At 58.7% G+C, this 57671-nt stretch carries 38 protein-coding genes and 1 other RNA gene (1 of these 39 running past the window's edge); 19 read left to right on the forward strand and 20 right to left on the reverse strand.

All coding sequences use genetic code 11. From position 1 onward, the window contains the following. Positions 1-103 precede the first annotated feature (103 nt). Positions 104-200, reverse strand: an RNA gene (gene ffs / locus HMPREF2749_RS04625) — signal recognition particle sRNA small type. A gap of 227 nt (positions 201-427) precedes the next feature. Between ffs and HMPREF2749_RS04630 the strand changes: the two genes are divergently transcribed. The 8 genes from HMPREF2749_RS04630 (at position 428) to purL (ending at position 11385) form a co-directional block, all read left to right on the forward strand. Further along, on the forward strand, positions 428-3265 hold the full coding sequence (locus tag HMPREF2749_RS04630; protein WP_070593551.1) for a DNA polymerase III subunit gamma and tau: 2838 nt from the start codon (positions 428-430) through the stop codon (positions 3263-3265). Between the two features lie 184 nt (positions 3266-3449). Continuing rightward, entirely contained in the window at positions 3450-4595 is a 1146-nt protein-coding gene (gene recR, locus HMPREF2749_RS04635) for a recombination mediator RecR (RefSeq protein WP_070593552.1), read from the forward strand. 187 nt (positions 4596-4782) lie between these two features. Then, positions 4783-6078: an aspartate kinase gene (locus HMPREF2749_RS04640; protein ID WP_070593553.1), complete on the forward strand. Its 1296-nt coding sequence runs from the start codon at positions 4783-4785 to the stop codon at positions 6076-6078. Positions 6079-6312: 234 nt separating this feature from the next. Then, on the forward strand, positions 6313-6774 hold the full coding sequence (locus tag HMPREF2749_RS04645) for an excisionase family DNA-binding protein (protein ID WP_070593554.1): 462 nt from the start codon (positions 6313-6315) through the stop codon (positions 6772-6774). A gap of 52 nt (positions 6775-6826) precedes the next feature. Further along, positions 6827-7780, forward strand: coding sequence for a 3-methyladenine DNA glycosylase (locus HMPREF2749_RS04650; RefSeq protein WP_070593555.1), 954 nt, complete (start codon positions 6827-6829; stop codon positions 7778-7780). A gap of 191 nt (positions 7781-7971) precedes the next feature. After that, positions 7972-8223: a phosphoribosylformylglycinamidine synthase subunit PurS gene (gene purS, locus HMPREF2749_RS04655; RefSeq protein ID WP_005507194.1), complete on the forward strand. Its 252-nt coding sequence runs from the start codon at positions 7972-7974 to the stop codon at positions 8221-8223. Between the two features lie 5 nt (positions 8224-8228). Then, complete coding sequence (gene purQ, locus HMPREF2749_RS04660) at positions 8229-9041, forward strand: phosphoribosylformylglycinamidine synthase subunit PurQ (RefSeq protein ID WP_049340283.1); 813 nt, start codon at positions 8229-8231, stop codon at positions 9039-9041. Positions 9042-9066: 25 nt separating this feature from the next. Continuing rightward, positions 9067-11385 carry a phosphoribosylformylglycinamidine synthase subunit PurL gene (gene purL / locus HMPREF2749_RS04665; protein WP_070593556.1) on the forward strand — a complete coding sequence of 773 codons (2319 nt, stop codon included), beginning with the start codon at positions 9067-9069 and terminating at the stop codon, positions 11383-11385. Between the two features lie 102 nt (positions 11386-11487). On the opposite strand, the gene HMPREF2749_RS04670 is transcribed toward purL, so the two are convergent. Beyond that, a complete protein-coding gene (locus HMPREF2749_RS04670; RefSeq protein ID WP_049360377.1) occupies positions 11488-12150 on the reverse strand; it encodes a biliverdin-producing heme oxygenase in 663 nt (220 codons plus the stop codon). 237 nt (positions 12151-12387) lie between these two features. On the opposite strand from HMPREF2749_RS04670, the gene HMPREF2749_RS04675 reads away from it, so the two are divergent. The 7 genes from HMPREF2749_RS04675 (at position 12388) to HMPREF2749_RS04705 (ending at position 24726) form a co-directional block, all read left to right on the forward strand. Then, entirely contained in the window at positions 12388-14781 is a 2394-nt protein-coding gene (locus HMPREF2749_RS04675) for an HtaA domain-containing protein (protein WP_070593557.1), read from the forward strand. A 184-nt stretch (positions 14782-14965) separates the two neighbouring features. Continuing rightward, the gene (locus tag HMPREF2749_RS04680; protein WP_070541838.1) at positions 14966-16129 is read left to right on the forward strand and encodes a heme/hemin ABC transporter substrate-binding protein; all 1164 of its coding nucleotides are present in this window, start codon (positions 14966-14968) and stop codon (positions 16127-16129) included. Next, the gene (locus HMPREF2749_RS04685; RefSeq protein ID WP_049340275.1) at positions 16129-17208 is read left to right on the forward strand and encodes a FecCD family ABC transporter permease; all 1080 of its coding nucleotides are present in this window, start codon (positions 16129-16131) and stop codon (positions 17206-17208) included. The genes HMPREF2749_RS04680 and HMPREF2749_RS04685 overlap by 1 nt, the downstream gene beginning before the upstream one ends. Next, positions 17205-17975, forward strand: a complete 771-nt coding sequence (locus tag HMPREF2749_RS04690; RefSeq protein ID WP_070593558.1) for a heme ABC transporter ATP-binding protein — start codon at positions 17205-17207, stop codon at positions 17973-17975. The genes HMPREF2749_RS04685 and HMPREF2749_RS04690 overlap by 4 nt, the downstream gene beginning before the upstream one ends. A gap of 258 nt (positions 17976-18233) precedes the next feature. Next, on the forward strand, positions 18234-20792 hold the full coding sequence (locus HMPREF2749_RS04695; protein WP_070593559.1) for an HAD-IC family P-type ATPase: 2559 nt from the start codon (positions 18234-18236) through the stop codon (positions 20790-20792). 607 nt (positions 20793-21399) lie between these two features. Further along, positions 21400-23472, forward strand: coding sequence for a glucose PTS transporter subunit IIA (locus HMPREF2749_RS04700; RefSeq protein ID WP_070593560.1), 2073 nt, complete (start codon positions 21400-21402; stop codon positions 23470-23472). A 315-nt stretch (positions 23473-23787) separates the two neighbouring features. Further along, a complete protein-coding gene (locus tag HMPREF2749_RS04705; protein WP_246823502.1) occupies positions 23788-24726 on the forward strand; it encodes a dihydrodipicolinate synthase in 939 nt (312 codons plus the stop codon). A 141-nt stretch (positions 24727-24867) separates the two neighbouring features. Here the strand turns inward: HMPREF2749_RS04705 and HMPREF2749_RS04710 are convergent, their stop codons facing one another. The 11 genes from HMPREF2749_RS04710 to HMPREF2749_RS04760 all read right to left on the reverse strand — a co-directional run bounded on the left by HMPREF2749_RS04710 (position 24868) and on the right by HMPREF2749_RS04760 (position 44483). Then, positions 24868-26571: an ABC transporter family substrate-binding protein gene (locus tag HMPREF2749_RS04710; protein ID WP_049354464.1), complete on the reverse strand. Its 1704-nt coding sequence runs from the start codon at positions 26569-26571 to the stop codon at positions 24868-24870. Positions 26572-26820: 249 nt separating this feature from the next. Next, a complete protein-coding gene (locus tag HMPREF2749_RS04715) occupies positions 26821-28527 on the reverse strand; it encodes an ABC transporter family substrate-binding protein (RefSeq protein ID WP_070593561.1) in 1707 nt (568 codons plus the stop codon). Between the two features lie 330 nt (positions 28528-28857). Further along, a complete protein-coding gene (locus tag HMPREF2749_RS04720; RefSeq protein WP_049357817.1) occupies positions 28858-30567 on the reverse strand; it encodes an ABC transporter family substrate-binding protein in 1710 nt (569 codons plus the stop codon). A gap of 441 nt (positions 30568-31008) precedes the next feature. Beyond that, entirely contained in the window at positions 31009-32709 is a 1701-nt protein-coding gene (locus HMPREF2749_RS04725; RefSeq protein ID WP_070593562.1) for an ABC transporter family substrate-binding protein, read from the reverse strand. 409 nt (positions 32710-33118) lie between these two features. Further along, positions 33119-34849 carry an ABC transporter family substrate-binding protein gene (locus HMPREF2749_RS04730; RefSeq protein ID WP_070593563.1) on the reverse strand — a complete coding sequence of 577 codons (1731 nt, stop codon included), beginning with the start codon at positions 34847-34849 and terminating at the stop codon, positions 33119-33121. Positions 34850-35216: 367 nt separating this feature from the next. After that, positions 35217-36917, reverse strand: coding sequence for an ABC transporter family substrate-binding protein (locus HMPREF2749_RS04735; RefSeq protein ID WP_070593564.1), 1701 nt, complete (start codon positions 36915-36917; stop codon positions 35217-35219). 431 nt (positions 36918-37348) lie between these two features. After that, on the reverse strand, positions 37349-39442 hold the full coding sequence (locus HMPREF2749_RS04740; protein ID WP_070593565.1) for an ABC transporter ATP-binding protein: 2094 nt from the start codon (positions 39440-39442) through the stop codon (positions 37349-37351). After that, positions 39442-40443 carry an ABC transporter permease gene (locus HMPREF2749_RS04745; protein ID WP_005507216.1) on the reverse strand — a complete coding sequence of 334 codons (1002 nt, stop codon included), beginning with the start codon at positions 40441-40443 and terminating at the stop codon, positions 39442-39444. The genes HMPREF2749_RS04740 and HMPREF2749_RS04745 overlap by 1 nt, the downstream gene beginning before the upstream one ends. After that, positions 40440-41435, reverse strand: a complete 996-nt coding sequence (locus HMPREF2749_RS04750; RefSeq protein ID WP_005507218.1) for an ABC transporter permease — start codon at positions 41433-41435, stop codon at positions 40440-40442. Before HMPREF2749_RS04750 ends, HMPREF2749_RS04745 begins: the two co-directional genes overlap by 4 nt. A 516-nt stretch (positions 41436-41951) precedes the next feature. Then, positions 41952-43679, reverse strand: a complete 1728-nt coding sequence (locus HMPREF2749_RS04755; protein ID WP_070593566.1) for an MDR family MFS transporter — start codon at positions 43677-43679, stop codon at positions 41952-41954. Between the two features lie 132 nt (positions 43680-43811). Beyond that, on the reverse strand, positions 43812-44483 hold the full coding sequence (locus HMPREF2749_RS04760) for a TetR/AcrR family transcriptional regulator (RefSeq protein ID WP_246823503.1): 672 nt from the start codon (positions 44481-44483) through the stop codon (positions 43812-43814). A 171-nt stretch (positions 44484-44654) separates the two neighbouring features. On the opposite strand from HMPREF2749_RS04760, the gene cls reads away from it, so the two are divergent. Both cls and HMPREF2749_RS04770 read left to right on the forward strand, forming a co-directional pair. Then, a complete protein-coding gene (gene cls, locus HMPREF2749_RS04765) occupies positions 44655-46133 on the forward strand; it encodes a cardiolipin synthase (protein ID WP_049338249.1) in 1479 nt (492 codons plus the stop codon). A 63-nt stretch (positions 46134-46196) separates the two neighbouring features. Then, positions 46197-46754: a hypothetical protein gene (locus tag HMPREF2749_RS04770; RefSeq protein ID WP_049340248.1), complete on the forward strand. Its 558-nt coding sequence runs from the start codon at positions 46197-46199 to the stop codon at positions 46752-46754. 139 nt (positions 46755-46893) lie between these two features. Here HMPREF2749_RS04770 and HMPREF2749_RS04775 read toward each other — a convergent pair whose 3' ends face one another. Together HMPREF2749_RS04775 and HMPREF2749_RS04780 are read right to left on the reverse strand one after the other, a co-directional pair. Next, the gene (locus tag HMPREF2749_RS04775) at positions 46894-47994 is read right to left on the reverse strand and encodes a YdcF family protein (protein ID WP_239661596.1); all 1101 of its coding nucleotides are present in this window, start codon (positions 47992-47994) and stop codon (positions 46894-46896) included. Between the two features lie 232 nt (positions 47995-48226). After that, the gene (locus HMPREF2749_RS04780) at positions 48227-49423 is read right to left on the reverse strand and encodes an RNase H family protein (protein ID WP_049338251.1); all 1197 of its coding nucleotides are present in this window, start codon (positions 49421-49423) and stop codon (positions 48227-48229) included. A 270-nt stretch (positions 49424-49693) separates the two neighbouring features. Here HMPREF2749_RS04780 and HMPREF2749_RS04785 point away from each other — a divergent pair, with 270 nt between their 5' ends. Next, positions 49694-49972, forward strand: a complete 279-nt coding sequence (locus tag HMPREF2749_RS04785; RefSeq protein ID WP_049338252.1) for a putative quinol monooxygenase — start codon at positions 49694-49696, stop codon at positions 49970-49972. Between the two features lie 114 nt (positions 49973-50086). Here the strand turns inward: HMPREF2749_RS04785 and HMPREF2749_RS04790 are convergent, their stop codons facing one another. Then, positions 50087-51121 (reverse strand): hypothetical protein, encoded by a 1035-nt coding sequence (locus tag HMPREF2749_RS04790; protein ID WP_049338253.1) that lies wholly within the window; start codon positions 51119-51121, stop codon positions 50087-50089. A 252-nt stretch (positions 51122-51373) separates the two neighbouring features. Next, entirely contained in the window at positions 51374-53218 is a 1845-nt protein-coding gene (gene ilvD / locus HMPREF2749_RS04795; protein ID WP_070593568.1) for a dihydroxy-acid dehydratase, read from the reverse strand. Positions 53219-53621: 403 nt separating this feature from the next. Between ilvD and HMPREF2749_RS04800 the strand changes: the two genes are divergently transcribed. Continuing rightward, positions 53622-55466, forward strand: coding sequence for an alpha,alpha-phosphotrehalase (locus HMPREF2749_RS04800; protein WP_070593569.1), 1845 nt, complete (start codon positions 53622-53624; stop codon positions 55464-55466). Positions 55467-55610: 144 nt separating this feature from the next. On the opposite strand, the gene HMPREF2749_RS04805 is transcribed toward HMPREF2749_RS04800, so the two are convergent. The 3 genes in view from HMPREF2749_RS04805 to HMPREF2749_RS04815 are tightly spaced (at most 5 nt apart) and all read right to left on the reverse strand, a layout consistent with a single transcriptional unit that may run on beyond the window. Further along, complete coding sequence (locus HMPREF2749_RS04805; protein WP_070593580.1) at positions 55611-56561, reverse strand: ABC transporter substrate-binding protein; 951 nt, start codon at positions 56559-56561, stop codon at positions 55611-55613. A gap of 5 nt (positions 56562-56566) precedes the next feature. After that, a complete protein-coding gene (locus tag HMPREF2749_RS04810; RefSeq protein ID WP_044150830.1) occupies positions 56567-57265 on the reverse strand; it encodes an ABC transporter permease in 699 nt (232 codons plus the stop codon). A gap of 3 nt (positions 57266-57268) precedes the next feature. Next, positions 57269-57671 carry the 3' portion of an ABC transporter permease gene (locus HMPREF2749_RS04815; protein WP_070593570.1) on the reverse strand. It continues 377 nt past the right edge of the window, so the window shows 403 of its 780 coding nt (coding positions 378-780); the start codon falls outside the window, past its right edge; it ends in the stop codon at positions 57269-57271.

Raw genomic sequence — 57671 nt, forward strand, 5'->3', positions numbered from 1 at the left:
CATTTATGGATGCTTGTGCCCCTGTTTTTGGGCGGAGCGCCAGCGGAGCGGGCACGCAGTGCATATGACGGGTGTGAACTATCCAGGTACCCGTTTTTGGGCATGAAAAAACCTCCTACGCACCCGCCATAGCTCGAATACCCTTGCTACCTTCCGGTCCTGGGGGAGTTTTCCAAGATAACGCCACGTAAGAGGCAAGAACCAGTGTACCGGATTTTTGGGTTCTTGGGAATTCGGTGTGTTCGCGGTATTTCTGTGGGCGTACATGCCGCCCGGGTGAGCGCCCGGGTGAGTGTCCATAGTAGGTGTCGCGGTGGCGGTGGTGCGGTGGCGTGTTCACCGGTGACTGTCGGCCACTCGGGCCGAGAGTAAAGCGTCTAAAATGGTAGGGATTGTCCTATCCGCACCCCGAGTTGAAGAGGTTGCCGTGAGCACTGCCCTTTATCGTCGTTATCGCCCCGAAACCTTTGCTGAGGTTATCGGGCAGGAGCACGTGACCGAACCTCTTATGGTCGCCTTGGAGAAGAACCGTGTGAATCACGCGTACCTGTTTTCGGGTCCGCGTGGTTGCGGTAAGACCACGTCGGCGCGTATTTTGGCGCGTTGTTTGAACTGTGCGCAGGGTCCGACTCCTACTCCGTGTGGTGTATGCGATTCGTGCCGTGAGCTCTCGCGTGATGGTGGCGGTTCTCTTGACGTGATTGAGATGGATGCGGCGAGCCACGGCGGCGTGGATCATGCCCGTGACCTGCGTGAGCGCGCTACTTTGGCGCCGGTGCGTGACCGTTACAAAATCTTCATTATTGATGAGGCGCATATGGTGACCCGTGAGGGTTTCAATGCGCTGCTGAAGATTGTGGAGGAGCCGCCGGAGCATGTGAAGTTTATCTTCGCGACGACTGAGCCGAATAAGGTGTTGGGTACGATTCGTTCGCGTACTCACCATTATCCGTTCCGTCTGGTTCCGCCGGAGGTTCTTCTGCCATTCCTGCAGGGCCTGTGCGATCAGGAGCAGGTGCCGGTTGAGCCGGGTGTATTGCAGCTGGTGATTCGTGCTGGCGGCGGTTCGGTGCGTGATTCGCTGTCGATTCTTGATCAGCTGATGGCTGGTGCGTCGTCGCAGAACGGTATTGAGTATGACCGTGCGGTGGCGCTGCTGGGTTATACCCACGCGCAGCTTCTGGATGAGGTTATTGAGGCGTTGGGCGCGAAGGATGCGCCGACTCTCTTTGGTGCGGTGTCACGTGTGGTGGCGACCGGTCAGGATCCTCGCCGTTTTGTGGAGGATCTGCTGGAGCGCCTGCGTGATTTGATTGTGGTGAAGGCTGTTCCGCAGGCTGCCGGCCAGATTTTGCAGGGTGTTCCGCAGGATCAGTTGGAGCGTCTGGCTCAGCAGGCTCAGGTTTTGGGTGAGCGTGAGCTGACGGTTGCTGCGGGTACGGCGAATGAGACTCTGAATGGTATGACGGGTGCGGCGAATCCGCAGCTTCAGCTGGAGTTGCTGTGTGCTCGTCTGCTTCTGCCTGCGGTGGAGGGTTCTGCCGGTGGCGCTGAGGTTGCGGCGTTGGCTTCTCGCTTGCAGGTTTTGGAGCGTCGCGTGGCTTCTGGTGCTACTGGTTCGGTTCCTGCTGGTTCTGGTCCGGCGCAGGGTGGCATGTCTGCTGCTCGTGCGGCGGGTATGGCGGCGGCTGGTCTAATGCCTAAGACCCAGGCACCTAAGACTCCGGTTACTGAAGCTCAGGTACCTAGTGCACAGGCTCCTAGCGCCCCGGTTCAGGAGGCAGCTCAGCCCGCGCAGCAGGTAGCCCCTCAGCGGGGCGGCTCTCAGCAGGCTAGCGCGGGTGCTCCCCCGCTGGCAGGTGCGCCCCTTAGTGCTGCACCTCTGGCACCGACCGCGCAGGAGTCCGCACCTGCGGCTGGTGCTCCCCTAGCGGGTAACGCCCCGGCGACACCGGATACCCCCGCTTCTTCTGTAGCTGATGCCGCTGCGGCGGGTGCCCCCTCCGCGCCTCTGAAGCTTGACCCGAACGATCCCCTGGCGGCGGTTCAGGGTAATTGGCGCGCCATTCTTAACCGAATGAGCGTTCCCGGTGCGGCGGAGCAGCTGATGAAGGTTCGCCCCGCCCGCATGGACGGCGCAACCCTGTACGTGAGCGCCGACATTGCGACTTTGCGCGCGGTCAAGGGCTTTGTGCCCGAGCTGACCGCCCGCGTGAGTGAGTTCCTGCGCCGTCAGGTGACCATTCACGCTCAGGTGGCGAAGCCCGGTGAGCAGGTCAAGCCCGCAGCTCAGCCTGCTGCTCAGCCCGCAGCGCCCAGTGCGCCCACAGCGCAGCCTGCAGTTCCTGCGACTGTTGCCCCGCAGGTGCCTCAGCAACCCGTTCAGCAGACTCCCCCGCAGCCCGCTCAGCCGGCGCCTCTGGCTGATGGTCCGCGCGGCGGTGAGGATGCGTGGCGTCGCCACGGTCAGCCGCTGACCGGCGCAAACACCCCCGAGTCTACGAGCGTGGATGCGCCCCTGGGTGCGTGGGAGGTTGCCCCGATTCCGCAGAGCGCCCCTGAGGAGGCACCCCAGCAGGCTACACCGGCTGTCTCAGCTGTACCGCAGGCGCAGAATCAGGAAGCGCCGGTTCAGGAAGCCCCGGCTGGCCCGCTTGCGCCTGAGCCCCCGGTTGCTCCGCAGGTTCCGGCAGGTCAGCAGGTTCCGGTTGCTCCGGCGGGCGGTTTTGGTGAGCGTGATTCCTTTGCTGCCTCCGGTAGTGGAGTTCCGCAGCAGGAGAGCGCTGCTGAACCCCAGCGTGCACAGGAGCCCCCGTTCTCGCAGGAGCCCCCTCACGCGGAGGAACCTCCGTATGAGGAGGAGCCCCCTTTTGAGGATGAGCCCGCCTACGCTGAACCGGTTGAGGCACCCGCTGCGCCCGCAATGCCGACTGCGCCTGTAGCACCGGCTGGTCCGCTTGCTAATCCGGTTGAGCCTGCTGGTCCGTTGGCAGAGACACCGCAGGCAGCACCGGCTGATACTGCTCCGGCAAGCGATGAGAAGCCCGCAGCGCAGGCTTCTAACGCAACCCCAGCACCGACTCCTAGCACACCGACTCCGAGCACGTCGGCGGCACCGGCTCGCCAGGCACGCACCGCATCCGATGAAGACTACGTCTCTGAGGATGATGAGAAGGTCGAAAACAGCACCTTCATCGGTCTGCGCGCTATCGAAAAAATTATTGGTGGCACCGTCATTGACGAACGTCCCCTGCACCAGCCCTAACCCGGGGTCGTAGGTGCCGCGCCCGCCATCGCACCGATGGCGGGCGCACTCATTCCAGCCGCATACTCGCTACGCGAAACGCCCCTAAACTGTCAGGGGTTGGGTGCATACTCATAACGTCGCCCAAGAACGACGCACCAGCACAACACACCAGCGCAACACACCGCATTTGTAAGGAGAAGCCATGTACGAGGGAGCAGTTCAAAACCTCATTGACGAGCTCGGCCGCCTGCCGGGTGTGGGCCCCAAGTCGGCTCAGCGCATCGCTTTTCACATTCTGAATGCGGATGCTGCCGATATGGCGCGCCTAGCCAACGCCATTTCCACGGTGAAGACCAGCGTCAGTTTCTGCGAGGAGTGCGGTAACGTCTCCGAGACAAAGCTGTGCACCATCTGTCGTGATGAGCGCCGCGACCCGTCCGTGCTGTGTGTGGTCGAAGAATCGAAGGACGTGGTGGCGATTGAACGCACCCGTTCCTTTACCGGTCGCTACCATGTGCTCGGTGGCGCCATTAACCCGCTGGCGGGTGTGGGCCCGGAGCAGCTGCGTATTCGTGAGTTGGTGTCCCGCCTGGCGGATGAGCGTATCCAAGAGATTATTCTGGCGATGGACCCGAACCTTGAGGGTGAGGCGACCGCAACCTACCTCTCGCGCATGCTCGTGCCGCTGGGTGTGCGTCTGTCGCGTCTGGCGTCGGGTCTTCCGGTCGGTGGCGATCTGGAGTACGCGGACGAGATTACCCTGGGCCGCGCGTTGGAGGGTCGCCGCGTCATTAGCGAGGGCACCGCGGCGGCGCATACTGCCGCCGAGGATTTTGAGCGCGTGAACCGTGAGGAGGAGCAGGAGCGTGAGCAGGCGGCTCAGGTTCAAGCTCAGGAGGCGAAGCAGAGTCGTCGCCGCTGGAATTCGAGCATGTTTGATGACCTGGATTCTGAGGATTCTGCCGTTTCCGCCCCGGCGACGCCCGCCACTGAGGGTGTGCAGGGCACGGTAGATGAGCAACTGATTGAGCAGGTCCTCCAGGAGGCTGAGGAATCAGGCGACAAGGAATCCGGCGCTGAGGGCTCACCCGCCGATTCTGCCGATGCTGAAACCGTCGCAGAATCCGCCCCTGACCTGGGCGAAGACTCCGGCGAGGAGGCTCCTGCGAGCGCCACCTCCGAACCGGCTGAAGCACCCGTAGCCGAGCAGGCGGAAGATGCGCCGGAGGTGTTCCGCACCCCCGATTATGAGGAGAAGATCCGCACTATTCAGAACGCCCCGTTGCGCACCCCGAAGCCGGATGTTCCGCCGCTACCGGGTGTCACGTATGTGAACCCGTGGACCTAAAAACTAGCCTCCGCGGGCGTGCTGTACCCGCTTCCGCGCCCCGCGTCACCACCGCGTAATACTACGTAATATTTCACGGGGCAATACATACGGGTGCACAGTTCGCCGCTTGCACTGAACGCCGTCTACTATAAATGAGGAGCCGGCCTCTGCCGGTGGCACACAAGTAACTGACCTGGAGAATTCTATGAGCCTGATCGTCCAAAAGTTCGGCGGTTCCTCCGTAGCTGATGCGGAGGGTGTAAAGCGCGTTGCCCGCCGCGTCGTGGACACTCAGAAGGCAGGTAACGATGTGGTCGTCGTGGTGTCCGCTATGGGTGACACCACCGATGAGCTGCTCGACCTTGCCGCAGAGGTCACCAGCAATGTCACTCCTTCCCGTGAGCTGGACATGCTGCTGACCGCCGGTGAACGCATTTCGACTGCCGTCCTGTCGATGGCTGTTAACGACCTGGGTGCTAAGGCCCAGTCTTTCACTGGTTCGCAGGCTGGCATGATTACCGACGGCGTGCACGGTTCGGCGCGCCTCGTGGAGGTTCGCCCCGATCGCATCCGTGAGTCCGTCGAGGCCGGAAATATCGCGATTGTGGCCGGTTTCCAGGGCATGAACCGTCAGAGTGGCGACATTACGACCCTGGGCCGCGGCGGTTCCGATACAACCGCCGTTGCGCTGGCCGCCGCGCTGAACGCCGATGTGTGCGAGATTTACTCGGACGTGGACGGCGTGTTCACCGCCGACCCGCGCATCGTGCCGACCGCGCACAAGCTGGATACCATCACCAGCGAGGAAATGCTGGAGATGGCGGCGAACGGTGCAAAGATTCTGCACCTGCGTAGCGTCGAGTATGCTCGTCGTTTTAACTTGAAGCTTCACGTGCGTTCTTCGTTCTCTAACCTTGAAGGCACTATCGTGGTTCCGGAGGAGTCCGCGGAACTGACCCCCACCCATCTGAAGGAGATTCCCTTGGAGCAGCCCCTGATTTCTGGTGTCGCGCACGATCGCACCCGCGCAAAGATTACTGTTGTTGGTGTTCCGGATGTTCCCGGTTCGGCAGCTAAGGTGTTCGGTCTGATTAACGAGGCGAAGGTGAACCTGGACATGATCGTTCAGAACGTTCCCACCGACCGCCCCGGCGTGACCGATATTTCCTTCACCCTGGATCAGGAGCAGGGCCCCACCGCGCTGAAGGCGCTGGAGGCTGCGCAGGCTGAGTTGGGTTTCCAGGAGGTTATTTACAACGAGTCGGTTGGTAAGCTGTCGCTGGTTGGCGCGGGCATGAAGACTAACACGGGTGTTTCGTTCACTTTCTTTGAGGCTCTGTCTGCTGCTGGCGTGAACATTGACATGATTTCAACGTCTGAGATCCGTATTTCGGTGATTACTGAGCTGAGCAAGCTGGATGAGGCTGTTCGCGCGGTGCACACTGCGTTCGGTCTGGACGCTGAGGGTGAGGCTACTGTTTACGGTGGTACTGGCCGCTAGGGTTTAGCTCGTTTGTGGGCTGTACGCTTCGGGAGGGGCGGTGCTGGTTTGATCCGGCACCGCCCCTCCCTTTTGTCTGTGTATAGGTGAAATAACTGAAACGCTTTACAGTTATTTCAGATAGGGGTAGGGTTGTATCAACCGTGAATGAGCCTCCAACCGAATGATATGCACCCCACCGACGTGGCATCTTCGGACGTTGACTCTGCCGGCAACAGCACCAAGGAGAAGATAATGACCACCACCCTAACCAACCCCCTGGAGGAAGATACCCTCAATCAGGCTCGCGCAGAGGCGCGGGAGATTCTCAAGAATTCTGAAGAAACCACCATTGAGCTGACCGTTTCGGGTCGAGAAAGCCAGCAGCTTGGCGACGCCCTTAACCAGGTCATTCAGCACGTCTTCCATGCCTTGGCTAACGGGCAGAGTATTGATGTTCAGCCTGTCCCCCAAGATTTGACGACGACCGTTGCGGCGCAGCGTATCGGTATTTCCCGCCCCACGCTCATGAAGGCTATTCGCTCTGGTGACCTCCCGGCGCATAAGGTGGGTAGCCACTTCCGTATCCGCACCGAGGATGCCGATGCTTTCCGTAAGGGACTTCTCAAGAAGACCGTTGCTCAGAAGGAGCAAGCTCTCAAAGAGCTCTGGGAACTCGAGGATGAACACGGTCTTGTTGACACCTTCACTGAATAAAGTAGTTTTACTTTCTGCCCTACCTTGTCGCGGCATCGTTTAGGCTAGAAGCATGAGTAGTGTTGTTTTTTCCCAGGTGATGGATGCCCGTCAATGGCGTGCCGCAGAGGCGGCGCATGAGGCGCGTGCCGGCCGCTACGCCGACCCGTTTGCGCAGCGTCGTGCCCGCCACGAAGTGCACCCCGTGGAGGACTTCCTCTTCACCTACTACACTCTCAAGCCCGGCCAGTTCAAGCGCTGGCACCCCGGCGCCGGCATCATTCTGCTGGATGCACCCGAGCGCGCCTCCTGGCGTTTCTACCGGTCCGCAACCGAGCAGGAGCTCCTCGAAGCGGGTTGTACCCCCGAGGTGACGCGTGCCCAGGCCGATGCCGCCTCCGCCGTCACGGTGGACGTCACCGACTTCGTGGAGCGCCGCGCTACCGCCCTCGCCTTCACCCACGAGATTCTGCGTAATACCGCCGCGAAGAAGGGCCAGTTCGGCTGCTTCGGCATGCACGAGTGGGCGATGGCGTACAAGTCGGTGGAGAACAATATCCGCCACGACTACCTGGAGCTGCGCCTGGGTGCGGAGGGTACGGACCGCGTGGTGGAGGAGCACCGCATCCGCTGCTCGCACTTTGATGCGTTCCGTTTCTTCATGCCGCAGGCAGCACCGTTGAACGAGCTGCAGCCGACCCGTGAGACGCAGCGCGTCCTGGAACAGCCGGCGTGCCTGCACGCGAATATGGACGTGTACAAGTGGGCGTATAAGCTGCTGCCGCTGGTTGATTCGACCCTGGTCATGGATTGTTTCGACCTGGCGTGGGATGCACGCGAACTGGATATGCGCGCAGCCCCCTACGATATTCGTAGCTGGGGGTACGAGCCGATTCCGGTGGAGACGACCGAGGGTAAGGCTGAGTACGTGCGGATTCAGCGTGAGCTATCGGAGCGTTCGATTGAGCTGCGTGAGCGCCTGCTGCAGGTGTGCGAGCGTTACCTGCCGCCGCTGAGTAGTGAGTAGCTGGTTGGTGGCGGGGGCCAGTTACGTTTTTGGCGCTGTGGCCTGTGGATTTGGTACCCAGTGCGTGAGAAAAGGGTGACTTGGGGCTCTCTATTTGGTAATTGGTGGTCTCGTCATCTCACTTTCCGCTGTACTGGGGTAGAATGAGATACGGCTCATACAGAACCCACGCACCCAAGGAGTGCCCACACATGGCCCGTATTGTTGTTGATGTTATGCTCAAGCCCGAAATTCTTGACCCGCAGGGTAAGGCTATTTCTCACGAGCTGCCCCGTATCGGCGTTGATTCCTTCGTTGATGTTCGCCAGGGTAAGCGCTTCGAGCTAACCGTCGAGGGTGAGGCAACCGAGGAGCACCTCGCGGCTGCCCGCAAGGCTGCTGAAGAGTTGCTCTCGAACCCCGTCATCGAAGACGTTGTGAACGTTTCGGTTCTGGAGGACTAATACCTATGGCAGAGTCCCTCGCACCTACTGAAGTCCCCCTGGTTGGCGACTTTTCTACTTACTCCCCGAACCCCGCCTTCGCTGATGCACGCGTTGGTGTGGTGACTTTCCCCGGCACCCTGGATGACCGTGACGCTGCGCGTGCTGTCCGTCTGGCTGGCGGTACCGTCGTTGAGCTGTGGCACGACGACGCTGACCTGAAGAACGTTGATGCCGTCATCATTCCCGGCGGTTTCTCCTACGGTGACTACCTGCGTGCCGGCGCTATTGCTGCGAAGGCTCCCGTGATGCGTTCGGTGATTGATGCCGCTAACGCTGCCGGCACCTCCGGTTCTTCGCCCCTGCCTGTTCTGGGTATTTGCAATGGTTTCCAGATTCTGACTGAGTCTCACCTGCTGCCCGGTTCGATGATTAAGAACGATCACCGCAAGTTCATTTGCCGTGACCAGACTCTGCGCATTGAGAATAACTCCACCTCCTGGACGAGCGACTACGCTGCGGGCCAGGAGATTGTTGTTCCTCTGAAGAACCAGGACGGTCAGTATGTTGCTGACGCGAAGACCCTGGAGGCGCTGGAGGCTGAGGGCCGCGTGGTGTTCCGCTACGTTGGTTTCAACCCGAACGGTTCCCGTAATGACATTGCTGGTATCAGCAATGAGCGCGGTAACGTGGTCGGTCTGATGCCGCACCCGGAGCACGCTGTGGAGCCGGGCTTCGGTCCTTCCTCTTCCGGTTTTGGTGAGGTTTCTCTGCGCGGTGGCGCCGATGGTCTCGGCGTGTTCACCTCGGTTCTTGCCAACCTGATTAACGCCCGCTAACGCACGACAAGGATTCTAAGAAGTTATGAGCGAAAAGCAGTTTAACCTCGACACCGTCGAGCACGCGGCGGCAACCCCGGACACCGAACTCCCCTGGGCTGAGCTGGGCCTGAAGGAGAACGAGTTCGAGGATATTAAGGAGATTCTTGGTCGCCGTCCTACCGCGGCTGAGCTGGCAATGTACTCGGTCATGTGGTCCGAGCACTGCTCCTACAAGTCTTCTAAGGTTCATCTGAAGCAGTTCGGTGCGAAGGTCACCGATGAGATGAAGAAGGACCTGATGGTCGGTATCGGTGAGAACGCCGGTGTGACCGATATTGGTGACGGCTGGGCTGTTACCTTCAAGATTGAGTCCCACAACCACCCCTCGTACGTGGAGCCCTACCAGGGTGCTGCGACCGGTGTGGGCGGTATTGTGCGTGACATTATTTCCATGGGTGCACGCCCGATTGCTGTGATGGATCCGCTGCGTTTCGGCGCGATTGATCACCCGGACACCGCCCGCGTTATTGGCGGCGTGGTTGCCGGTATTGGTGGTTACGGTAACTCCCTGGGCCTGCCGAACATCGGCGGCGAGGTTGAGTTCGATTCCTGCTACCAGGCAAACCCGCTGGTCAACGCACTGGCTGTGGGTATTATGCGTCACGAGGACATCCGCCTGGCGAACGCATCGGGCGTGGGCAACAAGGTTGTTCTGTTCGGTGCACGCACCGGTGGCGACGGTATCGGCGGTGCGTCGGTGCTGGCGTCCGAGTCTTTCGATGACACCAAGCCCTCGAAGCGTCCTGCCGTTCAGGTGGGCGACCCCTTCGCTGAGAAGGTTCTGATTGAGTGCTGCCTGGAGCTGTTCAAGGGCTCCGTGGTTGAGGGTATTCAGGACCTGGGTGCTGCGGGTATTTCCTGCGCAACCAGCGAGCTGGCTTCTAACGGTGAGGGCGGCATGCACGTCGACCTGACCAAGGTTCTGCTGCGTGACCCCACCCTGACCCCGGGCGAGATTCTGATGTCTGAGTCTCAGGAACGCATGATGGCTGTTGTCTCCCCCGAGAACGTAGAGCGCTTCGAAGCAATCATGAACAAGTGGGGCGTGGAGTACTCCTTCCTCGGTGAGGTCACCAACTCTGGCCGCCTGGTCATCGAGTGGGACGGCGAGGTCATCGTGGATGTTGACCCCCGCACCGTTGCGCACGACGGCCCGACCTACGAGCGTCCTTACGCACGCCCCGAGTGGCAGGATGACGTTCAGGCTAACCACTTCACCGGTTCGGCTGCCGACGATTCCCGCCCGCGCGGTAAGGAGCTGGGCGAGGCAATCAAGGCGTTCATGGCGTCCCCGAACATGTGCTCCAAGTCCTGGATCACCAACCAGTACGACCGCTACGTTCAGGGCAACACCGCCCTGTCCATGCCGGACGACGGCGGCGTGGTGCGCGTGGACGAGAACACCAACCTCGGTGTTGCTCTGGCGACCGATGCCTCCCCGCGTTTCACCTACCTGGATCCGTACGAGGGTGCTCGCGCGTCCTTGGCTGAGGCGTACCGTAACGTTGCGACCGTTGGTGCACGCCCCGTGGCTGTGTCTGACTGCCTGAACTTCGGTTCTCCTGAGGATCCGGACGTCATGTGGCAGTTCGCTGAGGCTGTTCGTGGCCTGGCTGATGGCTGCATGGAGCTGGGTGTTCCGGTGACCGGCGGTAACGTGTCTCTGTACAACCAGACCGGTGGTAAGGCTATTAACCCGACCCCCGTGGTGGCAATGATGGGCGTGATGGATGACGTCACCCGCCGCACCCCGTCGGGTTGGGCTCCTGAGCATGACGGTCAGGCTATCTACCTGCTGGGTACCACCCGCGATGAGCTGGACGGCTCCGAGTGGGCTCGTTTCAAGGGCCACCTGGGCGGTCAGCCGCCGAAGGTTGATCTGGCTCTGGAGCGTCAGCTGGGTGACATGCTGGTGAACATGTCTCGTGACGGCATGATTGATGCCGCGCACGACGTGTCTGCTGGTGGTCTGGCTGCGGCTCTGTCGGAGGCTTGCCTGCGTTTCAACACCGGTGCCCGCATTGGTCTGGGCGAGGTTGCTGAGCGTGACGGTCTGGACCTGTTCACCCTGCTGTTCTCGGAGTCCCTGGGCCGCGTTGTGGTTTCGGTTCCGCGTTCTGAGGAGGTGCGCTTCAAGGATATGTGCACCGCTCGCCAGTTCCCCTTCGCACGTATTGGTGTGGTGGATGCTGCGTCGAACGCTCTGGACTTCCAGGATGAGGTTTCCATTGACCTGGATGAGCTGCGTGCAGCTCACGAGGGTACTCTCGCTTCTTACTTCGGTGAGGTTGCGAAGGGCTAGTCTTCGACTAGTTTGAGACTAACGCCGAAAGGGGCGGATGCTTGTGAAAGCATCCGCCCCTTTTGTTATGCCCGCAGGCTTGTGCGTTGAGGTGTTCGGTGTTTATGCCTCGGCGACCTTGCGGCCCAGCTGCGCGAACAGGGAGGCGTTGATGCGGAAGCCTTCGATGCATTCTTCGATGAGGGCTTCGCGCTGTTCGTCGGTCAGGGGTGCGTTGTCGAGCAGTTCGCGGTAGCCGTCCTTGAAGACCTTGGGCTTGGGCAGTTCGGTGAAGCGGTACATGCTCAGTGCTTCGGCGGGGATGCCGTAGTGGCGGTTAACGAGTGCTGCGACTGCCTGGCCGCCGGAGAGGTCGCCGAGGTAGCGCAGGTAGTGGTGTGCGAGGTAGCGTTCGGGGGAGTTGACGGTGGCGCGGATGCGCTCTACATACTCTGCGGTTGCGGGCAGGGGCGCGTCGATGTCGCCGTCCTGGCCGAGTGCGCGGATGTCTGCACGGATGTATTCTGCGCGGTCGAGGCCGGGGTGGGTGAAGGGGTCGGTGATGGGGTTGGGTTCTGCGCGGTAGTGTTCGGAGACCGCTTCGAGTGCTTCGTAGATGTGCACGTACTGGTTGATGAGGCGCAGGTATGCCTCGGTGTTGAGGGAGCCGCCCATGAGGTCTTCCATGAAGGTGGAGTGTTCGGCGTTGTCGTGGACGTGCTTGGTGCTTTCCTTCAGGCGTGCGGAGAAGCGTTCCTGGGTGGTTTCGGGGGCGGTAATAGTCATGGTGAGTTCCTAAAGTGGCTTGTGGGTGAACAATAAATGTTTTAGTGACACCATGTCACCAAAACCTGTTAATGACATATTGTCACCAAAAACCGGCTTTGGCAATAGCCCCCACAAAAAATTTGCTAAGGTAAACCTTATGCACAAGTCACCCTAGGCATTAAGTTACACAAACATAGGCTAATAGGTCTAGACTTGATACGAACACCACAATCACAAAATTCAAGGAGACACCGAATGTCTACCCCCTCTCTCACCAAGCGCACTTGGGCGTTCTTGGCTTCAGCAACCATCGGCCTCAGCGGCGTCGCCGGCGTACCCGCAGCCTTCGCGGCTGAAACCAACTCCCACATCAGCGCCGGTGAGGTAGCCGCAGCCTCAGAGCAGAGCCTGCAGGACGTCACCGTCAACTGGGGCCTGAAGAAGTCCTTCCGCTCCTACATCAACGGCGCCTTCTCCCAGGGCTCCCAGGAACTGACCGGCGTCACCACCAACGAAGACGGCTCCTACCACTTCACCTCCGCCGAAGGCACCGTAGCCAACGGCGAATACTCGGTCACCTTCACCGGCTCCTCGATCCACTACACCGCTCACCACGGTCTGCTGGAAGTCATCATCTCCGACCTCTCCGTCACCATTAAGGACGGCGTGGGCACCGTGCGCGCCAACGTTCAGTCGCGCCCCTACAACGGCAACACCACCCCGAACGACCTGGTCGAAACCAAGAACATGACCATCGGTACCTTCAACGCCTCCGGTCTGAAGGTTGAGGGTAACACCATCACCCTGCCCAGCGTTGACGAAGAAAACGGCACCCGCGTCAAGCTCTCCGAAGAGGCAACCGGCGCCTTCGCCGGCTTCTACAAGGCAGGTCAGGAGCTGGATGCGCTCGGCTTCTCCGCAACCATCGTGACCAAGGAAGCACCCGCGCCGAGCCCTGAGCCCAGCACTGAGCCCAGCGCCAAGCCGACTGCAGCGCCGACCGCAGAGCCTTCCTCCGCACCGACCACTGAGGCACCCAAGCCCGCCGACCCCAAGCCCGCAGAGCCCACTTCTGCAGCACCGAGCGCAGCCCCCACGTCTGAGGCTCCCAAGCCTGCTGAGTCTTCCTCCGCGGCACCCTCCTCCCCCGCCGCAACCACCGAACCCAAGCGTGAAGAGAAGGTCACCGGCAACGTCGTCGAGTCCGGCACCCTCAGCTGGGATATTCGTGAGTCGTTCCTGAAGTACCTGACCAGCTTCGCCCACGGCTCCGTGAACGTTGACGGTCTGGAGAAGACCGCGGCAGGCGGCCTGAAGTACACTCAGGCATCCGGCGTGTACAACCCCGAGACCAAGACCGGTCAGATTAACTTTGCGGGCACCGCAGAGTTCACCGGCCACAACGGTCAGCTCAAGAGCACCATCAAGAACATGCGCCTGGTCGTCGTCAACGGTAAGGGCACCCTGGTCGCTGACGTTGACGCACTGACCCGCGACGGTAAGTCCGTTTCTAAGACCGGCCTGGCTATCGCCGAGGTGGACCTCTCCGGCGCGAGCGTAAAGGACGGCGTCTTCTCCGCACAGAACGCGGCAGTCGCACTCACCGGTGAAGGCTCCGAGGTGCTCTTCGCGGGCCAGTACCGCGGTGCCGACAACGCCATGGCACCGCTGAGCTTCTCCGTAAAGCTCAGCGAGCAGACCGCGGAGAACACCGTTGAGGTTCCCCGCGTCTCTGAGAACAAGTCCTCCGATAACAAGGGTTCTGAGAACGGCTCCTCCGATAACAGCTCCTCGAACACCTCCGGTAACTCCGGCACTAACGGCTCCGGTTCTGGCGGTTCGGCAGGCACCTCCGGCAGCGTTTCTAACGGCGGTTCCTCCTCGAACGGTTCTGTCAGCAACAACCCGGCACAGCCGGTCTGCGTACCCGTCACCCGCACCCGCGAGGTGCAGGAGCAGGGCGCATCCGACGGCACCATTAAGAGCGCAAACCTTGGCTGGGGCGTGCGTGATTCCTTCCGCAACTACGTGCGCGGCGGCATCGCGAACGGTAGCTGGGAGCTGAACGGCACCTCCTACTCTTCGGATGCGTTCAACTGGTCTAACGGCACCGGCACCTTCAAGAACGGTAAGGGTTCCATCTCCTTCAGCGGTTCGGTTCGTTTCACCGGTCACCACGGCATTCTGGACACCACCATTGCGAACCCGCGCCTTGAGATTAACGGCAATTCCGGCACTCTCTACGCGACCATGAACAGCAATGATCCCTCCGGCAAGGCAACTAACTACGGTGAGGTGGCACTGCTGAAGGTGGATCTTTCGGGTCTGCAGAGCTCCGCTGACGCTGTGAGCGTCAACGGTGCGGCAACCACCCTGACCGCTGAGGGCGCGAAGGCGTTCGCTGGCTTCTACGACGCCGGTAAGGACATGGCTCCGCTGAGCTTCTCCGCGGCGATTAACGGCGCGAAGACCACCACCAAGACCGTGTCCGAGACCGTCTACGAGGGTGAGGGTTGCGACCCGGTCACCGGCAAGCCTCTGGCTTCCACCGGTGCCTCCGGTGTTGAGGGCACCCTGGTTGCAGGCTTCATCGCTGTTGCAGCCGGTGCGGGTACCGTCGTGTACACTCGCCGCCGCAAGAAGGCATAACGGCACCTCACGAGGATGCCCACACTGTCGGCTCGCCCGTGAAACTCAACCATGAGGTTCACCGGTGAGCCGACACGGCCCGTGCGGGGGTGCAGATTTTCACTGCACCCCCGCTTCAGGTGCCAGGTTTTACCCCGACGCCTACCCCAGTTTTTCTTAACTCCCTTTTTTCTGTGAGACGACGATGTTTTCTTCCCTTTCTTCTTCTGCCCTGAACCGCCGCGATGCAGTGAAGTATGCGGCGTTCTCCATCACTTCCGCTTTTCTGCTGAGCTCTTGCGGTGTGGGTACTCAGAACCCGGCCGCTTCTTCAAGCACTTCGCAGGCTGTGGTGGATGAGCAGAGCACCCGCACCGTTTTGGAGAACCTTGCCGATCAGTTGCGTTCTTCTATTGCCCCTGATCAGAAGGCTCTGCGCGGCCCCAATAGCGCCGCAGATACCCCCGAAATTCAGCCGATGGTCGATACCCCCACTCCGGCTTTCCCGGTGACGTTCAAGGATTTCAACGGCACCGAGGTGACCGTTAAATCCGCTGACCGTGTGCTGGCGCTGGACCTGTACGGCACTCTGGCTCAGCAGATGATTGCGCTGGGCCTGGGCGGTCGCCTGGTCGGTCGTGTCACCTCCTCGACTGAGCAGTCGCTGGCTCACCTGCCGCTGGTGACCCAGAACGGTCACGACCTGAACGCTGAGGCGATTCTGGCGACCTCCCCGGACCTGGTGCTGTGGGATAAGAGCAACGGCCCGATTGAGATTGTGGATCAGCTACGCGCAGCGGGCGTGACCGTGGTGGTCTTCGATCATGAGCGTCGTATGGATAAGATCATTCCGCAGCTCAAGGCTGTTGCGCAGGCGCTGGGTGTTCCGGAGGCGGGCGAGCAGGTTGCTGCCCGCGTGCAGAAGGACCTGGATTACGCTCTGCAGGTGCTCAAGGACGTCGCCCCGAAGGGTGCACAGCAGGTGTCGTTCGCATTCTTGTACGTGCGCGGTACCGCTGGCGTGTTCTTCGTGCTCGGTAAGGGTTCGGGCGCTGACGATTTGATTCAGGCTATTGGCGGCAAGGATGTGGCGTCTGAGCAGAACGCGACGAATATTATTCCGGCGACCAGTGAGGCGCTGGTGAAGCTGAACCCGGACGTCATTCTGACCATGAGCGGCGGCATTAAGTCCACCGGCGGTTTGGATGGTTTCTTGGCTCGCCCGGGTGTGGGTGAGACAAACGCCGGTAAGAATAAGCGCATTATCGATATGGGTGACGGCCAGATTCTGTCCTATGGCCCGAATACTCCGGCAGTGTTGCTCTCGCTCGCTAAGGCTGCGTACTCCACTCCTGCGGGGGGCCAGTAGTGGCTGCCGTGAAGAGTGCGGCGGGTGCGCGGGATTATCGTGCTTCGCGTCGGCGTCGTGCCGGTCTGACGTTTACGTTTTTGGCGGTGGCACTGTGCGTTGTGATGGTGCTGTCTGCGGGTTTGGGTCAGTACAATATCCCGACTGATCAGGTGGTTGCTTCTGTGGGCCGCCGCCTGGGTCTTGCGCCGGAGAACCCGGCGATGCAGCTGGCGGATAGCACTCTGTGGAATATCCGTTTCCCGCGTGTGCTGTTGGGCGTGCTGGTGGGTGCCGCTTTGGGTACTTCCGGTGCGGTGATGCAGTCGGTGTTTGGTAACCCGTTGGCTGAGCCGGGCGTGATTGGTGTTTCCTCGGGTGCGGCGGTTGGCGCGTGTTTGTCGATTGTGTTGAACCTGCAGTTCTTCGGTATTTTCACGACTCCTGCATTCGCGTTTGTGGGTGCGTTGGCGGCTACTGCGCTGGTGTATTTCCTGTCGCGTTCTTCGGGTCGTGCGAAGGTCCTGTCGATGATTTTGACGGGTATTGCGGTGACCGCGGTGGCGAATGCGATTATTGCGTTCCTCATGTTCATTGCTGATACGACGAGCCGCGATCAGATTGTGTTCTGGCAGATGGGTTCGCTGAACGGCGCCACGTGGAAGGCTGTTGCGAGCGTGTGGCCGGTTATTCTCATCGGTTTGGTGGCGTGTTTCGTGATGGCTTCTTCGCTGGATGTTCTGGCGTTGGGTGAGCGTGCGGCGCAGCATTCGGGTGTGAACGTGGAGCGCCTACGCGCGGTGTCTATTGCGGCGACGGCTTTGTTGACGGGTGCTGCGGTGGCGTATGCGGGCATTATTGCGTTTATTGGTCTGATTATTCCTCACCTGTTGCGCATGATTTTGGGTCCGTCGAATCGTGTGTTGTTGCCGGCTTCGGCATTGGGTGGCGCGCTGTTGATTGCGCTATCTGATTTGGGTGCGCGTACGCTGGTGCCTTTTGCTGATTTGCCGATTGGTATTTTTACGGCTTTGGTGGGCGGCCCGACGTTCTTCGTGTTGTTGCGTCGTTCCCTGGGTCAGGGCGGAGGTGCTTCGTGAGTGAGTTGTTGAGCCTGTCCGGTGTGTGTTTTAACGCTGGTGGGCGTCAGATTTTGAATGATGTGTCTCTGTCGGTTGCTGCGGGCGAGGTTGTGTCGCTGATTGGCCCCAATGGTGCCGGTAAGTCGACTCTGTTGGGTGTGATTGCGGGTGATATTGCGCCCAGTGGCGGTGAGATTCTGCTGGATGGCACCCCTCTGGGTTCGATTCCTGCCCGTCAGATGGCGCGTCAGCGTGCGATGCTGTTGCAGAAGTTGAACGTGGCGTTTTCGTACACGGTGCATGAGGTGGTTCAGATGGGCCGCACCCCGTGGAAGGGCACGGAGCGCGCTGAAGAGGATGACGCCGTGGTTGCTTCGATGATGGAGCGTACGTCGGTGACTCACTTGTCGGCTCGCGATATTACGACCCTGTCCGGTGGTGAGAGTGGCCGTGCGCATTTGGCGCGTGTGTTCGCTCAGCAGACCCCGCTGATTCTTTTGGATGAGCCGACTGCGGCGTTGGATATTACGCATCAGGAGCAGACGTTGCGGGTGAGCCGTGAGTTGGCTGCTGAGGGTGCTGCGGTGTTGACGGTGCTTCATGACTTGGATGTTGCGGCTGCGTATTCTGACCGTATGGTGTTGTTGCGTGGTGGCGAGGTGGTTGCTTCGGGCGCCCCTGAGCAGGTGTGTTCGGCGGAGTTGTTGTCTGAGGTGTATCAGCATCCGATTGAGGTGTTGAGGCATCCGGTGACGAATCGTTTGTTGATTCTGCCGGAGCGCTGAGTCTGCTAGCGCACTGAGTCTGCTAGCGCGCTGATTTTACGGGGCGTTAGCGAACCATCCGGCAAACACTTTCCACCTCAAAATATGCCAGTATTCGCATATATTAAATCTCCGTTCTGGAATGACTGTAAATATCAGTTCATTACAGGGCGGAGATTATCTTTATCCCCTCCTGCACGGATACACTGAAAGGTAGTGTCCGCAATACTGAACTCTATTCAGTTCAGCATTCCATCCATTCGAGAAAGAGACCCCCGCATGGATCCTCAGCAGAAAACGGCAGCGCCTGCCGTTGCCGGCTACATTCCCGAATATTCTGAAACACCGCATAGCGGATCTTTCGATATTGCCCAGCACGGTTTGAGCAGCGATGATGTTGCCCGCCTGACTGCTGAAGGTAGGGTCAATACCCAGAACAATAAGTCTTCTCGCACGCTGTGGAGCATTATGCGTGCGCACCTGTTCACGGTCTTCAACTTTGTGTTGGGTGCCTGTGGTGCCGTGGTGATCATGTACCAGCGTTGGGCTGATCTGCTCTTCCTGGGGGCTGTTATCGCTAACGTGGTGATTGGTTTTGTGCAGGAGTACAAGGCGAAGCTTGAGCTGGACCGCATCTCCCTGCTGGACCGCTCCCCCGCTACTGCCGTGCGTGACGGTAAGAGCGTTGAGGTTCCGATGGAGCAGCTGGTTGAGGGTGACGTTGTCATCCTCAAGCGCGGCGATCAGGTTCCGGCGGATGCTGTTGTGCTCACCTCCGATTCTTTGGAGCTGGACGAGTCCCTGCTGACCGGTGAGAACGACCCGATTGCTAAGCGCCCCGGCGATATGGTGCTGTCGGCGTCGAGTGTGCTGGGTGGTACCGGCCGCGTCCTGCTCTCTCACGTGGGTGCGAATTCTCGTGCAAGCAAGATTTCTGATGAGGCGCGTCAGTTCTCGCGTATTCAGTCTGAGCTGCGTGATGCGTTGAACCGTGTGGTCCGCTGGATTACGGTGGGTCTTGCGGTCATTATTCCTGTGGTGTCATGGGGGCAGATTCAGGCGGCTGGTGGCCTGGAGACCGTGCAGCAGAACCACCTGTGGGAGCAGGTTTCTATTGCTGTGGTGTCCTCGGTTGCTTCGATGATTCCGCAGGGTCTGGCGCTGATGACTACTCTGGCGTTTGCGGCGGCGGCTGTGGCGCTGGGTCGTAAGCACAACATCCTGGTGCAGGAGCAGCCTGCGGTTGAGGTTCTGGCTCGTGTGGATGTGGTCTGCTTCGATAAGACCGGCACCCTGACTGAGGGTGGCGTGATTTTTGATTCGGTGCGCCCGCTGGACACCGTTGCTGAGGCTGAGGGCCCGGATGCTGACTCGGCGGAGCACACTTCCTGGCGTGCTTCTCTGCCTGCCGGTTGGAATGAGGCGCTGGCGTGGTTTGGTCACGATGAGAACGCGAACCCGACCGCTGCGGCTCTGACCGGTGGTTTCCCGGATGCTTCTTCGGCGTCGGTGAGCGGTATTGTGCCGTTCTCGTCGGCTCTGCGTTTTAGCGCGATTGAGTTTAAGGATTCGGGTGCGTGGCTTCTGGGCGCTCCGGAGGCGCTTCTCGCCAAGGGCACCGCTGAGCGTGAGCGTGCCGCCGAACTGGCGGCGCTGGGTCTGCGCACGATGGTTTTGGCGCATGCTTCTGCGGTGGTTCGCAACGAGAAGGATGAGCCGATCCAGAAGATCCCGTCGGATGCTGCCCCGGTTCTGTTCGTGATTTTCCGTGAGAATGTGCGAGCGGATGCGCCTGAAATTGTGGAGTATTTCCACCGTCAGGGTGTGACTCTGAAGGTCTTCTCGGGTGATAACCCGTTCACTGTGGCTGCGGCTGCGAAGACTGCGGGCATGGATACGTCTGCGGGCGCGGTTGATGCTTCGACTCTGCCTGAGGACGGTCCGGAGCTCGCTGAGGCTGCGGCTACTCACAATATTTTCGGTCGTGTGTCGCCCGAGCAGAAGAAGAACATGGTGATTGCCCTGAAGGAGCGCGGCCATGTGGTGGCGATGACCGGTGACGGCATTAATGACGCTCTGGCGCTTAAGCATGCAAGCTTGGGTATTGCGATGGGTAACGCTGCTCCGGCAACGAAGGCTGTTTCTCGCCTGGTTCTTCTGGACGGTAAGTTCTCGTCCCTGCCGGCTGCGTTGGAGCAGGGCCGTCAGGTCATTACGAACATTGAGATGGTGGCAAACCTGTTCTTGACGAAGACTGGTTTCGCGATTCTTCTGGGTGTTCTGTTCAGTATTTTCGGTTTGACCTTCCCGTTCTTGCCGCGTCAGTACTCGACTGCTGACTTCTTGATTGTGGGTGCGTCGTCCTTCGCGTTGACTCTGTTGCCGAATTCGCGCCGTTACGTGCCGGGCTTCTTGCGTCGCGTGCTGAATTACACGGTTCCGAACTCAATTATTGTGGTTGCGATGCTGTTGGCGGTGACGTTCACGGCTCGCGGCATGGGTGTTGAGGATATCCGTCAGGTTCAGACGGCTTCGTTCATCACCCTGGTGATGATGGGTCTGTGGAACTTGGCTGCGGTGGCTCGCCCGTTCAACCGTGCTCGTGTTCTGCTGTTTGGTGCGTTGCTTGCGGTGTTCTTCGCGGCGTTGTTCGTGCCGATTCTGGTGGAGTACCACCAGTTCGTTACTGTGCTTCCGCACCTGCTGTGGACGGCTCTGGGTGCCGGTGCTCTGGGTGCCGCGCTGATTGAGGTGAATGCGCATCGTAACCGCCGTTGGCAGAAGCGTAATTACCCTGAGCTGGAGGTTGCTCCGCTGAATTTCTTCCCGGCTAAGTAGTTAGTCGGAAGGTAGCTACTTCGGTAGCGTGTGGGCCCCGTATCCTGTGGATGCGGGGCCCTTCCACGTCTTCATGAGCGCCGTCTTCGAAAGCACCCGGTCCGGGGCGTATCTGGGCGTACCGGAGGGCTCTGGAACCCTGCCCGAGCCCTACCCGAACTCTGCTGGAGTCCAGCCGGGAGGCGCCCCGCAATCAGTGTCGAGAGCGTGTCTCAGCTATTCTCAGCTATCACTTGGGTGAAACATTTAACAGCTTCTGATAGCTTTTGCCTCTCACCTTGCTCTTAACCTGGGAAAACCCTTAGAGTTACAGGGAACTATTTGAGAAGGGAAACCTTCTTCAGGGTTGTTACTGGTTTGGCAGGCAAGACCTGAGTTACTCAACACCGTATGGGACGGCAGCATATATCTGCCGAGAATCCCCTCTATTTGCTGTACCGAAGCTCCATAGTGGGCACGAGTGTAGTGCTTCCGGTGGTCGAGAGACTCGGGTCTTTTGTGTTTTCTGGCCGTGTTTTCCGGGGCTTTTTCGGCCACCGCAACGTCAGGTAGGCACAGCCTCCGGCAACAACCGTATAGACATTGACCGCATATCTAAGGAAGTATCGTGAATAACCGCGAACTTGGCGAGAAGATTCTTGACGGCCTGGGTGGCCCCGAGAACATCGCGCACATTACTCACTGTGCAACCCGCCTTCGTGTCACTCCTGTGTCTAACGATGCAGTGCAGAACAAGAAGATTGAGAGCCTGCCCGGCGTTCTCTCTGTGATTGAGCAGTCCGGCCAGACTCAGGTTGTTCTGGGCGAGCGCGTTGAGGCTGTGTACAACGAGATCAACGCTCTGCCTTCTATGTCCGGCCACGCTGAGGGTGACACCAAGGTTGAGGCTGAGGGCAAGAAGTCCGGCTGGCTTACCAACGTCTTCGACGTCCTGTCTGACTCCTTCCGTCCTCTGCTGTGGGCACTGCTGGGTACCTCGATGATTCTGACCCTGATCGTGTTCCTGCAGCAGCTGGGCTTCTTCGGCCAGTACACTGACTTGACCGGTCAGAGCGTGAACATTGACATCATTAACGGTGCTCGTGTGGCTGACCCCGAGGCTGCTAAGGCGCTGAACACCCAGTGGATGCAGCAGTTTGCTTTCTGGTACATCCTGAAGGCTGCTTCGCTGTCGGTTCTGAACTTCATGCCCATCATGCTGGGTGCTACCGCTGCTAAGCGTCTGGGCGCGAACATGTGGGTTGGTGCGGCTATCCCCGCTGCACTGATGACCGGCACCTTCACCGATTTGACTGCTCTTGCTGACCCCGCCACTAAGATTCTGAACGTTCCGTTCTTCGGTATGGATCTGCCGCTGTACGCATTCAGCTACACCGGTCAGGTCTTCCCCCCGCTGCTGGCTGTTGCTCTGCTGGCTCCGTTTGAGCGCTTCCTGAAGAAGGTTATTCCTTCGATGCTGCAGATGGTGTTCGTGCCGATGATTTCGGTCATCGTTCTGGTTCCGGTGACCGCGTTCCTGGTTGGCCCCATCGGTATCGGTGTTGCTATGGGCATCTCTGACTTCCTGAAGATGGTTAACGACCAGGCTCCGGCTCTGGTTGGTGCTCTGATTGCTGGTCTGTACCTGTTCATGGTTCCGCTGGGTCTGCACTGGCCGCTGAACGCTGTCATGATTAACAACCTGCAGACCATGGGTACTGACTTCATTCAGTCCCCGATGGGTGCTTACAACTTCGCTGTGTTCGGTGTTGTGACCGGTGTGGCTATTAAGGCTAAGCACGACCGCGAGCTGCGCCAGACCGCTGTTGGTGCGTCGATGTCCGGTCTGCTCGGTGGTATTTCTGAGCCGTCCCTGTACGGTGTTGTGCTCCGCTACAAGCGCGTGATCCCGATTATTCTGGTTCCCGCTGTTATTGGTGGCGCTACCATTTCCTTCCTGGGCGTTAAGTCCTACGCGTTCGCGTTCACTTCGCTGCTGTCGATTCCGGCTATGCAGCCCTCGTACCTGTACGTGATTGGTCTGGCTATTGCGTTCTTCGGCGCTATGACCGGTGTTCTGCTGTTCGGTTACGAGTCGAAGGCTGACGCTGTAAGGCACGCTGCGGAGCGTAAGGCTGAAGATGCTGAGGACGCTCCCAAGGCTGAAGCTGTTGCCGCTAAGGCTGCTCCGGCTGCTGCCGCTACTGCGACCGCCGCTGCTGCACCCGCTGCTTCCGCTGGTGAGGTCATTGAGCTGCACGCTCCGATTGAGGGTACTGCTGTTGCTCTGTCTGATGTTCCGGACCCGATTTTCGCTGCAGGCAAGCTGGGCGAGGGTGTGGCGATTGAGCCGACCGGTACCACTGTTGTTGCTCCCGCAGCCGGTAAGGTTGCTGCAACCTACCCCTCGGGCCACGCTGTGGGTCTGAAGCTGGAGAACGGCATTGAGCTGCTGATTCACGTTGGTCTGGATACCGTGAACCTGGACGGTAAGGGCTTCAGCGTGAAGGTTGCTAAGGGCGATGTTGTTGCTGCTGGCGACGCTCTGATTGAGTTCGATCCTGAGGTTATCAAGGAGGCGGGTTACCCGCTGATTACCCCGGTTATCGTGACCAACACCCGCAAGTTCGCTGAGGTTAAGGGTCTGCCGGGCGTTGCTCACCAGAACCTGAGCACTGTCCTGAAGGTGACCACTAAGTAGTTCCCTTTATAGGCTCTAAGGGGCCCCACCATTACGGTGGGGCCCCTTTCCTTATGCCTCCCTTTCCTGATGCCCTGCTTCCTGATGTGCTGATTCTTTGGGCAGGTTTGCCGGGCAGAGTTTGTTGGGCAGGGTTTGCTGGGGTTTAGGCACTAGCCGGGGGGGGTATTTCTGCTAGTGTAAGAATACGCTCAACAAGGAAGTTCTCAGGTGATATGGAGTACGATGATGTCTTCTGATACTAGGACATGGGATACCGGAGTGTGGGAAGAGCAGCAAAAAGAGCTGCGCGCTCTATCTCCTGCTCGGCGGCTGATGCGCCGGCTCAATCTTGAGGCGCTCGTCTACGAGTCCGCGCCGTTTCCGGTTCTGTTGCGTAAGCTCTCCGCGCTGATTCCAGCGTGCCTTCTGTGGTGGGTTATCTACGAGCCGCACCGGCTTGCTTCCTCCACCAGCCTCCCCGAGGGTACTCACGCTATTACGCTGCTCCCCGGAGCCTGGGGTGACCCCGCTACGGGGGCTTATGGAGGTCTTCCTGAGCTGCCGGGGGTCCTCGTGCGTTGGATGCTGTGCATCGCGGCAATGGTGGCTGTCGTTCATGTCTGTGGCGTCAAGGCGAAGGGGCAGAGCTTCACCATTCCTCACGATGCGCGTTCACGGTTGATTGCTCTGATGCAGGCTCTGGGCATTTTCGGTGCTTTTGCGCTGGTCGTCTGGATCGAGTACATGATGACTCCGCTGACCCTCATGTTTGAAACCGTGTACGCGGGCCCGACCGCCGTCTATAGCGGCGATGGCATGATTCCCCTGCACCTGTTCCTGTCCTCGTCGTTGAGCGCTATTTTCTTGGGCTATTTTTGTGTGAACATTCTTGCCTCGCTGAATATCCCCGGGTACCTGGGCATCCCCGCAATTATTTACGTGGGGGCGCTCCCTTGGGCTCAGGCGGAGCGGCACCAGTTCACGTTGGCGCTGGCGTGGGTCATTGCGGTGGCACTGGTGAGTTGGCTCGTGCGCGGCATGTGGGGCACTCTGCTCGCCTGCGTTGGCTATTCTCTCTGGATTGTGCTGGTGGCAACCAGCGGTGATCCGTTTGATCTGTCCGCCAATATGAGCCGTGTACTCGTGATTTTGGGTTTCCCGCTGGCTTTCATCGTTGCTGGAGGCGGCATTTACCGCATCTTCTATCTGCGGCAGAACCCGAAGATGTTGAGGTACCTGCAGGAGCGTGCCCTGTACCTGGGCGAGTGGTAGCAACCGGTTAGGGCGGTGTTCCCCTAGTTTTTGTAATTACATATCCCGCTAAAGGGCACAAAAAATCCCGGGCACTCTCTCGTGAGAGTACCCGGGATTTTATTGTCCTATAGGACGGCTAGAGCGTTACCGTAAGCGGTACTACTCCTGCCAGCCAACGTTGACCCAGTAGTCAGCGCTGGTGTAGCTCTGCTTGAACAGGGACGGACCGTAGTTCGCAACCTTAGCCTTGACAGCGGCGTACATCGGGCCGTTTGCGTAGGGCAGGTACACTGCGACCTTCTCGTAGTAGAGCTTCTCCGCCTCGTTAGCGATCTTGATACGCTCGTCTTCCTTCTCGGTGTTCTGCAGCTTCTCGATGAGCTTATCAACTTCGGGGTCACCGACTCCGAACACCTCGGTGGTGAAGAAGTAGGGTGCCGAGGAAGCCAGGTCGGGCAGAACGCCCCAACCGGTGAAGATTGCTTCGTAGCTCTTCTGGCCGAGCACGGAGTTGGAGTTCGACTGCGGCTGGTTGTCAGCGCTCAGGCGGATACCTGCGGACTTCAGCTGCTGCTCCAGAATCTGGTAGACCGCCTGGTAGACAGCCTCGGAACCGAAGGAGGTCAGGGCGAAGCCAGCAACCTTGCCGTTCTTAGCGTAGTAGTCGCCGGACTTGGAGTAGCCTGCGGCCTCCAGAATCTTGCCAGCTGCCTGTGCACCGGTGTCACCAGCGTAGTTGTTCTGGTAGCCCTTCTGGAACGGCATCGCAATGATGGAGCCGGGCAGCGGCTCGGTCCAGCCGAGCTGCGAGAAGTATGCCTTAGCGATCTGCTCGCGGTCCACAGAAGCGAGGATTGCGCGGCGCAGTGCCAGGTCCTCGATGCGCTTGGGGTTCAGCTGAATGATGTTGACGTTGGTGTTCTGGCTCTGGCGAATCTCGGTGCCTGCCTGGCCCTTCACAGCGTTGTAGCTGGTTGCGCCAACGAAGGTGAAGGCGTCCAGTTCGCCGTTCTTGAAGCTTGCACGGATTGCTTCGGAGTCCATCTGACGCCAGATGATGCGGTCCAGCACCGGCTTCTCGCCCCACCACTTGTCGTTCTTGACCAGGGTGAGCACCTTCTGGGAGGAGTTCCACTCGCCAATCTTGAAGGGACCTGCCCAGTACTGATCGAGGGGCTTGTCAACGAAGCCTTCGTTGAAGAGGTTGACGTCTTCCAGTGCGGGGTGGATTGCGAAGGCGCACAGACCCTCGGAGGGGTAGTACGGAGCCTTCATGGTGACCTTGACGTGGAAGTTGTCGCCGTCCACAGCCTCGATGCTTTCAACCTGCTGCCACATGGTGTTATCGGTGATGTGGTAGGGGTTGTCGGTGACTGCGCTGTAGACCTTCCACATGGCGCGAACAGCGTTCACGTCCATGGGAGTGCCGTCGTTGAAGGCAGCCTTGGGGTTGATCTTGAAGGTCGCGGTCTGCACGCCATTGACGGTCTCGGTCTTGTGTTCGGTGCAGAACTCGGGGTTGAGGGTGCCTTCGCCTTCGGGGCTCATGGTGTAGAAGCCCATCACGGCGGGAATGTTGCAGGGTGCCAGAGCGTCCAGGTTGCTGGAGGTGTAGCCGCTCTGGGTCTGCAGGTTGAAGTTGGGGCCCAGGGCGGTAGCCGCGAGGGTCAGGGTGCCACCCTGCTTGAGGGAGGAACGGTCCTGCTTGTTGACCTGAAGGTTCTTCAGAATATCTTCAGCGTTGTTAGCGGCGCTACCGCCAACCTTTTCCTTCGAGCTGCCGCAGGCAGCCAGTAGACCAACGGTGCCGAGGGCAACGGTGCCGGTCAGGAGGGTACGGCGAGAGACAGACATGCTCTTCATGGAATTTCTCCTAGAGTATTCGCAGTGTTGTGGAGGCGGTACGCGAACGGTGCGTAACCCACACTCCAACCCGGCGGGAGGACAGTCTCTGCCGGGGTTGCGGGCAGAATGCCCACATTTGTTTTAAGTATATCCGTGCGACTCTCTTAGGAACGGGAAAGCGGCGTGCTACAGAAGGTTTTAATCCTTTTGTAACACGCCGCTGTAGCGCTTTTACCCCTTATGGAGTGTGTGAGCGGTGCTCAACGCTTAGTTTTGCTTCTCCCAACCGACGTTGATCCATACGTTCGGGTTGTAGTAGGGCAGGCCGAAGAGCATGGGGCCGTAGTTCGCCAGGCCCTTACGGCACGCCTTGAAGTTCGGGCCGTTGTGGGTGGGCACGTAGATGGCGACCTCGTCCAGGTGGCGCTTCTCCAGCTCGTTCATGATCTTGAGCTGTTCCTTCGGGTCCTCGGTGGACATCATGGTTGCTGCCAGCGAGTCCAGATCCTTACCGTGACCGTTGTTGGTCTCGGAGATGTAGAAGTAGTTCGCCGCATCCACCGGGGAGGTGGTGATGCCGTAGCCACCGGTCTTAATCGCGAAGTTCTTCGAGGAGATGATGCTCGACATTTCAGAGGCACCGTGGTTCTCGATGGTCAGTTCAACGCCGATTTCCTTCATCTGCTGGACGAGGAACTGCGCGGTGGAGCTGACAACCGGGTCGCTACCGAAGGTGATGACCGGGTAGGAGACCTTAGCGCCGTCCTTGGCGTAGTAGTCGCCGTTCTTGGTGTAGCCTGCGTCCTCAAGGATCTTGGTAGCGACGTCCTTGCCGAGCTTGGTCGGGTAGTTGTCCTGGTAGCCTTCCTGCATGGGCAGCATGCACATGGAGCCGGGCAGGGTTTCCTTCCAGCCGAGCTTCTCGTAGCGCAGCTTCTGCAGCTGCTCACGGTTGAGGGCTGCAACGAATGCGCGGCGGACGGGCAGGGGCACCTTTTCCGGGTTGATTTCGTAGTTGCCCACACTGAGAGCGCTACCCTTGCGGATGTCGGTGTTTGCCACGCCGGAGAGCTCGTTATAGGAGCTGAGGGTGCTGGCGTCCACGTAGTCGATTTCGCCATTCTTGTAAGCTGCCTGCTCTGCCTGGGAGCTCATTTCACGCCAGGTGATGCGCTCAAGAGCGGGCTTGGTGCCCCACCACTTCTCGTTGCGGACGACGGTGAGCACCTTGGAGGAGGAGTTCCACTCGCCGACCTTGAAGGGGCCTGCCCAGTACTGGTCGAGGGGCTTGTCGTTCAGACCGTCGTTGAAGAATTTGGGATCGGCGAATGCCGGGTGCAGGAACGAGGTGAAGCTGCCTTCGATGGGGTACCAGGGCTTGGACATGGTGACCTTCACGTGGCGGGTATCGCCGTCCACAGCCTCGACGCTTGCGACCTGTTCCCAGATGGGCGAGGGGGTAATCTGGTAGTCCGAACCGGATGCCGCGGCGGTGTAGATGGTCTGGTAGCTCTTGACGGCGTTCACGTCGATGGGGGTACCGTCGTTGAAGGCTGCCTTCGGGTTGATCTTGAAGGTCACGGTCTGCACGCCGTCAACGGTCTGCGCCTTGTATTCGGTGACGTAGTCCTCGTTCATGTGCGACTCGCCGCGGAAGTCGGCGTAGAAGCCGCCGGTGAAGGCGGAGTTGATGGCTGCCTGAATGTTCAGGTTGCCGGCGGTGTAGCCGTTGGTGTTGAGGATGTTGAAGTTCGGGCCAATGCCGTCTGCGCTCAGTCGCAGCTCGCCGCCGTCCTTGAGGGCGGAGCGGTCCTTCTCGTTGTAGGAGACTGCCTTGGAGAGGTCGTCGCCGGCGGAGAGAGCGCTGGTTTCGTTCTTGGAGGAGTTGCCGCCGCAGGCTGCGAGCAGGCCGACGGTACCCAGGGCAACGGTGCCGGTGAGCAGGGTACGACGGTTGAGGGTGAAAGTGGTCATTAGTTTTCCTCAGTTAGGTGGGATGCTGCTTTGCTGTACGCGGGGGAACACAACCCGCACACCTTTGTGACAGCACGCACATTTTGCATTGAGATTAGTATACACACATTTCCCACGCACTATGACCTAGTTCACCGTTTTAGGGAAAATATTTCAGCCAATCCCCGAAACCACCCCACCACAAACCCCCCATCAAAAACACAGAAAAGCCCCGCAGTACCCCGCCACTGAGGCGGAATACCGCGGGACTTTACCCTCCAGAGCCTTATACCGGCGCCTCCGAAAATTCAGCAACTACCGAATAGGAATCCAGAAAATTAACATGTGGCTTTAGTTCTGCCAACCCACATTGACCCAGCGCTTGGGGTCGGTGTAGCTGGTTGCGAAGAGGGAAGGACCGTAGTTAGCCAGCTTCTCCTTCACAGCTACGTAGCTGGGGCCGTTAGCGTAGGGGAAGTAAATAGCGACCTTCTCCATGTGCTGCTTCTCAGCCTCAGCAGCCATCTTCAACTGCTCCTCGTGGGATTCCTTCTCGTAAATGGAGGCAATGTACTTATCCAGCTCAGGATCGCCCACACCCTCGTTAATTTCGCTGGTGTAGAAATACTGAACGCTGTCGGCGGGGTCAGCACCAATGCCCCAACCGGAGAAGGCACAGTCGTACTGCTTAGCGCCCATCACGGAGTTGAACTGGGACTGCGGCTGGTTGTCCTGCTCGAGCTTAATACCTGCCGCCTTGAGCTGCTGCTCGAGGTTCTGGAACTGAGCCAGAGAGGTTGCATCCGAACCGAAGTAGGTGATGGAGAAGCCTGCAGTCTTGCCGTCCTTGGCGTAGTAGTCGCCGGACTTGGAGTAGCCTGCTGCTTCCAGGATCTTTGCCGCAGCCTCGGCGCCGGGGTTGGACGGCATGTTGTTCTGGTAGCCCTTCTGGAAGGGCATAGCAATCATGGAGCCGGTCAGGGGCTCTTCCCAGTTGATCTGGCCGAACTTGACCTTAGCCAGCTGGGAGCGGTCAACCGCGGCGAAGACTGCACGGCGCAGGGCGGTGTCGGTCACGCGGGTCGGGTTGAACTGCAGGTTAATCACGCCGAGGCTCTGGCCGGTACGAATCTGGACACCGGGCTGACCCTTGACAGCGTTGTAGGTTGCCAGGCCAGCAAAGCCAATGCTGTCCAGCTCGCCATTCTTGAACGCTGCGCGCTCTGCCTCGTCGCCCATTTCACGCCAGATAATGCGGTCCAGCAGCGGCTTCTCACCCCACCACTTGTCGTTGGGCACAAGGGTGAGAGTCTTAGCCGAAGAGTTCCACTCGCCAATCTTGAAGGGGCCGGACCAGTACTGATCCATGGGCTTGTTCACGAAGCCGTTGTTGAAGAGCTCCTTGTCGGTCAGTGCGGGGTGCAGACCGAGCAGGCCGAGGGTCTCAGCGGGGTACAGGGGCTTGGACATGACGATCTTGACGCGGGTCTTGTCGCCATCCACGGGGTCGATGGACGCCACCTGCTGCCAGAAGGGAGTTGCGATGACGTTGTAGCCGTCATCGGGGTTGCGGTAGACGGTCCACGCGGCGCGGATTGCCTCAACGTCAACGGGGGTGCCGTCGTTGAAGACGGCCTTAGAGTTGAGCTTGAAGGTGATGGTCTGCACGCCGCCAACGGTCTCTGCCTTGTAGTCGCTGACATAGTCGTCGTTGAGGCTGTATTCGCCAGCAGGGCTCAGGGAGGTGAAGCCGATAGCGGAGGGGATGTTGCAGGGGCCACCGAATGCGGTGAGGTTCGCGGTGGTGTAGCCACTCTGGGTCAGAATGTTGAAGTTCGGGCCGACTGCAGAGACGCTACCGCGGAACTCGCCACCCTGCTTGAGGGAGGAGCGGTCCTGCTTGTTGATTTCGAGGTTCTTGACGATTTCCTCGGTGCTCGAAGCAGCCTTACCGCTGATCTTCTTGTCAGAGCCGCCGCCGCATGCAGCGAGCAGGCCGACGGTACCCAGGGCAACGGTGCCGGTCAGCAGGGTACGGCGATTAATACGTAGATGAGTCATGTATTCTCCTCATGCCGGAGGGCTCAGGTGCTATTTGATAAGCGCACCGTGTTGTGCGCCGATTTTTCGGGAGCGCCGAAGCTCCCGCCCATCACCTTTGTGAGAGCCCCCACATTGTTTGTGGTTGAAACACAGTATACCCCCAAAAGAAGCGACGCAGACCACAGTCCAATCCGTGGAAGAACTATACACTGTCTAAAAATCACGGGTTCGGCATCTAAACCCGCATCATTGCGCGGAAGCCGCGTGTGAAAACTAAAAAATGAAATATTATGTCGCATTGGCGCGCGAGCGCGTCACATCCGATGCTTTGAGAATCATTACACGTTAAAAGCACATCGATGGGCAGCTAAAGCGCCTTGAACCCTCCAAAAGAAAAAGCCCCCCACCCCTATACGACACTGCGAAAACGTATAGGGGCGGGGAGCTTAAAACTGCGGCTTACGCCATCCAGCCGACCGTAGACCAGTCGAGGCTCCTAAAGAGGAACGCACCGTAGTTAGCGAGCTTCGGGCGGCATGCCTTGAAGTCCGGACCATTGAGGAACGGGATGAAGAGGCAAACCTCGCTCATGTGCTTCTTCTCAATTTCGTTGCACTTCTCGGCGCGCTTAGCGTCATCGAGGATGGTGACCATCTCGTCGACCATAGCGTCAATTTCGGGGGTGCCGACGCCGTTCCAGTTCTTGGAGTGGTAGAAGTACTCGGCAGCACTGGTCGGCTCGGAGCCTACGCCAAAGCCCGAAATGCTTACGTCGTACTCACGGTTACCAACAACCTTCGAGAATTCAGACTGTGCACGCGAATCGAGCTCGAAGTTAATGCCGATTTCCTTCATGCTCTGGATGAAGGTCTGTGCCTGACCCTTGGTGGTGGCGTCATCACCGAAGGTGGTCAGCTTCAGGGTGATGGTCTTGCCGTCCTTCGCGTAGAAGTCGCCAGACTTGGTGTAGCCTGCCTTCTCCAGGACCTTGCGTGCTTCCTCCGGGTTACGTGCCGGGTAGTTGTCGCGGTAGTACTGGGAGGAACCCAACAGAAGCATCGAGCCGGGAACTTCTTCTTCATAGGGCAGACCCTGGAAGCGAATCTTTGCCAGAGCACCACGGTCGATACCCAGGAAGATTGCCTTACGCACAGCAACATCGGTGATGTGCTCTGCGTTCAGGTTCATGCCGCCGGCGAAGAGGCGGCGACCGCGGCGAATTTCAGAGTTCGCAACGTCCTTCATCTCGTTGTAGGCGCTGAGGGTACGTGACTCGACGACGTCCAGTTCGCCGTTCTTGTAGGCGGCGCGAGCTGCAGCGTCTGCCATTTCACGCACGACGATGCGGTCCAGCTTGGGCTTCTCACCCCACCACTTGTCGTTGGGGACTGCGGTGAAGGTCTTCTCGGAAGAGTTCCAGCCGTTGGGTGCCAGAGTGAAGGGGCCGCAACCGAGCTCGGGGTGGGGGTTGTCGACGAAGCCTTCGTTGAAGAGGTTTACGTCGAGCATCGCCGGGTGCAGGATTCCACCAAAGAGCAGACCCTTGACGGGGTTGTGCGCAGTCTTGAAAACAACGCGTGCGTGGTAGCGGTCGCCATCGATAGCTTCAACGCTTTCGATGAATTCGTAGATACCCGCTGCGGCAATCTTGTATTCACCGTCGGGGTCACGCTGGATCTGCCAGGTTGCCTTGAGGGCGTCGATGTCGATGGGGGTGCCGTCGTTGAAGACTGCCTTGGGGTTCAGGCGAACCTCTGCGGTGATCTTGCCGTCTACTTCCTTAGCTTCGAAGCCGAGGCAGTAGTTGGGGTCGAGCTCGTCTTCGCCCTTGTAGGTGCTGCGCCAGATGCCGGCACCGGCGATAACGCCCATGGTTTCGGAGACGGAGGTGCTCGAGCCGTTCTGGGAGAAGCGGTTGAAGTCCGGGCCCAGGGAGTAGGTGCTCAGGTTCAGGGTACCGCCCTGCTTGAGCTTCGAGGCATCCTGCTCGTTGATTTCATAGAACGGGGTTTCGCTTGCCTTGTGCTCGGTCTTGGGGGACGAGGAGCCACAAGCGCTCAGTACGCCGGCAGCAGCGACGGCGGTTGCGCCGCCGAACAGTACGCGGCGGCTCATGATCGGGTTGAATCCGGAGAGGGAGGGGATGGGGTGGGGGCTCATGACGGGCTCCTTGGGGGTGTGGACTGCACTGATGCAGTGTTTGCAGTGTAAAGTGGGTGGCTCGCGTGCTCTGGAGGCGGGGTTTCCGCCTACAGGAGCGTCTGCCATCTGCGGTGATGGGCGGGCAGGTCAAGCCATGCAAAATAATGTGACCTAAAGCTATGTTCTAAGCCACATTTAATATTTTTTAGTAGTGTACACCACACGCATCACCACAAGTGCGCAACACGATAAATATTTCTAAATTATTACGCCCGGCCCTAAGACACCGAGCCTAAATCCATGTCGGCACAACCCCACCACCCTTCACGCAGTGCCCCCTCCCCCACCTCCAGAAATAGTCAGCGGGCACAGCAAAGCGGGCCGAACGCGCATATACGCATTCGACCCGCTCATAGGGCAGGAACCCCTAGGAATTCATCCAGCCCACAGCAGTCCAGTCCATCGACTTGTACAGGTGCGGACCATAGTTAGCCAGGGTCTTCTTGACCATCACAAAGTCAGGGCCGTTCGTAATGGTACCCAGGAAGGCGAACTCAGCCATGTGCTTCTTCTCAATCTCGTTACAGGCAAGGTTACGTTCCTTGTCATCCTCAATGAGGGTCATGGCGTCGATGAGGGCATCGATTTCCTTGCTGCCGATACCTTCGTTGTTCTCGGAGTAGTAGAACTGCTTGGTACCCTCGGTTGCGTCAGCAGAGACCGAGTAGCCGCTGAAGGAAATATCGTAGTCCCAGTTGCCCAGAATGGTGGCGAACTCACTATCGGCGTGCTGATCGATCCGGATCTCAATGCCGACATCCTTCATCTGCTGAGTGAAGGTCTGAGCCTTACCCTTGTTGGTCGGATCGTCACCGAAGACCACCACTGCACAGCCAGCCTTCGTGCCGTCCTTCTCGTAGTAGTCGCCGTTCTTGGTGTAACCGGCGGCCTCCAGAATCTTCTGCGCCTCCGAAACGCTGTTATTCGGGGTCGGGTAGGAATCCTGGTAGTAGGGTGAGAAGGGCATGTGAATCATCGAACCGGGGATGGTTTCCTCGTAGGGCAGGCCCTGGTACTGAATCTTCGCGAGTGCTTCACGGTTGGTGCCGACGAAGATTGCCTTACGCAGGGCAGCATCCTTGACGCGGCGGGGGTTAATATCCAGGCCGCCAGCGTAGAGGCGGGTGCCCTTACGCAGTTCGGTACCCGCAATGTTCTTCACCTCGGCATAGGTGGAGGAGGTGCTTGCACCGATAGCGTCAATTTCATCGTTCTTGAACGCGGCACGTGCAGCGCTGGATTCCATCTGGGTAAAGACAATCTTGTCCAGCAGGGGCTTGGTGCCCCACCACTTGTCGTTGGGTACAACGCTGAAGGTCTTCGCGGTGGAGTCCCAACCCTTATCCGCCAGGGTGAAGGGGCCAGCCCAGTACTCGGGGTGGGGCGCATCCACGAAGCCGTTGTTGAAGAGCTCGACGTCTTCCAGTGCGGGGTGCAGAATCTCAGAGAAGAGGCTCTGCAGCGGGTAGAAGGGCTTGGAGAAGGTGACGGTTGCACTGTAGTCGTCTTCACCCTTTTCTACGGATTCAACGAATTCGTAGATGCCGCTGGTGACAATGTTGTAGCCGTTATCCAGGCTCTTGAAGATGTTCCAGGTGGACTGGAGCGCCTTGTAGGTGATGGGGGTGCCATCGTTGAAGACAGCCTTGGGGTTGAGCTTGACGGCAACCTGAATCTTATCGTCCTTCTTGCTGTGCTCGAAGGAGACAGCGAAGTCGGTGTTCAGCTTGTAGGTGCCGTCAAAGTCAAGGTTCCACAGACCAGCCTGGCTGATGGTACTCATAACGTTAACGTTATCGCTGGTGTTACCGCTCTGGGTATAGAAGTTGAAGTTCGGACCGATAGATCCGGCGGGCAGGCGTAGGATGCCGCCCTTCTTCAGGCTGTTCACGTCCTGAGCGTTGATATTGTAGAGGTCTTCGATATTGGCACCGGCACCGGCAGCCTTGGTCTTTTCAGAGCTTGCACTGCCGTTGCCGCAGGCGCTGAGCAGACCTACAGCTCCCAGAGCCGCAGTGCCGCCAATGAGGGCGCGGCGGCTGAAGCTGTTCTTGGTCGCTTCGTGGCTACTCGCGGTGTATGCGGTGTTGGCGGTCATGGGAGTGGTTTCCTTCTGTCTTGTGTGGGCGGGTGTATCCCGTATCCCCGAAGTAATGATTATTTATGCAGAGCACTGCATAATTTTGTATAACTCCACTGTAGCGCGCCTCGGGAGCAAAAACCAAGCATTTTTACAATATTTCTTAATATTTATCGTGTTTTTTGAATATTCATACCATGAATACGCTGTTTTTGTGCGAATTTTTCGGATTTTGCCGGATAGCTATGCCACCGCTCCCCTGCACCGGTACACAAAATGCCCAAAGCAATTCCTCCAGATATGCAAAAAGTGTCCACCCGGATAATCCGGGTGGACACTTTCAGTAGCTCTAGACTATTCACCTATTAGGTGAAGGGATAAGGACTTACTTAGCCCAACCAACCTTCTGCCAGTGAATACCGGTGCCCTGGAAGAGGGACACGCCGTAGTTGCGCAGACCCTTCTTCACGAACTTGTACTCGGGGCCGTTCATGAGCGGAATCAGCACTGCGAACTCAGCCAGGTGCTTCTTCTCGATCTCATTGCAAGCCTGGTTGCGTTCCTTGTCGTCAGCAATGAGCTTCATCTTTGCGATCATCTCATTGATCTCATCGGAACCAGCTTCCTCAGGCTTACGGCGCATGTAGAACTGCTCGGTAGCCTCGGTAGCATCCGGGGAGCTCGGAGCGAAACCGGAGGAGGTTGCGTCGTAGTCCTTGGAGGCCATGGTCTTGTTAAACTCGCTAACAGCACGGGAGTCGAGCTCAGCATTAATACCTACGGACTTCAGCTGCTGAACCAGGGTCTGACCGACAGCCTTGGAGGTGGGATCCTCACCGAAGATGGAGAACTTGAAGGCAGCCTGCTTGCCGTCCTTCTCGTAGAACTCACCGTTCTTGGTGTAGCCTGCATCTTCCAGAATCTTGGATGCAGCAGCAGCATCGTTGTTCGGGGTCGGGTAGGTGTCCTGGTAGTACTCGTTGAAGGGCATGTGAATCATCGAGTTGGGAAGCTTCTCTTCGTAATCCAGGCCCTGGAAACGAACCTTGGCGAGAGCCTCACGGTTCAGACCAGTAACCACAGCGCGGCGCAGAGCAACATCCTGCATGCGGGCGGGGTTCATGGTCACGCCACCGGAGAACAGGCGAGAGCCTCGGCGGATCTCGATGTTAGCAACGTCCTTGAGCTCCTTGTATGCGGAAGCGGTGGTAGCACCAATCGCATCAAGCTCATCGTTCTTGAATGCCGCGCGCTCAGCAGCGGGATCCATCTGACGGAAGACAATGCGCTCCAGAACGGGCTTCTCGCCCCACCACTTGTCGTTGCGGGTCAGGGTCAGGGTCTTCTCGGTCGAGTTCCAACCACCTTCAGCAATGGTGAAGGGGCCAACCCAGTACTCGGGGTGCGGCTTGTCAACGAAACCAGTGTTGAAGAGTTCCTTGTCCAGCAGAGCCGGGTGCACAATGCCAGCGAAGAGGGTATTCAGCGGGTAGTAAGGTGCGGAGAAGGTTACCTTCACCTTGAAGTCATCACCGTCGCGCTCCACGGAAGCAATGCTGCTGTAGATGCCGCTGCTTCCGACCTTGTAGTCACCATCGGTGCTCTTGAGGATGTTCCAGGTAGCCTGCAGAGCCTTGTAGTCGATGGGGGTACCATCGTTGAACTTAGCCTGGGGGTTCAGCTCAATGGAGACGACGGGCAGACCGTTTTCTTCGGCGACATCGAAGCTCTTCGCAAACTCGGGAGCCAGAGTGCGCTTACCCAGGGGGTCACCCTGCCACAGGCCTGCGTAAGCCACGGGGCTCATAGCAGTCTGGGTGTACAGGGAGTTGCCGTCCGCGCTGAAAAGGTTGAAGTCCGGACCAATACCGGGAATAGCCAGGCGCAGAGTGCCGCCATCCTTCAGCTCAGATACAGCTGCCTCACCAAGGTCATAAAGCTCCTTGGCATCGGTGCCCACGGTTGCACCCTGGGTGGTTGCCTTGGAGTCCTTGGACGAGCCGCACGCAGCCAGTACGCCCACGGTACCCAGTGCTGCAGCGCCACCGAGAACGGTACGACGGTTCAGGATGAAATTCTTCTCCATGAGAGTGTCCTCTTATACGTTTGACCCTCAATAATCCTGCAGGAAAGCGTCAAGGGTTCCCTGCTCATGCGCCGCAATTAGGGTGCGGTGAGCGATGAATTAGTGCCGGTCTATGAATGTGTTCCTTGAGGCACGCCCCTAGCGGCGCACCCACAGGCTTAATTATGGCTTACCCGCGGTATAGAAGCTCGCCTATAAATATTCATATCTTGAATGGTGAGAAAGGTTACGCCTAGTCAGTGCAGTTTTTCCTGTTTTCTTGCTGGTTTCAGTGCCAAGCGCCACATTCTGAGGCTCCCGCCGTCTCACCAGGTGACAATCTCAAGCTGCACGCGCCTCACCAGTACCGGGCATTAAAAAACCCGAGGGGCGAATATTCAACGAATATTCGCCCCTCGGCACACATGCGACTTATTCAGCCGACTCTAGAGCTACACCGTAGCGGCCTCAGCCTCAGGGTAGTAGCAAGCATAACCGTGATCCTGGCCCTCAACGGGGGTCAGTTCCGGCATCTCCTCCAGGCAACGACGCTTCTTGTCCTCAGGCAGCAGCTTGAAGACCGGGCAACGGCTCGAGAAGCCACAACCCTTAGGCGCGTTCACCGGAGTGGGCAGGTCGCCCTCAAGCATAATGCGGTGGCGCTTTGCCTCAACCTCGGGATCCGGAACCGGAATTGCCGAGAGCAGTGCACGGGTGTACGGGTGGATCGGGTTGTCGAACACCTGGTCGACGTCACCAATCTCAACAATACGACCCAGGTACATCACTGCAACGCGGTCGGATGCGTGGCGAATCACCGCGAGGTCGTGAGCAACCATCAGGTAGCTCAGGCCCAGGTTTGCACGCAGCTCCTCCAGCAGGTTAATCACACCAGCCTGGACGGACACGTCCAGTGCGGACACCGGCTCATCCAGAACCACGAGCTTGGGGTTCACAGCAAGCGCACGAGCAATACCGATACGCTGACGCTGACCACCAGAGAACTGGTTCGGGAAGCGGTTCACGTGGTCAGGCTGCAGACCCACAATGTGCATCAGCTCGATGACGCGCTTCTTGATGTCTGCCTTGTTCATGCCCTGGTTTTCCAGGGGCTCAGCCAGCACCTCGTAAACGGTGAAGCGCGGATCCAGAGCACCGGTGGGGTCCTGGAACACCATCTGCTGGTTCTTACGCAGCTCAAGAATCTCACCTGCGGACTTGCCGTCCTTGGTGGAGGTTCCGTTAATCAGAATCTCACCGTCGGTGTTCTTGTTGAACTCCATGATTTCCAGCAGGGTGGTGGTCTTACCACAACCGGACTCACCCACGATGGAGAAGCACTCGCCCTCACGAATATCGAAGGACAGGCCGTTCACAGCCTTCACAGTGCCCACGCGGCGCTTAATCAGCGCACCCTTCATGAGCGGGAAGTGCTTCTTGACGTTGCGGACCTCCAGGACGGGGGCACGCTCCTCACGCGGAATACCGTCGTACTTCGATACCGGGGGTTCCGGAACCGGGTACAGCTCGTCTGCGGTCTTACCGACCAGCTCCTGAGAGATGGTGCAGGAGGAGTAGTGGCCCTCGCCAACGCCTTCCAGCAGCTGCAGATCGGGCTCGCCGTTGGAGTCCTGGCAGCACTGGCCACCGCTCTTAGCGATGGGGCAACGCGGGCGGAAGGAGCACGCGGTCACCGGGTTAATCAGGTTCGGAGGGGTACCCTCAATCGGAACCAGGGAGACCTTCTCGGAACGGTCCACACGCGGGACCGCACCCAGCAGACCGATGGTGTACGGGTGGGAGGGATGCTTGTACAGGTCTTCTGCCTTCGCAATCTCCACCGGCTTACCGGCGTACATCACCAGAATGTCGTCAGCCATACCAGCCACAACACCGAGGTCGTGGGTAATCATGATGGTCGCTGCGCCGGTCTCTTCCTGGGCCTTCTGCATAACCTCCAACACCTGCGCCTGAATGGTCACATCCAGTGCGGTGGTGGGCTCATCGGCGATGAGCACGCGGGGGTCATTCGCAATCGCCATAGCGATCATGATGCGCTGACGCATACCACCGGAGAACTCGTGCGGGAAGGAACGCAGGCGGTCAGCCGGCGAGGGAATACCCACCATACGCATCAGTTCGATGGAACGGTCCTTGATAGCCTGCTTGCTCATGCCCTTGTTGTGGACCTTGAGCACCTCAGCAATCTGATCACCAATGGTGTACACGGGGGTCAGCGAGGACAGCGGATCCTGGAAGATCATAGAGATCTCCTTGCCGCGGTATGCGCACATTTCCTTATCGCTCAAGCCCAGCAGCTCGGTGCCGTTGTACTTGACCGAACCGGTGATGTCAGCGGTAGTCGGGTGCAGACCCATAATCGCCATGGAGGCAACGGACTTACCGGAACCGGACTCACCCACAATACCCAGGGTCTTACCGGGGTACAGGTCAAAGTTCACACCGCGAACAGCATGCACGATGCCATTCTCAGTGTTGAAGCGGACGTTGAGGTCCTTAACGCTCAGAACGGGAGAGGTACTCATTAGTTCTTCGCCTCCTTTGCAGCGGCAGCAGGTGCCTCTGCCTTCTCGTTCTTCTTGGACTTCTTGATCTTACCGACCGACATCGAAGTCGGGTCGAATGCGTCACGCAGACCGTCGTTCATGAGGGCCAGCGGACCAACCAGCAGGAAGAAGAACAGAACCGGGAACCAGAACATGTGCGGCAGGGTGTTAATCTGCTGCGAAGCATCCGAAATCAGCGAGCCCAGCGAGTAGTTGGGGTACTTAATACCGATGCCGATGAAGGAGTAAGCGACCTCAGAGAGCACAGCGCCCATGATGCCGCTGGTGAAGTTCAGAACCAGCAGGGAGCCAATGTTCGGAACCAGGTGGCGCATCACAATCTTGAAGGGGTGCACACCCATGTAGCGTGCAGCCTTCACGAAGTCGCGGTTGATGAGGGACTGCGCCATTGCACGAATAACACGGGCGCTACCCATCCAGCCGAAGGCAATCAGCACTGCAGAGAGCAGAACCCAGGTGGGGACGCTCTTCTGAATCTGCTTACCAACCTGACCGTTAATCAGAATTGCCAGAATCAGCAGCGAGGGAACCATGATCAGGGTCTCGAGGATGAACAGCATGATCTTGTCAATCCAGCCGCCGAAGTACGCCATCACACAACCGTAAACTGCGGAGATGAACACAGTGGCCAAACCGACGACCACACCAATCTGGAGAGAGGTCCAGACGGCCTCAGACATCATGGCGAACACGTCATTACCCGCGATGGTGGTACCGAACCAGTGCTCGGCCGAGGGGCCTTCACCCAGCGCCATGTAGTCAATGTCGTTGGGCTTGTACTTGGTCAGGTACTTACCGAACAGACCGAACAGACCCATGCCGATGAACACGCACAGACCGAAGACTGCAGCCTTGTTACGCAGGAAGCGGCGCAGAATAATAACGCTCTTGTTGATGACCTTGAAGTCACCGTTCTCCTGTACCACCGGTACGGAGGAAGTTGCAGTTACCTGACTCATGAGATCCTCACTCGGGGGTCGACGATGGTGGTAGCGATATCAGCGATGATCGCACCGACAGCGAACAGTGCAGAACCGTACGCGAGGGTCACGGTCGCAGCGTTCACGTCCTGCGCGGAAATGGAGTCAATCGACCACTTACCGATACCGGGCCATGCAAAGACGGTCTCGGCGAAGAATGCACCCGCAAAAATCATCGGAATCTGGTACGCGATGGACTGTGCCACGGGGATGAAGGAGACGCGCAGTGCGTGGCGAGTAATCGCCTGGTTACGGGTCAAGCCCTTAGCACGAGCGGTACGCACGAAGTCAGCGTTCACGTTATCGAGCAGGTACTGACGCTGTGCAATCTGGTAACCAGCCCAACCGAAGATGGTCATACAGAAGGTCGGCACGACGTAGTGCGCCGCCATATCCATGGTGATTTCCCAGAATCCGGTCAGACCCGGAGTCGAAATACCGGTCACATAGAAAATCTTCTCTCCACCATTAGCAACGGCGATGTTGTTGATAGTGGTCGCGCCCTGCTGCACCACGAAGTAAGCAACGGGAGCGGGGATGATGTAGACCAGGTAGGAGTAACCGGTGATAACACGGTCAGAGAACTTGTACTGGCGAGCTGCCGAGTACACACCCAGGGCAATACCAATCACAATCGAGAGAATGGTAGCCACCAGCAGCAGGCGGGTAGAAACCCACACGCGCTGGCCAAATTCCTGGTTAATGTACGCGCCGTTGGGGCTACGGCCCCAATCGAACTTGGTGACCACATTGGTCAGCCACTGAACGTAGCGGTCCCAGGGGTTCATTTCGGGATCGAGACCCAGGGATGCGAAGTTACGGTTCACCTGCTCGGGGCTAGGCTTCGGAACCTTTTCCTGCTCCAAGAGGGCAGGCTTCAGGGCAGTAACCGCTGCAAAGTAACCCATCGTGGTCGTAATAAAGACCATGACGAGGTACGTCAGCGATCGCTGGAGGATGTACCTAAACATGGGACGGTTCCCCTCCTTGTGTAGATGTCGGTGTTAAGGCATGTGTGTCATGCTGTCCTAGCGCACTGCTTCGTGATGACTGTCACTAGGAGCATATGTACTTTATCTTATATAGCCTGTAACACTTCCACCAAACCCACATTGGGCACTTTCACCCCTTAGAACAGCCTGTATGCAAGCTAAAAGGGAGCTGGGTAAAAAAATGCCCCGGAATACCGGGGAAAAGGGGCGGATTAACAATTTTTACGAAAATTTTACATCGGAAACAATTCTCTCGACATAGGGACGTAATAACCTTTTCGATAAGCGCTTTAATGGGGCAAAACACCACGTAAACCCACTATTTAAGGGACTAAACCAACACTTCCAACCCCTAAACCAAGCACTAAGGCACACCTCTTAAGCGCACTGGTTAAGGCAACTCAGCCAAAAGCGGCGCCCCGGCACGAGCACACGACTCGCACCGGGGCGCCACTTATACAGGAAGGCAACGCCTCCGCGTCTAGTGCTAAGACCCTAGCTCTTAGCGTTAGGCTCCGAATCAGGCGAAGCCTCCGAGCTCAACGACTCATTAATACGAGCACGAGCAGAGCCGTGCATGCTCTTCAAATCCTGAGCGTCCTTAGCAGCCATCTCCGGAGTAATCACCGGAATCGCACCGGTCGCCGCGCGAGCAATATCAACAGCCGGCTCAGTCTCCAGGGTCGTCGCCAACGCGTCCTCACGAATGAAGAGCAGAAGCAGCGTAGACACCAGACCCAGCGGCACCAGGTACAGGAACAGCGGAATCAGCGCATCGTTATACGCATTCACAATGATGCCGTGCACCGGCTCCGGCAAAGACGCCACCAGTTCAGGAGTCAGAGACGAAGACGCATGGCTACCCGAAGACTGCAGCGCCTGCTGCGGCATACGCTCAGAAATCAGCGAGGTCAGACGCGAGGTAAACAGACCACCCACCAGCGAGGCACCCACAGTAGCACCCACCTGACGGAAGAAGTTATTCGACGCCGTCGCGGTACCAACCACACTCACCGGGAACGCGTTCTGAACAATCAGAGTCAAGAACTGCATGGACATACCCAGACCGGCACCCATCACCGCAAGGTACACACAGAACAGCCAGGTCGGAGTCTCAATAGTCACGGTCGACAGCAGGAACAGGCCCAGCGCCACAATCGCGGTACCGCTCGTCACGTAACGCTTGTAGCGACCGCTCTTCGACACCACGCGGCCCGTCACAATGGACACCACCAGCATGACGCCCATCATCGGGATCATCAGCAGACCGGCCACCGTAGCGCTCACACCCAGCGCCATCTGCAGATAAGTCGGGATGTACTCCACCGCACCGAACATTGCCACGCCCAGCGCCAGCGAAGCGCCCAGAGTCAGCAGGAAGTTACGATTCTTGAACAGGTACATGGGCATGACCGGCTCAGCCGCACGGTTCTCCACCGGGATAAACACCAGCGCAGCAACCACAGAGAAGACCAGCAGACCAATAATCTCGGGCGAGGTCCACTCGTACTGGTTGCCACCCCAAATCGTGGCAAGCACCAGCGCACTCGTACCCGCCATCAGAATCAGCGAACCAAGGTAGTCGATACTGTGCTTCTCACGGTCACGGAACGGGCGGTGCGGTAGCAAGAAAATCACCGCAAGAATCGACAGAATAGCCAACGGCAGATTAAGCCAGAACGCCCAACGCCAACCCGGACCCTCAGTAATCCAGCCACCAATCAGCGGACCAGCCACCGACGAGAAAGCAAAAACGCCACCGATAATACCCATGTAGCGGCCGCGGTCGCGGGGAGGGATCACGTCAGCAATCACAGCCTGAGAAAGAATCATCAGACCGCCACCGCCCAGACCCTGCAGGGCACGAGCAAAAATCAGCCAGTTCATGTCCTGAGCGAGCGCACCAACAATCGAACCCGCCATGAAAGCAACAATCGCAAAAATCAGGAAGGGCTTGCGTCCGAACTGGTCAGAAAGCTTGCCGTAGACCGGCATCGTAATCGTCGAAAGCAGGATGAAAATGGTAATCACCCAGCTCATGTGCTCCACGCCGTGAAGCTCACCAACGATCGTGGGCAGCGACGGCGCCAGAATCGTCTGGTTCAGCGAGGACATGAGCATCACAATGACCAGGCCCAGGAACATGGCGCGGATGCGGTTTTTACTTTCCTGCTTAGCCTCACCGGCTGGCGGCTGAGGTAGATTCTTTTCCTCTGTACTCATCGTTTAATCCTTAGTTACGTTCTATATATGTCTGTTGTGAGTATCCGCCGGGCTCTGGATTCGGTTACCTCGATTCGGGGCCTCCGATTCGGTTTCCGGCGGGCTTTTGTCATTTGTAGCAGTGAACCGCCGCTAGATTGCCGGTCGGTTCTGCTCAAAAAGCAGGAACTGGAAGGTCTTCACCGTCTGGCGGATATGGCGGGCGATATCCTCTTTGTCTTCCAGGTCGCGGGCAAACTCCAGCTGACGAAGCACCGCGGAGGCAAGCTGGACCTTTGCGCGCGATCGCTCGCGGAAGTGATCGGTCAGCGGGTCAGCCGGGTTTCGGCGCGGGAAGGGGCCGCGGCGACCAGCAGCATCAAAAGCCACCCAGTCGATGGTGTTCAGGTACTCGGTGAGCACCTGTTCGCACTTCATGTAGTGCATCTTCATTCGTTTCGCGGACTCGGGGAACTCCTGATAGGGAGCTCGAGGGTCCTTGCCCTTGGCGTAGTGGAAGCTCTGGAAAATGACCTCCCAGAGAAGGTGGGTTACACGAATGATCGTGTTGTCATCCTCGTGGGCACGGTCTGTTTCGAGGATTTCCTCGCTGACCACCGGTTCGCGCAGACCCAGGACGGCATCCTCTTTAGAGGGGAAGTAGTTGAAGAAGGTACGCGGGGAGACGCCCGCCTCCTGGGCGATTTCTTCAACGGTGGTTCCGCGCATCCCATGGTCGCGGACGCGTTTGAGGGCTGCTTCGTGGATTGCCGTCCAGGTTTGTTCGCGGCGGCGTTCGCGAAGACTCTGTTCCTTTTTCTGCATAACTGCAATTATTTCACCACTGCACACAATGCTCAAGTGCATTTTTTTAGCGTTAAAGCTCATAGCATAGCCAGCTAAGACCCCCCCCCGGAACACACCACCGACACATCGCGCTACAAAGCGGCAAACCCGCTCCCCCAAACCCACACGAAATACCGGCATAATAGAGGGATGAACTTGTTTGCCCCCGCCTACCTCGACTTCCTGCCCGACTGGCTACGCCTCGCACTCGGCATAGCCGATATCCTCATCCGACTCGCAGCCCTCTGTTGGCTCCCCTACAACCGCAAACCCGTGGTTGCCCTGGGCTGGCTCATGGCCATCTTCTTCATCCCCTTCGTAGGGTTCATCGCATTCCTCGTCTTCGGCTCCTCGCGCCTGCCCGCCTACCGCCGCGCACGCCAACACGCCATGAACGACTTGATCCGCGAAGTCAGCGAGAACAAGCCCTTCCTCACCCGCACCGACGACCTCTCCGACCCCGCAAAGGCAGCCAGCCAGCTCAACTACACCCTGGGCTCACTCCCCCTGGTCGGCGGCAACCAATTCACCCTCCACACCGACAACCACGAGGCAATGGTCGCCATGGCGGAAGAAGTCGACCGCGCCACCAAATACGTGCACTTCGAGTTCTACATCACCGCCTACGACGAGGCGAGCGCAGTCCTCTGGGACGCCCTCTTCGCAGCCCACGAACGCGGTGTACAGGTGCGCGTACTCCTCGACCACATCGGCTCCTGCAAATACCCGTCCTATAAGAAACTCGTGAAAATGCTCAACGACTCGGGTATGCAGTGGCGCCTCATGCTGCCGCTCAAACCGTGGAAACTCAAGTGGCAGCGACCCGACCTGCGTAACCACCGCAAGGTCCTCGTCGTGGACGGACGCGTCGCGTTCTCCGGTTCGCAGAACGCTATTCACCGCTCCTACGACATGCCCGAAAACATTAAGAAGGGCTTGGAGTGGAAGGACCTGACCTTCTCCTGCACCGGCCCCATCGTTGAAGAGCTCAACGCCGTTTTCGTCTCCGACTGGTACTCCGAAACGAACCAGCTGATCCTGGCAGAAATTAACACCAATATCCCCTACTACAAGGATGGGATGCGCGCCCAGGTTGTGCCCTCCGGCCCCGGTTTTGAAACCGAAAACAACCTGCGCCTCATTAACTACCTGATCTACAACGCCGAGCGGCGTATCACCATCTGCTCACCCTACTTCGTACCCGAAGAGACCCTACTGCAGGCACTCACGAACGCCGCATACTCCGGTATTGAAACCACCGTGATTGTGTGCGAGAAGGGCGACCAGTTCCTGCCGAACATGGCGCAGCGTTCCTACTACGAGCAGCTGTTGCAGGCGGGTGTGCGTATTCTGCAGTACCCCAGCCCGACCGTGCTGCACTCCAAGTTCATGATGGTCGACGACGAAATCGCGTTCATTGGCTCGTCCAATATGGACCCGCGTTCCTTCTCGCTGAACATGGAAGTGTCAACGTTCGTCATTGACCGCAAAATGGTGGCGATGCTGGATGAAGTATGCGCCGAATACGAGCAGGTCTGCACCGAGCTGCTGTACACCCAGTGGGCGGAGCGCCCGCGCCGCATCAAGATGACGGAGAACCTCTGCCGACTGTGGTCATCGCTCCTCTAAACTATTTTTCGCACACTCGCAGGGTCTGAGTTTTCATCCCCGCACTCGCCAAAGGACTATCGGTTGCCCCTTCTAATTCGTAAAGCACGGCGCAAATTCGCTGAACTCGATGCACACGATGTAGCCCACCGCATCTCCGCGTACACCTACGGTAATTTCTTGGTGCTGGCGGCTCTGCTGAGCGTCTACGACGCGAACGCTATCTTTGACGGCACCGCGATTCTCTACATTACGGGTACCGGTCTGACCACCTACATTGCCCACGTCATCGCAGAAATGCAGGAGTACCGGGTACTGCACGGCGGCACCCCGCCGCGAGAATTCGTCAAGCACGCGCTGGGCAACGCAAGCCCGATTCTGGGTACGACCGTATACCCCGTGCTGTTGCTGATTCTGGCGGCAATCCTACCGCCCGGCGCCACCTACGAGATCATTTTTGACTACACTATTCTCCTCTGTCTTGCGACCGTGGTGTGGCGTATTTTTAGCCTCAACTTCGCGATTGCTCGCTACCGCGGCGAACCGCTCTGCTGGCGTACCTTCCGAAGCGCTGTGTGGCTCACCTTCGCCGTTATTGTTCTCGCGATTGTGAAGATTATGTTCACTCACGCTGGTAAATAACCTCAAAGCTCCCCTGAAGCTCAGATTAACCGAGATCAGGGGAGCTTTTGTATGCACCATCGCTGGGATGCGCCGGGCCACATGCTAGAGCAGCGCTATACATTAGGACGGGGCTACCGGCTAGAGCCGCAGCTGGATGCTACATCGGTTCGCCCGGGCCCTTCAAATCGGCGGAGTACAAATACCACACGAAGAGCGCCACTGCAATGTAGAGAACCGTGCACAGGCTCAAAGTGATGATGTGGCGACGGCGAGTAATACTCAAATACCCAATAAACTCACGGATAAAAGCATTCACCGCAAAATACAGCTTCGTACGAGCCCCCGCACCCCAGCATTCCAGACCCAGCGAACGTGCCAACAGCAACGCACGGAACAGGTGGTAGCTGGTTGTTACCACAGCAACTTTCGGGGTTTTACCCTCGGCAACCTCCGGCATCAAGGCGTAAGAGAAGAGCAGGTTCTCGCGGGTGTTCACCGCGCGGTCCTCCACAATAATGTCCGCCTCGGGAATGCCGCGGGATACAGCGTAGCGAGTCATCGCCACGCCCTCGGGCACCTCCTCATCCGCGCCCTGACCGCCAGACATAATCAGCTTCGAGCCGGGGTTCTTACGGTAAATTTCAATGCCGCGATCGATACGACCCGCCAACAGCGGAGTCACCTGGTCACCAATAAGACCCGAACCAAGCACCACCACATAGTCAGCCTGCTGGCGGAAATTTACCAGGTTCAACGCTGCCGCCACAGTAAAGCCCACCGCGTAGATAGTGAAATAGGTCAGCACCAGCGAAAAATAGAAATAAATAGTGCCCCACACGCCGCCAAACGGAACATTCTCCACCGAACCGGGAACAAAGAACGGCCCCACAATAAGAGCGACACCGGCAGCCAATGCCAAAGAATTAGTGAGCGAAAAACCCTCACGAGCAATAAGGCGCACACCGCTATAAAGGAACAGACCGGTCAAACCCAGAGGCGTAAAAAGCGAAAGAATCACCGGAATGATAACAATGAGGAGCGCCAGCACCAGCAAAATCTGGTTCTCTGACACAACCGCCATTGCGCCCAGGCTCGTACCCAGCAACCCCACGGTCACAATCAGTAGCCAGCCGACAAACACGCTACGGCGTTCCCGCAGGTAGAGGCAGATAAAAAGCACCGGCGAAAGCGCCGTCAGCGCGTACAGCACCACCAGCGGGATATATAGAGAAGAACCGGGAGGAGGAAGAAACTGCATAAATTGGATCCCAAAGAATAAGTAAAGTGTGCGCCCGCTGAAAATCGGGAGAATCAAAAAAATTCTTCACACAATTCTATCCCCACCGCTGTACATCTATCGCTGCAGGCCCGCCGCACACAAGCGCATGCAGAAAAGGCAAAAGGGCAAAAAGAAACACGCGACACCTCCGACATTGCATACTTTCGTATGCGGCGAATGTATCGCGCGTTCATTTCTACCCTGGACTAGTTTAGCGCCATAAACGGTTTCCCGTGTGGATTGAAGAAGGTTTAATCTGCAACCACTCCGGCGCAAGCAGGCGAACAGCCTTCGCACAACCCGACAAAGCAGTAATAATCGACTCGCAACGCTGATTAAACTCGCTCTGGTGACGCTTATCCACAATCTGCCCCGGAAAATGGCGATGCATCTTCGACACAGAGTCGCTACTCTCCTGCAAACCGTGGCCCGTATGGCCCGGAACATGCTTCACCAGCACACGCTTCTCGCGGATAGCCTCCGTCAAAGCACGCATCTGAGCCACAACACGCTCATCCTGAATGCCCTCAGAAACCCAGGCTTCAAAAGCCCAACGGCTATGCGCCAAACGCAACACAAACGTCAACGCACCCAAAGAATCCGTATGAATAATCAGGCGGCGCGAACCGCTATGGAACACCGTATAAGCCGCCAACATTGCAGACAGCTCACCGGTCATAATGTTCACGCCATCATAGTGGGCATGAAAATAGAAGCCGTCCTCACTCACGCCGGCGATACCCATACGGCCGCCACGCTGATACTTCTTATTGTGAGTCGAACGGAACGAACAATCCGTGAAAACGCTATAGTCCTGCAGCTGAGCCAGCGGACGAGGGGTCAGTGCCTCCTCCACCATCTCATCCACAGCGGTACGTGCCGCACACACCTCAGCCTGCATCCGCTCATACGCGGGCGTGCCAGCAAGCTTCACATGCACTTCACCCAAAGAATGGTTATCGTACGGGTCCAGCACCTTCTCAAAGGCGCGGTACTCCATAATCCCCTTCAACTGGTCGCAATCACGGAAAAGATGCTTCAAATTCTTACGGTCAGCAGCAATCGTCACCAGGTTCTGACGGTACTGCTCAGGAACCACATCCCACGCAGAAAGCACGGCACGGCCCAGCAGACGCGGATGCACCTCATCACAGCACTCCATCAGGGAATGAACGTGAGTGAAAAGCATCAGCTCCTCATTCACCACCGTGCGGGTGCCGTCCTGCTTAGAAATAAAAACCACCGTCGACAACGCCGAATAGCAAAAACCCTGCGCCGTACGATGCTCCTGAGCCACCGCAATCACAGCAACGCCCTGATTCGTGTACCCGGCAGGGTACGAGGCGCTATAGTCGGGAGCCTCCCAAGTCAGGGTGCATCGTTTGATATGCGCCGGTGAAAATCCCATGAGTGTCACCCCCCATGTGTGCCATACCGCTTCTCCTTCCATTCATGCGGTGTATCGTCCTCGTTCTTTTATAGGTCGAAAAGAAAGGGGCACGCAAATATAAAACACCTTTTTTACAGTTAGCGAATGGGCCAGCCGAAAATCCTCTCACCCGCCGCCACAGCGCAAGAAAACCACGACCATTGCCTCCCCGAACCGGGGGTGAAGGTGTACGGTAAAAGAGTCATATACAACGCGGCCTCACGCCGCCCACCCCATAAGGAGAGCCCCATGATTGGTGTTTACGCCGGAGTATCCGTCAAGCCCGAGCACGTCGAAGAATTCCTCAAGACCATCGAACCGCTCGTGACCGCAAGCCGCCAGGACGAAGGCAACGTCAGCTACGACTTCGGTGCCGTCTCCGACACCGACTTCGCATTCATCGAGCGATGGGAATCCCAGGAACTACTCGAAAAGCACATGGGCGCCGAGCACTTCCAGAAGGCTGTTGCCGCATGGGAGCCGCTGCTCTCCTCCGAGCTGGACGTTCGCATCGTCAACTTCCGCTAAGCGACGTTAAATACCGAAGGTGCCCGGCACCCCCTCTGTGAGGGGCGCCGGGCACCTTCGTATATCACCCTTGGAGACGAGCGCAGCTACTCGCGGCGCGCCTTTATGCTCGGTCTAGCGGCGTTCCAAACCGACCTCCACCGAATCAAGCGTGAAACCATTCGTCGCGCTCACGCAATGCACCTTACCGCTATTCACCGACTTGCAGGTGTAACCATACGCGGTCACCACCTGACCGGTCGGCAGTGCAGTAATACCCTCGGTATTCACCGGCTCCGGGGTGGCGGTCTGACCGACCAGGCTCACCTCGGGCGCCTGGCCCTGCACCATGTGCACGCGCTGCTGCGCCTTACCGGATGCGGCATCCCAGCCCTCCAGGGTCACGCCCACCAGCGCCTGGCAGTCCACACCTGACGGGGTCACCGAACACGCGACCTTAGAGTCCGGGCTGGTGAAACGCAGCGCCTCAACAGTCTTCGCAGAATCACCCTGACCGAAAGTGCCGCCACCGTACGCTTCAGCGAAAGTCAGCGTACCCGACAGCATGCGGGTCTGTGCCGGAATCAGCGCCAGGCGCGGCTTCTCAACGCTACCACCCTGCGTGAAGCAGGCACCCGTAATGTAGTCGCGGCCCTGCACCTTCGTAGCGCACTGGTACCACTCAACACTCGCCGCGCCGTCCTGGTTCTTGCGGCTGTTGAAGAGGCGCACCGCCTCCTGAGCCTTGGCACAATCCGAACCGTCATACACGTAAATACCGGCGGAACCACCCAGCAGGCTTGTCACACCGCAGCGGGTGCCCGCATCAATAGTGTTCGCAGAGCCACTCGCCGAGGCGTATGCCGCCTCGTACTCGGCGTCCGTGCTCGGCTCATCCGTGGGGGTCGCTACCGAGTCGTACGTTACCGGGGAATCCAGGCCGGCAGAGATCTGCACAGTATTCGGCTTCCAGGAGCCATCCGCCGCGGTGAACAGGGTCTTTGCATCAACGGGCGCAGAAGAAGTCGCCACCATCATCGGGGCGGTTTCAGAATCATCAGCCTGCGGCTGAGCAGAGCAAGAGCTCAAAGCGAGCGCACCGATACAGGCAAGAGCCGTCAGGGCACGACGAGTAAAAGCACGCTGTGCGCGTGCGGGCAGGGTAACCATGAATACGTCCTCGTGAGGGTTGCGAATTGCGTTGTGTTTGAGTGGTTGTGCTGAGTCGGTGAATCGGGTACCTAAATACCTTCTTACACCCTACTGCACCGCAACTGACAAGGCAATACGCCGCACCGGGTATCCCACGACGGTAAACAAATACGCGAACAAAGAACAGCGCCCCGCCCGCAGAAAAACCGCGGAACGGGGCGCCAGCCCATCAGGGCAAGATATTAAATTCTCACACGATACGTGAGGGGCTTATGCGTCCTCGGGCAGGATGCGCACGCCGCCCTTATCAGCCGAAGCAGCCAGCATGCCGTACACCTTCAGGGCGTTCGATACCTGACGCTCACGCGGCTTGGTCGGACGCCACGGTGCAGCGCCCTTCGCCTCGCGGCGAGCAGCAAGCTCCTCATCCGAAACGTTCACACGCAGGATGCGGTTGTTCACGTCAATCTCAATCTCGTCACCGGTCTGCACCAGGCCGATCGCGCCGCCAGCAGCCGCCTCCGGGGAGACGTGACCGATAGAAATACCCGAGGTACCACCGGAGAAACGACCGTCAGTAATCAGCGCACACTTCTTGCCAAGGCCCAGACCCTTCAGGTAGGAGGTCGGGTACAGCATTTCCTGCATGCCGGGGCCACCCTTCGGACCCTCGTACTGGATGACAACAATGTCGCCTTCCTTCACGTTCTTCGACAGAATCTCGTGCACAGCCTCGTCCTGCGACTCGACCACGAAGGCGCGGCCCTTGAAGTGGAACAGCTCCTCATCAATACCAGCAGACTTGATGATCGCGCCGTTCTGGGCAATGTTGCCGTACAGGACCGCCAGACCGCCGTCCTTGGTGTACGCGTGCTCCACGGCGCGGATGCAACCGTTCTCGGCGTCGGTCTCGTGGGATTCGTACTTGTTCGCGGTGGAGAACGCCTGAGTGGTGCGCACGCCGCCGGGAGCAGCGAGGAACAGTTCCTTCGCCTTCTCGCTCGCCTTGCCGCTGCGGATATCCCACTCGTCCAGCCACTCGTCCAGCGAGTCAGCGTGAACAGAATGAACGTTCTTGTGCAGCAGGCCGGCACGGTTCAACTCACCCAGCAGGGCAGGAATACCGCCGGCACGGTGCACGTGCTCAATGTGGTACTTAGTGGAGTTCGGGGCAACCTTCGCCAGGCAGGGAACCTGACGCGAAATACGGTCAATATCCTTCAGGGTGAAGTCAGCACCCGCCTCATGAGCAATCGCCAGGGTGTGCAGCACAGTGTTGGTCGAACCGCCCATCGCCACATCCAGCGCCATAGCGTTCTCGAACGCCTCCTTGGTCGCAATGGAGCGCGGCAGAACCGACTCGTCATCCTGCTCGTAGTAGCGCTTGGACAGTTCAACGATGCGGCGGCCAGCATCCAGGAACAGCTCCTTACGAGCAACCTGAGTAGCCAGGGTGGTGCCGTTACCGGGCAGCGCCAGGCCAATCGCCTCATTCAGGCAGTTCATGGAGTTCGCGGTGAACATACCCGCGCACGAACCGCAGGTCGGGCACGCATTCTTCTCAATCTGGGCGAGCGCAGCGTCGCTGACGCTGTCATCAACAGCCATCACCATGGCGTCCACCAGGTCAAGGCGGTGCTCAACAATACCCTCAATGCCCTCGCCGGACTCCATGGGGCCGCCAGAGACAAAGATGGTGGGGATGTTCAGGCGCATAGCCGCCAGAAGCATACCGGGGGTGATCTTGTCACAGTTAGAGATGCAGACCAGCGCGTCGGCACGGTGCGCGTTGACCATGTACTCGACCGAGTCAGCAATCAGATCGCGGGAAGGCAGCGAGTAGAGCATACCGTCGTGACCCATCGCGATGCCGTCATCAACAGCGATGGTGTTAAATTCCTTGGCGACGCCGCCAGCCTCACGAATCGCGCCGGCGACCAGTTCACCCATGTCCTTCAGGTGCACGTGGCCGGGCACGAACTGGGTGAAGGAGTTCGCAATAGCAATAATGGGCTTGCCGAAGTCGTCATCGCCCATGCCGGTGGCACGCCACAGGGCGCGGGCACCAGCCATGTTACGGCCGTGAGTTGAAGTACGTGAACGCAGTTCTGGCATTGTTTTACCTTCCGTAGTGATGCAAGTACTGATTTTACGCGCGGCGTCCAACGCTCTTCAGCTCAGGGTCACTTTGGTTTCATGCATCGAAACGCGCACGAGCCTGCAACCGCCTATCGGTGGGAGGGTTGAGGCCACGGGGGTTGTGCCGGATCTGCGGCAGAATTGCCCCCTTTGGGGTAGACGGGGGACATCACCCCATTATGCCCCCTAATCTGGAATGAGCCCAGGTTCCGGGCGGCGATATTCAGTCGGCGAACGCACCGGGAGGCGGCGGGCCGCTGTGCCTGCCGCGTACGGGCCTCGCTGTGCATACGTAGCAGCACACGCAGCACCGGCGCGGTTCGTTTCCAACACACTGATTTATACACGCTGAACCCTGCTTACATTTCAGAAGGTTTCCATGACACAGGCACCCACCGCATCGCTCACCCTCACCCCGGCAACCAGCCCTGCAACCACCCCGGCAGGTGGCAAGGATTTCGCGTCCTCCGTCATCTACCAGGTGTACCCCAAGTCCTTCTACTCCTCGGCGGGTGGCGCCTACGGCGACCTGCGCGGCGTCATCGAGAAGGTGCCCTACATTGCTTCCCTGGGCGTGGACATGGTGTGGTTCAACCCGTTCTTCGCCTCCCCGCAGAACGACAACGGCTACGACATCTCCGACTACTACGCCATCAACCCCGACCTGGGCACCATGGAGGACGTCGAAGAGATGATTGCTGCCCTCGCCAAGCACGGTGTGGGCGTCATGTTCGATATGGTGCTCAATCATGTTTCGACCGAGCACGAGTGGTTCCAGCGTGCGCTCGCCGGTGAGCGCGAGTACTGGGATTACTTCTACATTCGCCCCGGCAAATACACCGAGGATGGTCAGCTGCGCGAACCGACCAACTGGGAATCGAAGTTCGGCGGCCCCTGCTGGTCCCGCTTTGGCGAGTACACGGATGAACACGGCACGCCCCTGTTCTATATGCACCTGTACGACCGCACCCAGGCGGACGTGAACTGGTACAACCCGACTGTGCGCGACGAACTGTTTAAGGTCGTGAACTTCTGGTACGAGAAAGGTGTACGCGGTTTCCGCTTTGACGTCATTAACGTCATCGGTAAGGGTGAAGAGCTACTCGACGCCCCCGAAGGCACCGTGGACAAGGCACAATACACCGACACCCCGATTGTGCACACCCGCATTCAGCAGCTGAACCGCGCATCCTTCGGTCAGTATGATGACACCGTGACCGTGGGCGAAATGTCCTCGACCAGCATCGAAAACTGCGTGGGCTACTCCAACCCGGCAAACCACGAGCTGGACATGGTGTTCAGCTTCCACCACCTGAAGGTGGACTACGAGAACGGCGAGAAGTGGTCGAAGGTGCCGTTCCGTTTTGCCAAGTTGAAGCAGATCCTGAACGATTGGGCACTGGGTATGCAGGCCGGCGGCGGCTGGAACGCGCTGTTCTGGAATAACCACGATCAGCCGCGCGCGCTGAACCGTTTTGGTGACGTTGAGCGTTACCGTGCCGAATCGGCAACCATGCTGGCGACCGTGATTCACCTGCTACGCGGCACCCCGTACGTGTACCAGGGCGAGGAAATCGGCATGATTGACCCGGTCTACTCCTCGATTGAGCAGTACGTGGATGTGGAGGCGCACAACGCCTACGCGATGCTGCGTGAGCGCAGCCTGAGCGAGCAACAGGCCCTGGAGATTGTGGCGTCGAAGGCTCGCGATAATTCGCGTGTGCCGATGCAGTGGACCGCAGATTCGGCGACTGCTGGTTTTGGTTCCACGTCGCCGTGGCTGGCTCCCGCCCCGGTGCGTGATGCGGCGACCGGTGCCGGTATTTCGGTGGAGGATGAGGAACGCGACGGCGTGATTCTGCCGTACTACCGCAACCTGATTGCCCTGCGTAAGCAGTACCCGGTCATCTCTGCGGGTTCGTACGCACCCTACGCGTTGGATCACGAGCGGGTGTTTGCGTACCTGCGTGAGCTGCCCGCTGAGACTAGTGCTGAGAACGGTAGCCCGGCACAGCGCATGCTGGTGCTGACGAACTTCTACGGTGAGCCGACCGAGATTGAGGTTCCGGCCGAGTTCGTTCGTTCCGGTCGCGTGCTGGTGTGTAATTACAAGAATTCTGCGGTCGATTCTGCTGCGGCGGATTCTGCTGTATCTGATTCGGCTGAGACGGTGACGCTGAGCCTGCGCCCCTATGAGGCTCTGGCGCTACTGATTGAGGGCTAAAAGCGGTTCCGCGCCTCTCCCCTAGCCTGTGGGGCGGGATGATTTAAACTGACCTGGCAATATTCTATTTCTAGAATATTCCCAGGTCGGTTTTGTTTATAGACATTCCTGTAGCGGAATTAATGTGGAATATCAGGCAGAATCTTAGAAGCCGTGCTCGTTCAGCCAGGCAGCCGCCGCCTGCGCGGGCTCCTGCTTAGAGGTACCCGAAACACGGTCATTGAGAGTACGCAAATCGGCGGTAGTGAGCTTCGCCGAGACACGATTCAGAACCTCCGCCGCAGAGTCGGGAACTCGCGACGTGTTGATAATGGGCAGCACCTGCTGAGCCAGAATCATGTTCTTCGGATCCTCCAGCACCACCAGCTGATTCTGCTCAATTGCGGGGGTGGTCGAGTAGAGGTCAACCACCTGCACGGTGTCATCCAGCAGGGCCTTGACGGTCAGCGCGCCGCCGCCATCCGAGAGGGGCACAAACTCGGCGGGGACGCATCCATACTTCTCTTTCAGACCCGGGATGCCGTAGGCACGCTCGGCAAACTCCGGGGCGGCACCGAGCCTCAGATTCGTACAGCGGGAGGCGAGGTCTTCAAGGCTTCGCAGACCGTACTTCTGGGCGGTCTGCGCGGTAACAACGAGCGAGTCCTTATCCTCCGCCTCGGAGGCGTTGAGGGCGCGGATTTCAGCCCCGGAGCCACCCGTGGTGAGGGTGCCGAGGGCGGCGGGTAGCGCCTGCAGAATCTCCTGCGCAGTGTTAGCTGTAGCCTTCGGGTCCAGGTAAAGCAGCAGGTTTCCGGAGTAGTCCGGGATAACGTCCACCGCACCGGAGGCGAGTGCCCCCAGGTACGCCTCGCGGGCGCCGATGCTCAGCTGGGTGCGGGCATTGAATCCCGCCCGGGCGAGGGCTCCGGCGTAGATTTCAGCGAGAATCTGGGATTCGGCGAAGGCGGCTGAGCCGACGATGATTCCTTCGTGTTCGCCGCTGAAGACTTTGTCGCCGCTGAGCCCGCAGGCGCTGAGGATACCCGCCATGCCGAGTGCACCGGCGGCGGTTAGGGCAGTGCGACGTGAGAAGGTTTGAGGCGTCTGATTCATCGGGTTCATGCCTTCTTCCGGTTGATGGTGAGCCCCGCGGGGGTGAGCGCACGCTGCACAAGGCCCATGAGCGCGTCCACGGCGAAGGCGAGAAGCGCTACGAGCAGGGTTGCGACGAGCATGCGCGGGTAATCGCGCACGGCGAGCCCGTCGAAAAGGTACCTGCCGAGGGTTCCGCCGCTCAGGTAGGCGACGATGGTCGCGGTCGCGATGACCTGCACGAGTGCGGAGCGGAGCCCGCCGAGCATCATGTTGGCGGCGAGCGGGATTTCGAGGCGGGTCAGAATCTGCCATTCGGTCAGGCCTTGGGCGCGGGCTGCGTCCACGAGGTCTTCCGGCACGGCGGCGAGGCCTTCAAGAACTCCGGCGAGCAGGGGTGCCGCCGCAATAATAATGAGCACGATGAGGGCGGGCAGGGTTGAGACGCCCAGCCAGAGCGCCAGGATGGTGAGCAGACCGAGCGCGGGTAGCGCGCGGGTGGCGGCTACGGCGCTCATGAGCAGGTTGCTGCGGCGGCGGTTAGTGCCGTCGGAGGGTCGGTGGTGTCCAGCCCAGAGGCCGAGGGGCACGACGATGAGTGCCGCGCAGGCGGTGGCGAGGGCGGTGACGCTCAGGTGTTCGAGCAGGCGCACGAGGATTCCGCCGCTTCCCTGCCAGTTGGCGCCGTCCATGAGGTAGGCGAAGGTTCGTTCTATGACGTTCACGGGTTACGCCTTCCTTTCGGGGCTGCGGTGGTTCGCAACCGTAGCCGCTTGCCAGGGCGTAAATGCCCTCGTCAGAAGGATAAGGAACAGGTCGAGGACCAACGCGAGCAGCAGGCTAAGGATTACGCCAGCCAGGATTTCCGAAGGGATATTGCGCGCGAGTCCGTCGGTGAAGAGCGTGCCGAGCGAGGGCACACCGATAAGGGCACCCACGGATACCATCGCAATATTTGCCACGGTTGCCACGCGGATTCCCGCCATAATGACGGGCGTAGCGAGGGGCAGGTAGAGCTCCATCAGTGCCTGTCGAGGCGTGTATCCGAGGGCGCGTGCAGATTCATGCACGCTATCGGGTACGGAGTCGAAGGCATCCACACCGGAGCGCACCATGAGCGAGAAGGAGTAG

It is taken from the genome of Rothia sp. HMSC075F09 (assembly GCF_001810515.1).
Classification (GTDB): domain Bacteria; phylum Actinomycetota; class Actinomycetes; order Actinomycetales; family Micrococcaceae; genus Rothia.

Bases quoted from the DNA above. Each gene is read 5' to 3' on its own strand.
- HMPREF2749_RS04640 (WP_070593553.1), top strand. From the start codon at position 4,783: ATGAGCCTGATCGTCCAAAAGTTCGGCGGTTCCTCCGTAGCTGATGCG.
- HMPREF2749_RS04805 (WP_070593580.1), bottom strand. From the start codon at position 56,561: ATGAATCAGACGCCTCAAACCTTCTCACGTCGCACTGCCCTAACCGCC.
- HMPREF2749_RS04745 (WP_005507216.1), bottom strand. From the start codon at position 40,443: ATGAGTCAGGTAACTGCAACTTCCTCCGTACCGGTGGTACAGGAGAAC.
- HMPREF2749_RS04780 (WP_049338251.1), bottom strand. From the start codon at position 49,423: ATGGGATTTTCACCGGCGCATATCAAACGATGCACCCTGACTTGGGAG.
- HMPREF2749_RS04755 (WP_070593566.1), bottom strand. From the start codon at position 43,679: ATGAGTACAGAGGAAAAGAATCTACCTCAGCCGCCAGCCGGTGAGGCT.
- HMPREF2749_RS04680 (WP_070541838.1), top strand. From the start codon at position 14,966: ATGTTTTCTTCCCTTTCTTCTTCTGCCCTGAACCGCCGCGATGCAGTG.
- HMPREF2749_RS04800 (WP_070593569.1), top strand. From the start codon at position 53,622: ATGACACAGGCACCCACCGCATCGCTCACCCTCACCCCGGCAACCAGC.
- HMPREF2749_RS04715 (WP_070593561.1), bottom strand. From the start codon at position 28,527: ATGACCACTTTCACCCTCAACCGTCGTACCCTGCTCACCGGCACCGTT.
- HMPREF2749_RS04735 (WP_070593564.1), bottom strand. From the start codon at position 36,917: ATGGAGAAGAATTTCATCCTGAACCGTCGTACCGTTCTCGGTGGCGCT.
- HMPREF2749_RS04740 (WP_070593565.1), bottom strand. From the start codon at position 39,442: ATGAGTACCTCTCCCGTTCTGAGCGTTAAGGACCTCAACGTCCGCTTC.
- HMPREF2749_RS04720 (WP_049357817.1), bottom strand. From the start codon at position 30,567: ATGACTCATCTACGTATTAATCGCCGTACCCTGCTGACCGGCACCGTT.
- HMPREF2749_RS04675 (WP_070593557.1), top strand. From the start codon at position 12,388: ATGTCTACCCCCTCTCTCACCAAGCGCACTTGGGCGTTCTTGGCTTCA.
- HMPREF2749_RS04730 (WP_070593563.1), bottom strand. From the start codon at position 34,849: ATGACCGCCAACACCGCATACACCGCGAGTAGCCACGAAGCGACCAAG.
- HMPREF2749_RS04645 (WP_070593554.1), top strand. From the start codon at position 6,313: ATGACCACCACCCTAACCAACCCCCTGGAGGAAGATACCCTCAATCAG.
- purS (WP_005507194.1), top strand. From the start codon at position 7,972: ATGGCCCGTATTGTTGTTGATGTTATGCTCAAGCCCGAAATTCTTGAC.
- HMPREF2749_RS04695 (WP_070593559.1), top strand. From the start codon at position 18,234: ATGGATCCTCAGCAGAAAACGGCAGCGCCTGCCGTTGCCGGCTACATT.
- HMPREF2749_RS04785 (WP_049338252.1), top strand. From the start codon at position 49,694: ATGATTGGTGTTTACGCCGGAGTATCCGTCAAGCCCGAGCACGTCGAA.
- HMPREF2749_RS04750 (WP_005507218.1), bottom strand. From the start codon at position 41,435: ATGTTTAGGTACATCCTCCAGCGATCGCTGACGTACCTCGTCATGGTC.
- HMPREF2749_RS04705 (WP_246823502.1), top strand. From the start codon at position 23,788: ATGCGCCGGCTCAATCTTGAGGCGCTCGTCTACGAGTCCGCGCCGTTT.
- HMPREF2749_RS04725 (WP_070593562.1), bottom strand. From the start codon at position 32,709: ATGAGCCCCCACCCCATCCCCTCCCTCTCCGGATTCAACCCGATCATG.
- HMPREF2749_RS04760 (WP_246823503.1), bottom strand. From the start codon at position 44,483: ATGCAGAAAAAGGAACAGAGTCTTCGCGAACGCCGCCGCGAACAAACC.
- HMPREF2749_RS04650 (WP_070593555.1), top strand. From the start codon at position 6,827: ATGAGTAGTGTTGTTTTTTCCCAGGTGATGGATGCCCGTCAATGGCGT.
- HMPREF2749_RS04670 (WP_049360377.1), bottom strand. From the start codon at position 12,150: ATGACTATTACCGCCCCCGAAACCACCCAGGAACGCTTCTCCGCACGC.
- ilvD (WP_070593568.1), bottom strand. From the start codon at position 53,218: ATGCCAGAACTGCGTTCACGTACTTCAACTCACGGCCGTAACATGGCT.
- purL (WP_070593556.1), top strand. From the start codon at position 9,067: ATGAGCGAAAAGCAGTTTAACCTCGACACCGTCGAGCACGCGGCGGCA.
- HMPREF2749_RS04790 (WP_049338253.1), bottom strand. From the start codon at position 51,121: ATGGTTACCCTGCCCGCACGCGCACAGCGTGCTTTTACTCGTCGTGCC.
- HMPREF2749_RS04710 (WP_049354464.1), bottom strand. From the start codon at position 26,571: ATGAAGAGCATGTCTGTCTCTCGCCGTACCCTCCTGACCGGCACCGTT.
- recR (WP_070593552.1), top strand. From the start codon at position 3,450: ATGTACGAGGGAGCAGTTCAAAACCTCATTGACGAGCTCGGCCGCCTG.
- cls (WP_049338249.1), top strand. From the start codon at position 44,655: ATGAACTTGTTTGCCCCCGCCTACCTCGACTTCCTGCCCGACTGGCTA.
- HMPREF2749_RS04775 (WP_239661596.1), bottom strand. From the start codon at position 47,994: ATGCAGTTTCTTCCTCCTCCCGGTTCTTCTCTATATATCCCGCTGGTG.
- purQ (WP_049340283.1), top strand. From the start codon at position 8,229: ATGGCAGAGTCCCTCGCACCTACTGAAGTCCCCCTGGTTGGCGACTTT.